Annotated in this window: 42 protein-coding genes, 2 tRNA genes and 1 pseudogene; 21 read left to right on the plus strand and 24 right to left on the minus strand. The window is 68.7% G+C overall.

What is annotated here, in order from left to right:
• The 6 genes from ABD172_RS00515 to pknB form a co-directional block, all read left to right on the plus strand.
• The coding region (locus ABD172_RS00515) for an FHA domain-containing protein FhaB/FipA (RefSeq protein WP_344305937.1) at positions 1 to 317 on the plus strand (317 nt) is incomplete at its 5' end.
• On the plus strand, positions 314 to 2,023 hold the full coding sequence (locus ABD172_RS00520) for a PP2C family protein-serine/threonine phosphatase (RefSeq protein WP_344305938.1): 1,710 nt from the start codon (positions 314 to 316) through the stop codon (positions 2,021 to 2,023). The genes ABD172_RS00515 and ABD172_RS00520, both read left to right, overlap by 4 nt.
• Before the next feature lies 1 nt (position 2,024).
• Complete coding sequence (locus ABD172_RS00525; RefSeq protein ID WP_344305939.1) at positions 2,025 to 3,497, plus strand: FtsW/RodA/SpoVE family cell cycle protein; 1,473 nt, start codon at positions 2,025 to 2,027, stop codon at positions 3,495 to 3,497.
• Complete coding sequence (locus tag ABD172_RS00530) at positions 3,497 to 4,966, plus strand: peptidoglycan D,D-transpeptidase FtsI family protein (protein WP_344305940.1); 1,470 nt, start codon at positions 3,497 to 3,499, stop codon at positions 4,964 to 4,966. The genes ABD172_RS00525 and ABD172_RS00530 overlap by 1 nt, the downstream gene beginning before the upstream one ends.
• Positions 4,963 to 6,732, plus strand: coding sequence for a protein kinase domain-containing protein (locus ABD172_RS00535; protein ID WP_344305941.1), 1,770 nt, complete (start codon positions 4,963 to 4,965; stop codon positions 6,730 to 6,732). Before ABD172_RS00530 ends, ABD172_RS00535 begins: the two co-directional genes overlap by 4 nt.
• Positions 6,733 to 6,832: 100 nt before the next feature.
• Entirely contained in the window at positions 6,833 to 8,872 is a 2,040-nt protein-coding gene (gene pknB, locus ABD172_RS00540) for a Stk1 family PASTA domain-containing Ser/Thr kinase (protein ID WP_344305942.1), read from the plus strand.
• Positions 8,873 to 9,009: 137 nt separating this feature from the next.
• Here pknB and ABD172_RS00545 read toward each other — a convergent pair whose 3' ends face one another.
• From ABD172_RS00545 to ABD172_RS00565, 5 genes are all read right to left on the minus strand, one after another.
• Positions 9,010 to 9,489: a hypothetical protein gene (locus ABD172_RS00545; protein WP_344305943.1), complete on the minus strand. Its 480-nt coding sequence runs from the start codon at positions 9,487 to 9,489 to the stop codon at positions 9,010 to 9,012.
• A gap of 89 nt (positions 9,490 to 9,578) precedes the next feature.
• Positions 9,579 to 10,298 (minus strand): anthranilate synthase component II, encoded by a 720-nt coding sequence (locus ABD172_RS00550; protein WP_344305944.1) that lies wholly within the window; start codon positions 10,296 to 10,298, stop codon positions 9,579 to 9,581.
• On the minus strand, positions 10,295 to 10,477 hold the full coding sequence (locus tag ABD172_RS00555; protein WP_344305945.1) for a hypothetical protein: 183 nt from the start codon (positions 10,475 to 10,477) through the stop codon (positions 10,295 to 10,297). The genes ABD172_RS00550 and ABD172_RS00555 overlap by 4 nt, the downstream gene beginning before the upstream one ends.
• On the minus strand, positions 10,477 to 11,325 hold the full coding sequence (locus ABD172_RS00560; RefSeq protein WP_344305946.1) for a class E sortase: 849 nt from the start codon (positions 11,323 to 11,325) through the stop codon (positions 10,477 to 10,479). The genes ABD172_RS00555 and ABD172_RS00560 overlap by 1 nt, the downstream gene beginning before the upstream one ends.
• 1 nt (position 11,326) lies before the next feature.
• On the minus strand, positions 11,327 to 12,082 hold the full coding sequence (locus ABD172_RS00565) for a DUF881 domain-containing protein (RefSeq protein ID WP_344305947.1): 756 nt from the start codon (positions 12,080 to 12,082) through the stop codon (positions 11,327 to 11,329).
• Between the two features lie 144 nt (positions 12,083 to 12,226).
• On the opposite strand from ABD172_RS00565, the gene ABD172_RS00570 reads away from it, so the two are divergent.
• From ABD172_RS00570 to ABD172_RS00590, 5 genes are all read left to right on the plus strand, one after another.
• The gene (locus tag ABD172_RS00570) at positions 12,227 to 12,664 is read left to right on the plus strand and encodes a cell division protein CrgA (RefSeq protein WP_344305948.1); all 438 of its coding nucleotides are present in this window, start codon (positions 12,227 to 12,229) and stop codon (positions 12,662 to 12,664) included.
• A complete protein-coding gene (gene yczE, locus ABD172_RS00575; RefSeq protein ID WP_344305949.1) occupies positions 12,655 to 13,335 on the plus strand; it encodes a membrane protein YczE in 681 nt (226 codons plus the stop codon). The genes ABD172_RS00570 and yczE overlap by 10 nt, the downstream gene beginning before the upstream one ends.
• A 1,146-nt stretch (positions 13,336 to 14,481) precedes the next feature.
• Positions 14,482 to 14,868: a hypothetical protein gene (locus tag ABD172_RS00580; RefSeq protein ID WP_344305950.1), complete on the plus strand. Its 387-nt coding sequence runs from the start codon at positions 14,482 to 14,484 to the stop codon at positions 14,866 to 14,868.
• A gap of 378 nt (positions 14,869 to 15,246) precedes the next feature.
• Entirely contained in the window at positions 15,247 to 15,897 is a 651-nt protein-coding gene (locus ABD172_RS00585; protein ID WP_344305951.1) for a MucR family transcriptional regulator, read from the plus strand.
• 242 nt (positions 15,898 to 16,139) lie between these two features.
• Complete coding sequence (locus ABD172_RS00590; protein WP_344305952.1) at positions 16,140 to 17,711, plus strand: SulP family inorganic anion transporter; 1,572 nt, start codon at positions 16,140 to 16,142, stop codon at positions 17,709 to 17,711.
• Positions 17,712 to 17,855: 144 nt separating this feature from the next.
• On the opposite strand, the gene ABD172_RS00595 is transcribed toward ABD172_RS00590, so the two are convergent.
• Together ABD172_RS00595 and ABD172_RS00600 are read right to left on the minus strand one after the other, a co-directional pair.
• Positions 17,856 to 18,575 carry a rhomboid family intramembrane serine protease gene (locus ABD172_RS00595; protein ID WP_344305953.1) on the minus strand — a complete coding sequence of 240 codons (720 nt, stop codon included), beginning with the start codon at positions 18,573 to 18,575 and terminating at the stop codon, positions 17,856 to 17,858.
• 23 nt (positions 18,576 to 18,598) lie between these two features.
• A complete protein-coding gene (locus ABD172_RS00600) occupies positions 18,599 to 19,141 on the minus strand; it encodes a peptidylprolyl isomerase (protein WP_344305954.1) in 543 nt (180 codons plus the stop codon).
• A 239-nt stretch (positions 19,142 to 19,380) separates the two neighbouring features.
• Here ABD172_RS00600 and ABD172_RS00605 point away from each other — a divergent pair, with 239 nt between their 5' ends.
• Both ABD172_RS00605 and ABD172_RS00610 read left to right on the plus strand, forming a co-directional pair.
• Positions 19,381 to 20,250 carry a hypothetical protein gene (locus ABD172_RS00605; RefSeq protein WP_344305955.1) on the plus strand — a complete coding sequence of 290 codons (870 nt, stop codon included), beginning with the start codon at positions 19,381 to 19,383 and terminating at the stop codon, positions 20,248 to 20,250.
• A 230-nt stretch (positions 20,251 to 20,480) separates the two neighbouring features.
• Complete coding sequence (locus ABD172_RS00610) at positions 20,481 to 21,434, plus strand: L-lactate dehydrogenase (RefSeq protein WP_344305956.1); 954 nt, start codon at positions 20,481 to 20,483, stop codon at positions 21,432 to 21,434.
• Between the two features lie 121 nt (positions 21,435 to 21,555).
• Here the strand turns inward: ABD172_RS00610 and ABD172_RS00615 are convergent, their stop codons facing one another.
• The 13 genes from ABD172_RS00615 to dnaA all read right to left on the minus strand — a co-directional run bounded on the left by ABD172_RS00615 (position 21,556) and on the right by dnaA (position 36,440).
• Positions 21,556 to 22,449, minus strand: coding sequence for an SDR family oxidoreductase (locus ABD172_RS00615; RefSeq protein WP_344305957.1), 894 nt, complete (start codon positions 22,447 to 22,449; stop codon positions 21,556 to 21,558).
• A 92-nt stretch (positions 22,450 to 22,541) separates the two neighbouring features.
• Positions 22,542 to 23,189 (minus strand): CinA family protein, encoded by a 648-nt coding sequence (locus ABD172_RS00620; RefSeq protein ID WP_344305958.1) that lies wholly within the window; start codon positions 23,187 to 23,189, stop codon positions 22,542 to 22,544.
• Between the two features lie 388 nt (positions 23,190 to 23,577).
• Positions 23,578 to 23,650 (minus strand) — tRNA-Ala (locus tag ABD172_RS00625).
• 37 nt (positions 23,651 to 23,687) lie between these two features.
• Positions 23,688 to 23,810: a hypothetical protein gene (locus ABD172_RS00630; protein ID WP_344305959.1), complete on the minus strand. Its 123-nt coding sequence runs from the start codon at positions 23,808 to 23,810 to the stop codon at positions 23,688 to 23,690.
• A gap of 26 nt (positions 23,811 to 23,836) precedes the next feature.
• Positions 23,837 to 23,910: transfer RNA gene (locus tag ABD172_RS00635), tRNA-Ile, on the minus strand.
• Between the two features lie 217 nt (positions 23,911 to 24,127).
• Entirely contained in the window at positions 24,128 to 25,360 is a 1,233-nt protein-coding gene (purT, locus tag ABD172_RS00640; RefSeq protein ID WP_344305960.1) for a formate-dependent phosphoribosylglycinamide formyltransferase, read from the minus strand.
• Between the two features lie 129 nt (positions 25,361 to 25,489).
• The gene (locus tag ABD172_RS00645) at positions 25,490 to 26,341 is read right to left on the minus strand and encodes a DUF3566 domain-containing protein (protein WP_344305961.1); all 852 of its coding nucleotides are present in this window, start codon (positions 26,339 to 26,341) and stop codon (positions 25,490 to 25,492) included.
• Entirely contained in the window at positions 26,338 to 28,971 is a 2,634-nt protein-coding gene (gene gyrA / locus ABD172_RS00650) for a DNA gyrase subunit A (protein ID WP_344306164.1), read from the minus strand. Before gyrA ends, ABD172_RS00645 begins: the two co-directional genes overlap by 4 nt.
• A 161-nt stretch (positions 28,972 to 29,132) precedes the next feature.
• Positions 29,133 to 31,145: a DNA topoisomerase (ATP-hydrolyzing) subunit B gene (gyrB, locus tag ABD172_RS00655; RefSeq protein ID WP_344306166.1), complete on the minus strand. Its 2,013-nt coding sequence runs from the start codon at positions 31,143 to 31,145 to the stop codon at positions 29,133 to 29,135.
• 302 nt (positions 31,146 to 31,447) lie between these two features.
• The gene (locus tag ABD172_RS00660; protein WP_344305962.1) at positions 31,448 to 31,987 is read right to left on the minus strand and encodes a DciA family protein; all 540 of its coding nucleotides are present in this window, start codon (positions 31,985 to 31,987) and stop codon (positions 31,448 to 31,450) included.
• Positions 31,984 to 33,225 (minus strand): DNA replication/repair protein RecF, encoded by a 1,242-nt coding sequence (recF, locus tag ABD172_RS00665; protein ID WP_344305963.1) that lies wholly within the window; start codon positions 33,223 to 33,225, stop codon positions 31,984 to 31,986. Before recF ends, ABD172_RS00660 begins: the two co-directional genes overlap by 4 nt.
• Complete coding sequence (dnaN, locus tag ABD172_RS00670; protein ID WP_344305964.1) at positions 33,225 to 34,364, minus strand: DNA polymerase III subunit beta; 1,140 nt, start codon at positions 34,362 to 34,364, stop codon at positions 33,225 to 33,227. Before dnaN ends, recF begins: the two co-directional genes overlap by 1 nt.
• Before the next feature lie 525 nt (positions 34,365 to 34,889).
• Entirely contained in the window at positions 34,890 to 36,440 is a 1,551-nt protein-coding gene (gene dnaA, locus ABD172_RS00675; RefSeq protein WP_344306168.1) for a chromosomal replication initiator protein DnaA, read from the minus strand.
• A 625-nt stretch (positions 36,441 to 37,065) separates the two neighbouring features.
• On the opposite strand from dnaA, the gene rpmH reads away from it, so the two are divergent.
• From rpmH to ABD172_RS00715, 8 genes are all read left to right on the plus strand, one after another.
• On the plus strand, positions 37,066 to 37,203 hold the full coding sequence (gene rpmH, locus ABD172_RS00680) for a 50S ribosomal protein L34 (RefSeq protein WP_043601468.1): 138 nt from the start codon (positions 37,066 to 37,068) through the stop codon (positions 37,201 to 37,203).
• A 2-nt stretch (positions 37,204 to 37,205) separates the two neighbouring features.
• Positions 37,206 to 37,574: a ribonuclease P protein component gene (rnpA, locus tag ABD172_RS00685; RefSeq protein WP_344305968.1), complete on the plus strand. Its 369-nt coding sequence runs from the start codon at positions 37,206 to 37,208 to the stop codon at positions 37,572 to 37,574.
• The gene (yidD, locus tag ABD172_RS00690) at positions 37,561 to 37,959 is read left to right on the plus strand and encodes a membrane protein insertion efficiency factor YidD (protein ID WP_425546629.1); all 399 of its coding nucleotides are present in this window, start codon (positions 37,561 to 37,563) and stop codon (positions 37,957 to 37,959) included. The genes rnpA and yidD overlap by 14 nt, the downstream gene beginning before the upstream one ends.
• 134 nt (positions 37,960 to 38,093) lie before the next feature.
• The gene (yidC, locus tag ABD172_RS00695) at positions 38,094 to 39,101 is read left to right on the plus strand and encodes a membrane protein insertase YidC (protein ID WP_344305970.1); all 1,008 of its coding nucleotides are present in this window, start codon (positions 38,094 to 38,096) and stop codon (positions 39,099 to 39,101) included.
• 11 nt (positions 39,102 to 39,112) lie between these two features.
• A complete protein-coding gene (locus tag ABD172_RS00700; protein WP_344305975.1) occupies positions 39,113 to 39,700 on the plus strand; it encodes a Jag family protein in 588 nt (195 codons plus the stop codon).
• Positions 39,697 to 40,389 (plus strand): 16S rRNA (guanine(527)-N(7))-methyltransferase RsmG, encoded by a 693-nt coding sequence (gene rsmG / locus ABD172_RS00705; RefSeq protein WP_344305978.1) that lies wholly within the window; start codon positions 39,697 to 39,699, stop codon positions 40,387 to 40,389. Before ABD172_RS00700 ends, rsmG begins: the two co-directional genes overlap by 4 nt.
• A gap of 264 nt (positions 40,390 to 40,653) precedes the next feature.
• A complete protein-coding gene (locus ABD172_RS00710; RefSeq protein WP_344305980.1) occupies positions 40,654 to 41,550 on the plus strand; it encodes a ParA family protein in 897 nt (298 codons plus the stop codon).
• Complete coding sequence (locus ABD172_RS00715; RefSeq protein WP_344305981.1) at positions 41,543 to 42,805, plus strand: ParB/RepB/Spo0J family partition protein; 1,263 nt, start codon at positions 41,543 to 41,545, stop codon at positions 42,803 to 42,805. Before ABD172_RS00710 ends, ABD172_RS00715 begins: the two co-directional genes overlap by 8 nt.
• A gap of 306 nt (positions 42,806 to 43,111) precedes the next feature.
• Here ABD172_RS00715 and ABD172_RS00720 read toward each other — a convergent pair whose 3' ends face one another.
• From ABD172_RS00720 to ABD172_RS00735, 4 genes and pseudogenes are all read right to left on the minus strand, one after another.
• The gene (locus ABD172_RS00720; protein ID WP_344305983.1) at positions 43,112 to 44,242 is read right to left on the minus strand and encodes an N-acetylmuramoyl-L-alanine amidase; all 1,131 of its coding nucleotides are present in this window, start codon (positions 44,240 to 44,242) and stop codon (positions 43,112 to 43,114) included.
• A 159-nt stretch (positions 44,243 to 44,401) separates the two neighbouring features.
• Positions 44,402 to 44,722 (minus strand): thioredoxin, encoded by a 321-nt coding sequence (gene trxA / locus ABD172_RS00725; RefSeq protein WP_344305985.1) that lies wholly within the window; start codon positions 44,720 to 44,722, stop codon positions 44,402 to 44,404.
• Positions 44,723 to 44,771: 49 nt separating this feature from the next.
• Positions 44,772 to 45,749, minus strand: a complete 978-nt coding sequence (trxB, locus tag ABD172_RS00730) for a thioredoxin-disulfide reductase (RefSeq protein WP_344305987.1) — start codon at positions 45,747 to 45,749, stop codon at positions 44,772 to 44,774.
• Between the two features lie 64 nt (positions 45,750 to 45,813).
• Positions 45,814 to 46,490: pseudogene (locus ABD172_RS00735) on the minus strand (virulence factor MviN); the annotation flags it as partial.

Here is a 46,490-nt window from a genome sequence, read left to right on the forward strand (position 1 = left end):
CCGCGTCCGCGGCCCCCGACGACCGCGCCCCCACCCGGGTACGGGTCACCGTCGGCCCGCTGCTCGGGCTCGAGGTGGCGCTCGGCACCTCGCCGATCACCCTCGGTCGGTCCGCGGACAACACGGTGGTCATCGACGACGACTACGCCTCGGGCCGTCACGCCCGCATCGTGCCCGACCTCGACGGCTGGGCACTCGAGGACCTCGGTTCCACGAACGGGACGTACGTCGGCGACGAACGGGTCACCGGGCGCATCCCGCTGCGGGTCGGTATGCCCGTGACCATCGGCCACACCACCCTGGAGCTTGCCGCGTGAGCGAAACACATCCGGTCCTGCGTTACGCCGCGAGGTCCCACACCGGCCTGACGAGGAAGAACAACCAGGACTCCGGTTTCGCCGGGCCCAACTTCCTCCTCATCGCCGACGGGATGGGCGGCCACGCCGGTGGCGACGTCGCCTCCGCGATCACGGTCGCGCGCCTGCAGGGCCTCGGTGACACCGGGGACAACCCGGATGCCCTCGACCTCCTGCGCTCCTCGATCCTCGACGCGAACGAACGGATCGCCCGCACCGTCGTCGACAACCGCGAACTCGCGGGAATGGGCACGACCGTCACCGCGCTCCTGCGCGACGGCAACCGCTTCGCCCTCGCCCACATCGGCGACTCCCGCGCGTACCTGTTGCGCGACGGCGTCCTCACCCAGGTCACGCACGACCACACCTTCGTCCAGCTCCTCGTCGACGAGGGCAGGATTACGCCCGAGGAGGCGGAGACCCACCCGCAGCGCTCGGTCGTCATGCGGGTGCTCGGCGACGTGGGGGCGTCCCCCGAACTCGACATGTCCTACCGCGAGGCGCGGATCGGCGACCGCTGGATGCTCTGCTCCGACGGACTCACCGGCTTCGCGTCGATGGACGACATCAAGGCGGCCCTCGAGGGCATCGAGGACCCCGGCGCCTGTGCCGACCGACTCGTCGACTACGCCCTCCAGGGCGGCGGCGCCGACAACGTCACCGTCGTCATCGGCGACGTCGTCGCAGCCCCGGACGACACCCCGTCCGCCACCGCCGAGGCGCTCCCCGGCACCGTCGACGGGTCCCCTTCCGACACCTCCGGGTCGGCCGACGCGGACACCGTGGAGTTCCAGAGCCCCGCCGGCTCCGCCGTCGGATCCGTGGCGATCAACCCCCAGTACGCACAGCTCGGCACCGCGGCGGTCGCGAGCGAACTCGTGCAGACCGGTCCCCACTCGATCGTCGAGGAGAACCTCACCGACACGACGGAGATGCCCGCGATCGGGTACGGATACCCCGGCGACGCGGTCGACGGTGCGCCCACCCAGCCGATGACGCAGGTGGAGGACGGGACCGATCCCCGCACCCTCGAGATCGCCCCGGGGACGCACTCCGCCACCGGTGCTTCCGGAGCGCCCGGCACGGCCGGCGACACACCGGGAACGCCCGCGGACGCCTCGGCCGGCCACGACTCCGAGGACGACCTCGCCTCGTGGGGCGAGGAGGACCTCACCCGGACGCGGAAGCGGCCGATCGTCGGCATCGTCGTGACCCTCGCGGTCGTCGCCGCCGTCGTCCTCGCCATCGGGCTGGGTTGGGCATTCGTCCGCAGTCAGTACTACGTCGCCGCGCACGAGGGGAACGTCGCGGTGTACCGCGGGATCCCGCAGGAGATCGGCCCGCTCGAGTTCTCCGAGATCGCGGAGACCACCGAGATCGAGGTCGACCGGCTCGGCACCTTCTCCCAGAGCCGCCTCGAGGAGACGATCCCCGCGGACTCGCGCGAAGCCGCCGACGACATCGTCGACACGCTCGGAGCGGAGGCCGCGCGCAATGCGGAGGCCGCCACCATCCAGGGCGGTGCCGCGGAGGTCGACCCGACCCCCGCGCCCACCCAGGGTGCCACCGGAGTACCGGCGGACCCGGGAGCGACCCGAGCACCGACCGATTCCGGGCCGTCGGCCCCGAACCCGACCTCCTCCGCGACGGCGCGGATGGGAGCCTGACATGAGCACCCTCACTCCGGTGGAAACGCCTCGCGGCACCCCGCCGGGCCCGCGGACGTACCGATCGGCGGAGCTCGGTCTTCTCGTCCTCGCCGTCGTCGCCTCGGCGGGCGCATACGCACTCGTGGGGCTCGGCGCGGAGGACACGGTCCCCGCGAACGTCTACGTGTACACCGCCTGGCTCTCGGTGCTCGCGGTCGCCCTCCACGTCCTCGTCCGCTGGCGGGCGAAGTACGCGGATCCCGTCATCGTGCCGATCGCCGTCCTGCTCAACGGTCTGGGACTCGCGATGATCTTCCGGATCGACCTCGCACTGTCCGACTCCGAGTCGACCTCGCAGGTCGCCGTCTCCCAGCTCACGTGGATGACGCTCGGGATGTTGCTGTGCGGACTCGTCGTCGTGTTCCTCCGCGATCACCGGATCCTCCGACGGTACGTCTTCACCGCCGGGCTCGCCGGTCTCGTCCTGCTCCTCCTGCCGATGGTGCCGGGGCTCGGCAAGACGATCAACGGGGCGAAGATCTGGATCGGCGTCGCCGGTTTCTCGTTCCAGCCCGGTGAGATCGCGAAGATCCTCATCGCGGTGTTCTTCGCCGGGTACCTCATCAACTACCGGGACCAGATGGTGCTCGCGGGCAAGCGGTTCCTCGGCATCCAGTGGCCCCGACTGCGGGACGTCGTCCTGCTCTTCGTCGTCGCCCTCGCCGCCGTGCTCATCCTCGTCATGGAGCGGGACCTCGGCACCTCGCTGCTGTACTTCGGCCTCTTCGTCGCGATGCTCTACATCGCGACCGGGGTGAAGTCGTGGATCCTCCTCGGACTCGGGATGTTCGCCGCGGCCGCCGTCGTCGCCACACTCACGTTCTCGCACGTGCAGCAGCGTGTCGACGGCTGGCTCCACGCGCTCACCCGTGAGGAGTTCGAGAAGTCCCCCGGCGGCTCCTACCAGCTCGTCCAGGGCATGTTCGGCATGGCCAACGGCGGCATCATGGGCACCGGGCTCGGTGAGGGGCGACCCGACGTCGTGCCGTACGCGAACTCGGACTTCATCTACGCCTCGCTCGGCGAGGAACTCGGCATGGTGGGGCTCTTCGTGATCCTCGTGCTCTACGTGCTCCTGTTCGAACGCGGGATGAAGACCGCCTCGGTCGTCCGGGACGGTTTCGGCACCCTGCTCGCCGCGGGTCTCACCTTCACCTTCGCCCTCCAGTGCTTCATCGTCATCGGCGGCGTCACCCGTGTCATCCCGCTCACCGGCCTCACGACACCGTTCCTCGCCGCCGGCGGTTCCTCGCTCGTGGCGAACTGGATCATCATCGGCATCCTCCTGCGGATCTCCGACAACGCCCGCCGTCCGCTCGAGGAGCTCGCCACCGGTGTCCTCACCGTCCCCTCGTCGCTGCGCGACCGCGAGGAGGCGGGCGGGACCTCGGCCCGTTCGTCCCTGGTGCACGACCCCGGAGGTGACCGCTGATGCGTAAAGCCCTCAAGCACGTGTCCGTCGTCGGACTCTCGATGTTCGCGCTCCTCTTCGGGTCCACCACGTGGATCCAGTACTTCAGCGCGGAGGACCTCAACGAGCACCCGCTCAATACACGTTCACTCCGTGAGGAGATCACGCGCCACCGGGGCCCGATCCTCGTCGACGGCACGCCCATCGCCCAGTCCGTCCCGGTGGACGACGATTACGAGTACCAGCGCGAGTACGGGGCCGAGGGGATGGATCCCGAGGTCTACGCCTCGCTCACCGGATTCTTCTCCGTCGTCGGCGGCACGCACGGCCTCGAGAGCACGGAGAACACGCTCCTCGCCGGCACCGACGACGCGCTGTTCCTCTCCCAGGTGTCGAGCTGGTTCACCGGCGAGCAGCCCATGGGCGCCGCGGTGTCCCTCACGATCGACCCGGCCGCCCAGCAGGCGGCCTGGGACGCGCTCGACGGCCAGAAGGGTGCCGTCGTCGCCCTCGACCCCAAGACCGGTGACGTCCTCGCGATGGTCTCGACACCGGGCTGGGATCCCAACGCCGTGGCCGTCCACGACCCCGCCGAGGCGAACGCCGCCTACCAGGACCTCGTCGCCGACGAGGACGACCCGCTCTACAACCGGGCGATCGGCGGCAACCTCTACCCGCCGGGTTCGACCTTCAAGCTCGTCACGGCCGCCGCCGCACTCGAGTCCGGTGACTACACCCCGGACTCGACGCTGCCGAGTCCGGCGACCCTCGACCTCCCGCAGACGAGCGCGACGATCTCGAACTCGAGCCGCACCGCGTGCGGGCCGAACGACGAGGTGGACCTCGCGACCTCGATCGAGATCTCCTGCAACACCTCGTTCGCGTGGCTCGGCATGGAGCTCGGGCCCGATGCGATGGCCGAGCAGGCCGAGAAGTTCGGATTCGGCGCGGACATGAGCATCCCGCTCGGTGTCACGCCCTCCCGGTTCCCCGAGGACACCGACGAACCGCAGCTCGCGCAGAGCGCGATCGGCCAGTTCGAGGTCCGGGCGACGCCCCTGCAGATGGCGATGGTCGCCTCGGCGATCGCGAACGGCGGGACGCTCATGACTCCCCAACTCGTCTCCGAGGTCCGCAACGCGCGGACGCTCTCGCTCCTCGAGGACCCGTCCCCGCGGGAGTTCTCGAAGCCGGTGAGCCCGGAGACCGCGCAGGCGCTCACCGACATGATGGTGTCGGTGACCGAGGACGGCACCGGTACCGCCGGTGCGATCGACGGCGTCGACGTCGCCGCGAAGACCGGAACCGCGCAGCACGCCGAGGGCGCCGCCCCGCACGCGTGGTTCACGTCCTTCGCCCCCGCGGACGACCCCCGGGTGGCGGTCGCCGTCGTCGTCGAGAGCGGTGGCAGTGCAGGAAACCAGGCTTCGGGCGGCCGTTCGGCCGGCCCGATCGCAAAGGCTGTGATGGAAGCGGTGATCGATCAGTGAGACCTGAGTCGGGAACGGTGCTGGGCAATCGGTACGAGCTCACCTCGCGGATCGCCACGGGCGGTATGGGCGAGGTCTGGAAGGGCCACGACACCGTGCTCACCCGGCAGATCGCCGCGAAGATCATGAAGGAGGAGTACCTCTCCGACCAGAACTTCCTCGCCCGCTTCCGGGCCGAGGCGCGCAGCATGGGTGCGGTGTCGGATCCCGGCATCGCGGCCGTGTACGACTACGGCGAGGAGAACGGCAGCCCGTACCTCGTCATGGAGTACGTGCCGGGAGAGGCCCTGTCGACGATCCTCGACCGTGACGGGGCGATGGACGAGGCACGGACCCTCGACATCGTCGCGCAGGCGGGTGCGGCACTCCACGCCGCCCACCGGGCCCACGTCGTGCACCGCGACGTGAAGCCCGGGAACATCCTCGTGACCCCCGACGGGCAGGTGAAACTCACCGACTTCGGGATCGCCCGCGTCGCCGACCAGGCACCGCTCACGAAGACCGGCCAGGTCATGGGCACCGCCCAGTACCTCGCGCCCGAACAGGCCACCGGCAAGGGTTCGACCGCCAAGTCCGACCTCTACTCGCTCGGCATCATCATGTACGAGGCCCTCGCCGGCGTCCGCCCCTTCACCGGGGAGTCGCAGGTCGAGATCGCGATCGCGCAGGTGAACCGCAAGCACCCGCCGCTGCCGGAGACGGTGAGCGAACCGGTGCGGCGCCTCGTCGACTGCATGCTCGAGAAGAAGCCGGAGAACCGTCCGGCCGACGGCGCAGCCCTCGCGAAGGCCTGCCGCTGCCTCATCGCCGGCGACGTCCGCGCGGCGGAGGCCGCGGTACCGCAGATGGTGGGGGAGACCCCGGCCACCGAGGCGCTCACCCAGGTCTTCGACCGGCCCGACGAGGCCACGACCCGCGTGATGAACCAACAGCCGCGGTCGATCTCCTCGGGACCGGCCGCCATGGGAGCCGCGGGCGCGGCCGGGGCCGCTGCGGCGCACGGCGACGCGGCGACGGGCGCGGTGGACCGCCAGGGAGCCTCGGACGTGGAGGAGAAGGAGAAGGCGCCGAAGGCGGCGGTCATCGCGATCGTGATCCTCGTGCTCGTCATCCTCGCCGGCATCGGCTGGATCCTGTGGCTGTTCCTCGGCCCGCGGGACGAGGGAGGCCCCGAGCCGACCCCGACCGTCACCGCCTCACCCACGGAATCGGAGACCGCGACCGAGGAACCGGAGACGGTCGAGATCGACCCCGACGACTACATCGGGTTGAGCGAGGGCTCCGCCGTCGCGAACATCGAGAACCTCGGCCTCGAGGCCCGCGTGGAGACCGTCGAATCGGATTCCTCCGTGGGCATCGTCGTCGACGTCCGGGAGGCAACGAACGGAGGGTACGAGTTCGCCGAGGGCGACACCGTCGTGCTCGAGGTCTCGGAAGGACCGGCCGAGGAGCCGGAACCCGAGCCGGAACCGACGTCCGAACCGGAGCCGGAACCCGAACCGGAACCGACCTCGGAGCCGGAGCCGGAGCCCACGCAGGAGCCGGAACCCGAACCGACCCAGGAGCCGGAGCCCACGCAGGAGCCGGAACCGACCACGAACCCCGGAGGCGGGGGAGGGAACGGCGGTGACTCGGGAGCCACCGGTGGCAACAACGGCAACGCCGGCGGTTCGGCCGACCGCGGATCCGGTGGCGGTCCGAACGCAGGGGCGGACCTCACGGACGCCGTGGAGTCCTACTTCGGAGCGGACGGGGCGGACGGCTGAACGCGGGAGACCGGCAGCCGGATGACCGCGTGCTTGTACCAACGACAGGAACGAGGGCGGGGAGCGGGATCGACCGCACCCCGGCCCGCGGAGGGAAACGATGACTGAACCACGCCTGCTGTCCGGGCGCTACGAAGTGCGCGCGCTGCTCGGCCGCGGCGGGATGGCGGAGGTCCACGAGGGCCTCGACACCCGCCTCGGTCGCAAGGTCGCGATCAAGCTTCTGCGCTCCGACCTCGCACGGGACCCCTCCTTCCACGCCCGCCTCAAGCGCGAGGCGCAGTCGGCCGCCGGACTCAACCACCCCGGCATCGTCGCGGTCTACGACTCCGGTGAACAGACCATGGAGGAGACAGGCGGATCCGAGGTCCACGTCCCCTTCATCGTCATGGAGTACGTCGAGGGCCGGACCCTCCGCGAGGTGCTCACCGAGCACGGCACGCTGTCCGTCCGGGAATCCCTCGACGTCATCGCGGGGGTGCTCGCACCGCTCGACTACAGCCACCGGCACGGGATCGTCCACCGCGACATCAAACCCGCGAACGTCATGCTCACTCCCGCGGGCGACATCAAGGTCATGGACTTCGGGATCGCCCGCGCGCTCGAGGACACCGGGTCGCTCACGCAGACCCAGTCGGTGGTCGGCACCGCGCAGTACCTGTCCCCGGAGCAGGCCCGCGGTGAGGTCGTCGATGCCCGGTCGGACCTGTACTCGACCGCGTGCATGCTCTACGAGCTCCTCACCGGCCGCCCGCCGTTCGTCGGGGACTCGCAGCTCGCGGTCGCCTACCAGCACGTCGGTGAGACCCCGAAGCCGCCGTCCGAGCTCAATCCCGAGGTGCCGCCGGCGGTCGATCGCCTGCTCGCACACGCTCTCGAGAAGGACCGTGGCATCCGCTACCAGGACGCCCACACCTTCCGCGAGGACGTCCTCGCGGCCCGGGACGGACGTCCCATGTCCATCGACGATCCCGAGGCCACGCGGATGCTCGGCGCCGTCCCCGGTGCGGAGCTCGCAGGTGCCGGCGCCGCCGGGGCTGCTGCTGCAGCGGCTGCGGGCGCCGGTGCGACGGCGAACGGCGACGGGCACGCCGAGGAGGCCGCGCCCGGTCTCATGACCGGCATGGTCACCGTGGTCGCGGACCCCGAGAAGGAGGCGAAGGAAGCCCGGAACGCCCGCAAGCGGCGCGGCTGGTACTGGGTGGGAGCGGCACTCATTGCCGTCATTCTCACCGGGATGGGCCTGTGGATCTACCAGATGTCCCAGCCGGACGAGGCCCCGACCTTCGCCCTCACGGACCTGAGCGAACGCACCGCGGACGATGCGGAGCAGTACCTCATCGACGTCGGGCTCACGGTCGATCGCGAGGAGATCGCGGACGACACCATTCCCGTCGGACTCGTCGTGAAGACGGACCCCGGCAGCGGTACACAGGTGGCCCAGGGGGACGTCGTCAAACTCTTCGTGTCGACCGGGCCGGATTCGGTCGACGTCCCCGAGGTCGCCGGCGAGACCGAGTCCCGGGCGCGGCAGCTCATCGGGGACGCGGGCCTCGTCGCGGGCTCGAACATCGAGGAGAACTCGCCTGACGTCGAGGCGGGACGCGTCCTCGAGACCCGGCCGGGTGCCGGCTCCACGCTCGCCACCGGATCGAACGTCGACCTCGTGCTGTCCTCCGGGCAGGTCGAGGTTCCGGACCTCGCCGGGCTCACCGGCGACGAGGCCTGCGCGAAGCTCGAGGAGGACGACTACCAGCTCGGCTGCACCGTGGAGACGTCCGTGACGCCGGACCACGAGGCCGGCAAGGTGTTCGAGCAGAGCACCGCGAGCGGCGACGCCGTCGACCAGGGCTCCACGGTCACCGTCACCGTCGCCGAGGCGCCGCCCACTCCGACACCGACGCCCACCCCGACGCCCACCCCGACGCCCACCCCGACGACACCCCCCGCCTCGCCGACGGGCCCGGGACTTCCCTCCATCGGCGGGGGAGCCGGGGACGGCGGCAACGGCAACGGGAACCAGGGCGGCGGGTTCGGACCCGGCAACGGTTCGCAGGGACAGAACCAGAGCTCCGACAGCTCGAGCGACGACGTCGAGGAGTTCGTTCGCGAGTACCTCGAGAACCGCGGGGACGAATGAGCGCGGCGTGAGCGTCTGCGCGGTGGCAGCGGTTTGAGCTCGCGGCAGTGAAACAACCCGTACGACCGAGCGCAAACCGCTGGAATCGCGGCGGTAAACGACGAAGCCCCGGCAGGATCACCTGCCGGGGCTTCTCGTCATTCACGGACGCTCACGCTCGGGATCGGCCCCGGCTCATCGAGACCCCGATTCCCGTCGGCTCCACCGTGGCCGACAGCACCGGTGCGGCTTCTCGGCAGCAGTTCAATCTCTGCTCTTGGCGTCAGAGTGTTGGATGCGCAAGGCGAAACCGTCGAGATCTCGATGCGCTTCGGCCGTCCACCATCGAGATCCCGGTGCACGTCGACCGCCTCGTCGAGACCGCGATTCCCTTCGACCACCTCGTCGAGACCGCGATTCCCGTCGGTCTCCTCGTCGAGATCGCGATTGATTGCGCGATCTCGCCGATTTCCAGCATTCAATCGCGACCCGAAGCCGGCGTTCCTCAGCCGATTGCGATTTCGGCGGGCGACACCGTTGCCACCGCAAACGTCAGCACCGGTTTGCTCTCTCGGCCGCAGTGCAAACTGCTGTATCGGCGTCAGAGTGGTGGAGAAAGCGCTCCGAAACGCCGGCACTCCTCAGCCGATTGCGATCTGAACGCCCCGACCCTGCCGGTCGCGTCGTCGAGAATCGGCTCCGGCGGCCGCTACCGTGACGTCAACGCTCAGTCACGCGCGATCCCGGCGGAGGCGATGGGGGAGCGGCCGCGGGCGGCGCGGGCCGCCTCGGGCATTCCGGCGGTCGCGAGGAAGTTGCCGAGCATGAGGTACCCGTCCTCGGTGAGGACGGACTCGGGGTGGAACTGGACCCCGGCGAGGGGCGCCTCGCGGTGCTGGACCGCCATGACGATCCCGTCGGCTGTCCGGGCGGTCACCTCGAAGACGTCCTCGGGCAGGGTGTCGTCGACGATCGCGAGCGAGTGGTACCGGGTGACGGTGAGCGGTGTCCGGCAGCCGTCGAAGATCCCGGAACCGGCGTGCTCGACGACGGACGTCTTCCCGTGCATGAGCGTCGGGGAGTGGGACACGGTCGCCCCGAACACCTCGCCGAGCGCCTGGTGGCCCAGGCACACGCCGAACAGCGGGAACCGCGCCTCGGCGGCCCAGCGGATGATCGCGGGACACACACCGGCATCGGCGGGTGCGCCCGGGCCGGGGGAGAGCAACACTCCGTCGAAGTCCGCGAGGTACTCCGGGATCTGCTCCTCGGTGATGTCGTCGTTGCGGATGACGGTGGTGTCCGCCCCGAGCTCGCGGAGGTAGCCGACGAGCGTGTAGACGAAGCTGTCGTAGTTGTCGACGACGAGGATCCGGGCCGACGATCCGGCGGAACCCGCGGGCGCCTCGGCCGACGTGGAGGGAGCAGGTGCGTTCTGCGAGGTCATGATGTGCTTTCCTGAACGGTCTCGACGCCGACCGTGGCGTCGTTGAAGGGCATGTACGGGGCGATGACGGGGAAGACGTACTCCATGAGGAGGTACACCGCCGCCGCCACGAGAACGAGCGAGATGAGCAGCTTGACCGGCCAGGGTCCCGGCAGGTGCCGCCAGAGGAATCCGTACATCAGGCGCCTCCTGCCTCTCCGACCTCGGCGTACGCGGGGGAGTCCGCGATCGCTGCGGGTGGGCCCTCGGAGGTCGGACGGAACTCGGTGAGCACGGAGTACGCGACATAGCGCTCGCGCGCGGAGAACATCGGGTTGCACGCGGTGAGTGTCATGATGCGGTCCTTGCCCTTGTACTCGGGGAGGGTCGGCAGCGGCGCGAGCACGTCGACCCGGTCGGGGGTGACGATGTCGAAATTGCGGAAGGTGTACGTGTAGAACCCGTCCACGGTCTGCACGACGAGTTCGTCCCCGGGCCGCAGTTCCGCGATCTGGTTGAGCGGCTTGCCGTAGGTGACGCGGTGCCCTGCCATCGCGAAGTTGCCGACCTCGCCGGGCATCGCGGAGTTCGGGTACCTGCCGAGCCCCATCCGGTTGAGCACCGGTTCGAGGGACACCCCCTCGGCGATCGTCCGGTAGTAGTCGTCGCCGAACCGCGGGATGTACATGATGCCGAAGGCACTGTTGAGGTCCGCCGGTTCCCCGACGACAGGCGTGTCCGGGTCCTCCGGCAGCTCGTTGCGCGGATTGTCGACCCACTGGGTCGCGAGTTCGGAGGCGAGGGTCTGGTTGTCGCGGTTCGCCTCGATGTCGGTCCACCACAACTGCCAGACGACGAAGAGGACGAGGACCAGTCCGGCGGTGATGCAGAGTTCACCGAAGCCGCGCACCGTCCCGCGGACGAAACCGAGCGGCTCGGGTTCGCGTGCGGCACGCCGCTCCCGGCGCGTACGTCGACTGCTGCGATGGCTCACGGTGCTGCGGGGTTCGTTCCGGCGCGCGGCACGGCGCGGGTGGTCGGGGCTCATCTCAGAGCACCTGTGCCACGGACACACCCGCGACCCCGTCGAACTCCTCGAGCGTGAAGGTGCCCTGCTGCACCTTCCACCCGAGCCCGAGGCGGTCCACGTACTGCTTGTACGTACTGATCTGCGGCGACGCCGCGAGCGCTGCATTCATAGCATTCACATCCCCCACGGCCGTCACGGTATAGGGCGGGGAGAAGACCTGCGAGTTCACACGCAGGGTGTTGCCCACGCACTGCACGGAACTCGTGCTCACGATCCGCTGCCCCTGCACCGCCATTCCGGTCGCTCCTCCGGCCCACAGCGCGTTCATCACCGCTTCGAGGTCCTGTTGGTGGATGAGGAGGTCGTTCGGGTTGATCCCCGGGTGCTCCTCGCGCGCGCTGCGCGGCGCGTCGTCGAGCGTGACCTCGACCCCGGGACCGGTGACCTCCGCGGCCGAGGCGGCACGGGCTGCCGAGTCCACGGCTCCTCGGGCCGATTCGACCTCCGAATCCTCGTCACCGGCCGCTTCCTGGAGGGATGCGACGGTGGCGCGGAGGTCCTCGACCTCCTGCTGCTTCGCATCGGCCTCCGCCGATCGCTGTTCGACGATGTCCGGCAGCGTGGACGCCTCGTTGCGCAGCTGGGTGCCGGAAGCCTCCCGTGCGGAGGTCGTCATGAGGGCGCCGCAGAGCACGAGGACGAGCACACTGGCGGCCCCGGAGAAGAATCCTCCGCGGGGTCGGGGTGCGCGATCGGCATGTCGGGCGGCATTCACCCTCCCGAGTGTATTCACCCACCCTGGGCGTTCGTGAAAGGTGAGTCACGTTGTCCGCGTAGAATTGCACGCGTTCAGACGTGTATTCCATGCTGAAGTGCTCACGCATAGTCCTTCTGTACTCCATCCGACGAGGAGCCTCCCTTGGCCGACTCCACCAAAGACACCGCAGACACCTCCGGGACCGACGACGTCACGTCGGCGAAGGACTCGGCGTCGGGCAAGGCCGCCACGGCGAAGAAGGCCGTCGAGGGCGCCGGCGCGAAGGCCACGAAGTCCGGCCCCAAGCGCACGAAGCGCAATGCCGACAGGACCGCCGCCCGTTCCGGTAATCCGGCCAAGCGCAGCACCGCCCGACAGAAGGCGACCTACACCTCCGCGGACGGTCAGCGCACCATCCGCCCGAACCCGCGGTGGTTCCTCCCGACCCTCATCGCGCTCCTCCTCGTCGGCCTCGCGTGGCTCGTCACCTTCTACATCTCCGGTGCCCGGTGGCCCGTGGAGGCGTGGGGCAACTGGAACCTCGTGGCGGGCTTCGCGTTCCTCGTCGGGGGCCTCGTGATGTCGACCAGATGGCGGTGACCGGGCGGGGGAGTACGCCCGCCGGTCGGGTCGATTTCCGGCTCCTCGCGGACGCTCCCCTGCCGGCGCGCCTCCTGGCGCTCTTCGGCGGACTCTTCCTCTTCGGGGTGTCCGCCGGTCTCATGATCGTCGCGTCCCTCGGCAATATGCCGTGGGACGTCCTGCACGAGGGCATCGCGCGGCATCTGCCCCTGTCGATCGGGACGATCGGCATCATCGTGTCGGTCCTGCTCCTGCTGCTGTGGATCCCGTTGCGGCAGAAGCCCGGGCTCGGCACGCTCTCGAACGCACTCCTCGTCGGTCTCTTCATCGATCTCACGATGCACTGGGTGCGCACCCCGCCCGAGCTCTGGCAGCAGATCCTCCTCATGCTCGGCGCGCTCCTCCTCAACGGCCTCGCGACCGTCCTCTACATCGCTCCCGACTTCGGCCCCGGCCCCCGTGACGGCCTCATGACCGGGCTCGTCACGCTCACCGGACGGCCGGTGTTCCTCGTCCGCACCTGCATCGAGATCGTCGTCATCGCGGTCGGGTGGCTGCTCGGCGGCAACTTCTTCATCGCCTCGGTCGTCTATGCGCTCGGGATCGGGCCGGTGACGCAGGTGTTCCTCCGTCTCGCGTACCGCCTCTGGGGTCCGAAACCGCACCCCCGCCGCGAGACCGTCGCCTGACACGAGTACCCTGCACACCCGCCAGAACGCACGCGCGCGCATACTCACCACAACGTCCCCGGACCACGGGAATGTCCTGGGGGTTCGAGTACAGAACAGCTGCCTCCAGCCAGCATTCCAGGACCCGAATCAAAAGGTCCCCAGACTTCGAAAACGTCCCAGCGGTCCCCGTACAAAACCGCACCCTCGGACGGCGGATCCAGTGCCTCCAGCACTTTGAGCCCCGTACAACGGCGTGAAGTGCTGCCGAGAGCGCACGCCGCTGCCGACGACGGCAGAGCACTCCGCGCGCGAGGACTACCCGCTTGAGGACTGCGTGAGCCAAGGACCTGGCGCCGCCGTGACACGAATGAAGGGAAACCGCGAACGCGCTCGGGCGTGTCTCGGCCGAAACGCCCCGATCTCACGCACTCGCCACCGCGATCACCCCCTCTCACCCGCAGATTCACACCCGACGAGAGTTATCCACAGTTGTCCACAAGTACTGAATGTTCTCCACACGGAATCCGCCCACATTCAGGGGACGCACGTTCTTCACAGGCTGTGGATATTTCCGTGGATGACAAGTGACCTGGGGAAAGACAGGTGTGTAAGTTTTCCACCTTGTGGACAAAGTGTGTGGATAACCGTGGGTGCTCTCTGTGGAGAACCACTGCCGCCCGTCCACAGATGCCCCCTGCACTGCTGTGCACACCCGTGACCCGCTAGCACATGCGCCCCGATACATCACGCATATGGCCCGGCTCACAACACCTCCGTGGTCGCATAGCGGCACGTCGTAAACACGCCCTCTGGGCACAGGACATGCCCGGGCGCGCGGGCTCCTACCGTGAGAACGTGCGGATCCGGCGCCGGGTTCGCACCGATCGTCCGGATCGCACCGATCACGCCGCTCGCACAGCACGGAACCACCGACACCACCGGAACCACCGACGCCCTCGGACCGGCAGCACCACTCCGGCGGCAACACCCGGCGACACCACTCCGGCGCCACACGACAAGAGGCACACGATGTCACTCGAGTTCGACGACCCCCGTCATCCACTCGCGGATACCCCTCCCTCCCGGCCACCGCGACGACGATCCCACCGCGCACATCGGCTCAAAAGCGCACCGACGCCGCTCGAGTGCACGTTCGGCACCGAGGTGCACTTCGAGGGAGGCATCGTCGCCTTCGTCGAGCACACCGGACCGGCACTGCCCTCCGACCACACCTCGGGCTCGCGGCGGGAGGCACAGACCTTCCTCGTCGTCGTCCGCAACGATGCGGACGAACCCTTCGACGCCTCGGCCGCGGAGATCGAACGGGTCACCGTCCTCGGCGCGGACGGTGAGCGGGAGTTCTGCGAGGACGTGTACGACGACATGAATGGATGGGACGGCGCCGCGTTCGGCACGATCCCGCCCGGGCGCACGCAGGCGTGCGCGGTCGCGTATCAGCTGCCGGCGACCGCGGATCCGCTCACCCTGTCGCTCCGTTTCACCCCGGACCTCCTGCTCCACGAGTGCGTGGTCGTCTCTCACCGGCTCTGACCCCACTGCCTCTGACCCCACCGGCCCGATGACAACGAGTCGACGGGACCGGCGGCAACACCGGTCCCGGGCCCGTTCGCGGTGCCGAGGCACTGCGATCACGGGCCGCGCGGCGAACCCCCAGGCCCCACCAGCGAACCCACCGGCCCCGCCGGCTCGCCCACCGGTTCCCACCGATCTCCCCCGGGAATCCCACCGGAATACAGCGGTTCGGTCATGTCGGACACCTGTTGAGACAGAAATCGGCGGCCTCGTGACCGCCCCGGTCGCCGCCGCTCCTCCGGTGGTGTTCTGGAACGGTCGAATCGGTCTCCCGGATGCCGCACGGACGCGGCACGCGCCCGGGGCCCGGGTACCGATCGAGGAAAGGAATCGATCATGTCCCGCCGCAAGGGTCCGGTCGGGCCCGCCGACGAGCATCTCCTCGAGTGTCTGGAGTGCGGTCGTCGCTTCCGACATCTCACGTCCCATCTACGCATCTCGCACGACATGGGCCCGGTCGAGTACCGCCGTGAGCACGGCCTGCCCGACACCGTCCCGCTCGTGAGTCCGAAGATCCGGGAGAGCATCAGTGAACGCATGCGCACTCCCGAACACCTCGCCAAACTCGCCGAGGCGCGGGCCCAGTACCGCAGACCGGCCCGCCCGCCCCTCACCACCGACGACGAGGTCGCCGGGTCGATGCCGCCGTGGACCGACATCGCGGAATGGACGCAGGCCGCCCGTGCACTCATCGACGCGGGTGTGCGGACGAAGGCGTCTCTCGCGCGACTGTACGGGGTGAGCCCGGCGGCGGTGAGCCACCGGCTCCGGCGGTACCCGGCGGACGGCGACTACGAGCCCTGCCACATGGACGGCTGCACGTCCCCGGCGTACACGCGCGGCTACTGCACCGCCCACTACCAGCAGGTGAACCGCGCGGAGAAGGCCGAACGCAGACGGACCACGGTGACCGGTCTCCACGGGAACCGCCGCGGCGGTCCGCGCGGCCATCGTCCGGGCGGGGGAGGACACCTCACCGCCGCCTGATCCGCGGGTACCTGCGGGTGTCGTCGACGACGCAGGAGAGGGGAGCGGGGGCGTGTGCTCGAAACGCGCCGAACGCGCTTTTCGAGCACAAGTCTCCTTGACCGATCACGTGGTTCGATCCTGAAGAAAACTCCTTGTGAACGTGGGTGGTCACCCGTTCACGGGGCCCGATTTCCGTGATCGCATGGAGAGGCACCGAAAAGTACGACTTCCGGCACACCGTTACCGAGGAGCCGCATCCGATGCCTCGGCAGACCCCGCCCCACGCCCGCACGTCCGCGCATCCCACCGCCGTTCGGGGAACCGGAACAACACCGAAGTCCACACCCAAGCCCACACCGAAGCCCACCCCGGGCCGCCGCACGGCCGATCGCCGCACCGCCGTCCTCCGCTCGCGCCTGCGCAAGACCCGCTCGCTCCTACCGCGGGCGTCCGACTACGCCTCGGCGCACCGCACGTGGAAGGGCGACGTCCTCGCGGGCATCACGGTCGGGATCGTGGCGCTGCCGCTGGCCCTCGCATTCGCGGTGAGTTCGGGCATGCCCCCGGAGGCCGGGCTCGTCACCTCGGTCGTCGCCGGGTTCGTCGCTGCGGTGATCCTCCTCCAGCAGGTGCCCGACGCCCTCGGGGTGGAGGAGACGACCCGCTCGAATCCCGCTCTCGCCGCGTTCGAGTCCTTCTCCCTCGTCGACGTGCCCGAGGTGGCGTGGGCCCTCGGAGCGGCCAGTCTCGTCGCCGCGATCATGGTGCTCGCGCCCCTACTGCATCCCTCGCTCCCCGGCTCGATCATCGGGATCGTCGTCGTCACGGTCGCCGCGGGCGTGCTCGGTGCTCCGCTCGTGCCGATCGGCGACCTCCCCGCGTCCCTGCCCGCACCCTCGTTCCCGCACGTCGACCTCGGGACGCTCGGCGCGCTGCTCGGGCCCGCGTGCGCCGTCGCGACCCTCGCCTCCATCGAGTCGCTGCTGTCCGCCCGGGTGGCCTCCCGCCTCTCGGACGCCGCGCCGTACCACGGGGACCGCGAACTCGTCGGGCAGGGACTCGCCTCGGTCGCCTCGGGCTTCTTCTCGGGGATGCCGACCACCGGCGCCTTCGCCCGCACCGCGGTGAACGTGCGGGCCGGGGCACGCAGCCGGATCTCCGCGATCGTGCACGCACTCTTCCTGCTCGTCATCGTCTACGTGTGCGCGCCGATCGTCTCCCACGTCCCGGTCGCGGCCCTCGCCGGCGTTCTCCTCGTCACCGCCGTGCGGATGGTCTCCCCGAGCACGGTGCGCGCGGTATTCACGGCCTCCCGCGGTGATGCGTGGGTCTTCGTCCTCACGGCGCTCGTGACGATCTCGGTCGACATCGTCGTCGCGGTGCTCTTCGGTGTGCTCCTCGCCGCGATCCTCGCGCTCCGGTCCCTGTCCCGCCTGTCCTGGACCTCACGCGTCCCGCTGCCGGGGGAGCCGGTGGACGGAGACGAACGGATCGCGCTCTACCGCATCGACGGCGTGCTGTTCTTCGGCGCGGGGGACAGGATCCTCGGGGAGATCGGTCGTGCCGGCGGGATCTCGGTCGTCGTCGTGCGCCTCGGTGACCTCGGACTGCTCGATTCGAGCGGGGCCCGCGTCATCGCGGAGCTCGTCACGAGCCTCGAGAAACAGGACATCACCGTCCTCGTCGAGGGCATCCAGGTGCGCCACCGGCAGGTCGCGCACTGCGCGGGCGTCATCGCCTCGCTGCGGCACCGGAAGCACGTGTTCACGGACCTCGACGCGGCGATCGAGCACGCCCGCGATCACGTCGCCCGGGAGCGTGTGGCCGCCTGAACGGCCGTGTGGCCGACCCCCGGCCGGGCTCGGATCCGCCTCCCGGCCGGGCTCGCCGGGGCGGCACCGGGCTCTCGGGTCCGCCGAGGCGCCCCACGGCTCGGATGGATCCGTCGCCTCGGACCGACCCGTCGCCTCAGTCCGTCAGCCCCCGGCCTGCCGGCGGGCCCTCCGGCGGCGATCCGCCGCCGCCCACGGGACGAACACGCACCCGAGCACGAAACCGGTGACCAGCCCGCCGAGGTGCGACTCCCAGGAGATCCCCGGGCTGAGGAAGCCGTACGCGGCGTTGAGGGCGACGAACACGAGGACGCCGCCGATGTTGCGGTCGAGCGCCCGGCTCGGCACGAGGAGGAGCCCGACGAGGGCGAACACCGCACCGGAGGCGCCCACGTGCATGACCCACCAGTCCGGCGAGACCGGGTCGGCAAGCAGCCACACGGCCAGGGAACCGCCGATCGCGCCGAGCACGTAGAGCACCGCGAACCGCCAGTGCCCGATCGCGCGTTCGACGAAGCCACCGAAGAAGACGACGCCCATCATGTTGAACACGAGGTGCCACGGGGAGGGCATCGCGTGGACGAGGGCCACGGTGGCCGCTCTCCACGGTTCCACCGCGGCGAACGCCGGCACGAAAGCCAGGCGGCCCTGGACGTCCGCGAACGGTACCCACTGCAGCGCCCAGACGAGCACGGTCACCGCGAGCACCACGAGGCTCACCGGGGCGTGCGCCAACACCCCGCCGGTGAACCATCCCCGGCGCTGCCGGGCCCCGGAACGCCGAGGCGCCCCGCCGGACCCGGCGGGATGCCGGGTGCCGTGGGGCGCCTCGGGAACGGAAGAGTCGTCGGACGGTTCCGTCATGATCTCGTGCGGCCTGCGCTCTCTCAGGCCTTCGGGAGGACCTCGACGGTCTCGATGACGAGGGGCTCCTTCGGGCGGTCCATCATGCCGGTCGGGGCGGCCTCGAGGGCGTCGACGACCTTCTTGGACTCGTCGTCGGCGACCTCACCGAAGATCGTGTGCTTGCCGTTGAGCCACGGGGTGGGAACGGTGGTGATGAAGAACTGCGAACCGTTGGTGCCGCGGCCCATCTGGATGCCGGCGTTCGCCATCGCGAGGATGTACGGACGATCGAACTGGAGCTCCGGGTGGATCTCGTCGTCGAAGACGTATCCCGGGCCGCCGGTGCCGGTGCCGAGCGGGCAACCGCCCTGGATCATGAACTGCGGGATGATGCGGTGGAAGCCGAGGCCGTTGTAGAACGGGCGGGTCACCTTCTCCTTGGTCTGCGGGTCGATGAACTCGCGGGAGCCCTCGGCGAGCTCGACGAAGTTGGCGACGGTCTTCGGCGCGTGGTTGCCGAAGACGTTGAGGGTGATGTCACCCTTGTTGGTGTGCAGGACGACCTGCTGCGTTGCGATACTCATGACCCCCATTCTTCCACGGGGGAGTCAGGAACACCGCAGGAGCCCGGAGGGGACCGCGGTCGCCCCTTGCCCCTAGACTGGGACGGAACCGACCGTGGTGACGCCGCACACGTTGCGACGCCCCGCCGGCCGTGCGGGAGCACAGCCCACCCGGGAGCACAGCACCCGGGTGCAGCGCCCACCCGGGTGCGCGGTCCGCGGTCGACCGAACGCAAGTCCACGACCTCATGGAGGGTGACATGTTCTTCACGAAGACAGAGAAAGCGCAGCCCGCACAGTCCGCGCCCGCCAAGGAGATCCTCGCCGAGGTGCAGGACGTCGTCCAGGCGGTCTCCAAGGCCGTCCGGTCCGGTTCCGCGTCCGCCCTCGAGGCGTCGGGTCCGCTGCTCGAGCGCGCGAACGCCGCCGTCGGAGCGGGGACCGCCGCAGCCGCTCCGAAGGTCAAGGAAGCATCCGACTACCTGCGCACCGTGGCGGACCAGGTGCGCCCCCGTCTGGAGGAGAAAGTGCACGAACTCGAGGGCCGGATCCAGGAACTGAGCGAGAAGGCCGCTCCGCAGATCGACGCCGCCCGCGCCGGAGCCGGTGCAGCTGCTGCCGGTGCCGCCGCTCGCCTGTCGTCCGCGGAGACCCCGGAGTTCGTCAACAACCTCGCCACCCGCGTCACCGGGGACACCGCGATCGTCGACAAGGCCAAGGAGGCCCTCGTGAAGGCGGGCGACTCCGTGGCGCACGCCGCCGAGAACGCCGCACCCGTCGCGGCCGCTGCTCCGGCCGCCGCCCTCGCGATGCCGGCGAAGAAGAAGGGCTTCGGCTTCGGGAAGACCACCGCGCTCGTGCTCGGCGTCGCGGGCCTCGCCGGCATCGGCTACTTCGTCTTCAAGAAGCTCCAGCCGGTCGACGACCCGTGGTCGACCCCGCTGCCGGGCAACCGTCCCGCGGACGCCCGCCCCGTCGGCTCGACCCCGGCTTCGAAGGCGAGCCAGCTGACCGGCACCGAGCCCAAGGTCACGGACGCCCCGGTGCCCGCCGCCAAGCTCGACGCCGCCGAGGACTCCGCGGCTGACCCCGAGTCCGGCACCGAGTCCTCCGAGGGCTCGAAGGCCTGAGGTCCTCCCCGGAGGCCCCATCTGAGGCCGAGGCACCCCGCCTCCCACACTTCTGAAGAGGTAAACGAAACGCTTGGCATTCCGCGGAATGCCAAGCGTTTCGTTTACCCTCCACGAATCCATTGGCGAGAGCCGGTGCCGGGCCCCTGGGCCGGCCGATCGGACGGCTCCGCACGAATCGCCGGGAGGCACCTCTTCCCCGCCGCCACGAACACCGCAAGACTGGTGCCATGGCCGTCATCGAGAACTCGAAGATCACCGTCGTCGGCGCCGGGAGCGTCGGCTCGTCCGTCGCGTATGCCGCGCTCATCCGCGGGGCCGCGCGCACCGTCGCCCTCTACGACATCAACGCGCCCCGTGCCGAGGCCGAGGTCCTCGACCTCGCGCACGGCACGATGTTCACCGGCTCCTCCTCGATCATCGGGGGAGCGGACCTCTCGGCCGTCGAGGGCTCCCACGTCGTCATCGTCACCGCCGGCGCGAAACAGAACCCCGGCCAGACCCGCCTCGAGCTCATCGGCACGAACGCCCGGATCTTCGACACGATGATCCCGCAACTCGTCGAGGCCGCCCCGAACGCGGTGTTCGTCATCGTCACGAACCCCTGTGACGTCCTCACGATGCGCGCGGTCCGCCGGACGGGACTCGCCCCGGAACGCCTCTTCGCCTCGGGCACGGTGCTCGACACCTCCCGCCTCCGCTGGCTGCTCGCGGCCCGCACCGGAGTCGCCGCCCGCTCCATCCACGCGCACATCGTCGGCGAGCACGGCGACACGGAGTTCGCCCTGTGGTCGAGCGCCACGATCGGTCCCGTGGCGCTCCAGGACTGGCGCAGGCCGGGCCACGAGCCCATCACCCGCGCCCACATGCAGGAACTCACCGACGACGTCCGGAACGCCGCCTACCGCGTCATCGAGGGCAAGGGGGCGACGAACTACGCGATCGGCCTCTCGGCCGTGCGCATCGCCGAGGCGGTCCTCCGTGACGAGAACGCCGTCCTCCCCGTGTCGACGGTCCTCGACGACTTCCACGGCATCTCCGGAGTAGCACTCTCCGTACCGTCGATCGTCAACGCCTCGGGTGCCTTCCCGGTCCGGGAGACCCCCTTCGATGCGGAGGAACTCGAGCTTCTCCGCTCGTCCGCCGAGGCCCTTCGGGAGGTCGACGCGTCGCTTCCGGAGTGATGCAGATCACACACTGAGCCGAGGCGCCCGCCCGGCTCCGCCGATCCCCCTCCTCGACGAAGAGGTGAGGGACCTTCGGTCGCCGGTGGGCGCCTCGGCGTTCGGGGGAGGGGCAGATCCCTCAGGGCGAGGGCATGCCGCCGTTCGCATTGACCGTCTCACCGATGACGTAGCTCGACTCCGCCGAGGTGAGGAAGACGAAGGCGGGTGCCATCTCGGTCGGCTGACCGGCGCGGCCGAGAGGCGTCTGCTTGCCGAACTCGGGGAGCGCTTCCTTCGGCTGGCCGTCGGACACCTGCAGCGGCGTCCAGACCGGGCCGGGAGCCACGCCGTTCACGCGGATGCCCTTGGGTGCGAGCTGCTGTCCGAGACCCTTCGTGAAGTTGTTGATCGCCGCCTTCGTCGACGCGTAGTCGAGGAGGTGCGTCGAGGGCTGGTACGCCTGGATCGAGGTCGTGTTCACGATCGTGGATCCCGGCGGCATGTGGGGGATCGCCGCCTGGCAGATGCGGAACATCGCGATGATATTCGTCTCGTAGGTGTCGACGATCTGCTCGTCGGGCAGGTCCGCGATGTCCTCGACCGCGATCTGCCGGCCGGCGTTGTTCACGAGCGCGTCGAGTCCACCGAGCGCCTCGACCGTCTTCGCGACGAGGTCCACGCACACCTCGCGAGAGCTGAGGTCGCCGGGGAAGAGGAATGCCTTCCGACCGGCCTCCTCGACGAGCGTCTTGATCTCCTGCGCGTCCTCCTCCTCGGCGGGGAGGTAGGAGAGTGCCACGTCAGCGCCCTCCCGGGCGAAAGCGATGGCGACGGCCGCACCGATCCCGGAGTCCGCGCCGGTGATGAGTGCCTTGCGCCCCTCGAGGCGCCCCGTCCCGCGGTAGCTCGTCTCACCGCGATCGGCCTGCGGGGCGAGCTCCTGGTCGAGTCCGGGTTCGGGCTGGTCCTGGATCGGGGGAGAGATGTCGGGGAATCGGGTGACCGGGTTCTGGAAGGTGAGCTGATCTGTCATTCCTGTCCTCCTCGTTCACTTGCACTGCTGGTCGGCCCCCGGTACCTGAACGGTCCCGGTTCGTTCGCCGGTGGGAATCCACCGGGGACGGCTCAGTCCGGCGGTTCGCCCGCGGCGCCGTGGACGTGCTCGGTGTCCTCGCTCGCCCGCTCCTGCAGGGCGTTGTGCACCGCCTGCAGAGCGGTGTTCACCGTGAGTGCGACGATCCGTTCGGTGTCATCGGTGGAGAGCTCGTGAAGACTCGCCTCGGTGTTCCCGTTCGCGGTCACCGCGATCCAGGTCGTGCCGGGTTCCTCGCCCTCCTGGGGCTCGGGACCGCCGGACCCCGTCGTCGCGACCGCGTACTCGACTCCCATGCGCTCCGCGACGGTTTCCGCCATGACACGTGCGGCTTCCTCGGTGACGACAGGGCCCTCCGGAACACCGAGGATCCGGAACTTCGTCTCCGGTCGATAGGCGACGACGGAGCCGGCGAACCAGTCCGACGACTCCGGGACCGCTGCGAGCGTCGTGGAGATCTGCCCGCCGGTGAGCGATTCGGCCACCGCGAGGGATTCCCCGCGCCGCGAGAGGATCGCGCCGATGGATTCCGCGAGCTGGGAACTCAGGGTCTCGATGCTGCCGATGTCGAGTCCGCCGTCACGACCAGTCTGCGGGCCCGCGGAGAACTCGGTCCGGGTGCGTGTCGTGTCTTCGGCACTCAGGGGTTTCTGCTGGTCTGATCCTGCTGGGACAGTCACGTTCTTCACCCTCTCTGTGCGAGACCCCTCCGCGTGGACCCGGGAACGGGAAACTCCGGAGGGAGCGACATGACTCCACCCCACCAGAATTGACTGGGCCCTTCAAGGCCCAGGCGAGAGAAAGCGCTGCTTTCCCTGCGGTCGTTCAGGATCGATTTCGAACGGAGCGAGGGATCCGGAGAACCACCACACGAAGTGGTTTCACGTGAAACGGGAGCCGCCGGCGTTTCACGTGAAACGGTCCCGCGCACAGCCTCGCAGAAGCCGGAAGAAGCGCCTTCGGGGCGGAGGAAGAAACACCGCGGGAGCAGCAGGCGGCCTCGCATCGGCACACCACCCCGACAACGAAGAAGTCCCGACCGGAACACCGGTCGGGACTCTCATTCTGTGGAGGTAAGGGGACTCGAACCCCTAACCCCCTGCTTGCAAAGCAGGTGCGCTACCAATTGCGCCATACCCCCGTATGCGTGTGTGTACCGCGTTCAGGATCCGGAGCGTTCACTCGATCCGGTCCGTGTACCGCGACCATTCCCGGTGTCCGCGCTGCCGCTTGGAGCGAAGTCCGAACAGGACTCCCACCGCTGCGACCACGAGGCCGATCGGGGCGAACCATCTTTTCACGAATCTCTCCGTTCCACATGGTTCTGTGGGCCTAAGAGGACTTGAACCTCTGACCTCTTCGTTATCAGCGAAGCGCTCTAACCGCCTGAGCTATAGGCCCGTATGTGCTCCCCGTTCGGCTTCCACCGATCAGGCGAACGAGAAATAACTATAGCCTCACGTCCACGCCTCCGCAAAACCGGAATCGGCCGTTTCCGGGAAGTGTGACGCACTCGACTCCGAGCCCCTGATCTGCACGCGATCCGGTCCCCTGGAGCGAGGAGCCCGAGGTGCCGTCCCCGCCCGAGGACAAGGCACCTCGGGCGGGGGCGGAGCCCTCAGACGAGGCGGGTCTGCAGTGCTGCGGCAATCTCCCGGGCCCGGGCCCGGGCCTCGTCGACGTCCGCGCCGCGCGCGAGCGCCACGGCCACGCGGCGCTTGCCGTCGACCGTGGGCTTGCCGAACAGACGCACCTGCGCCGTCGGCACCGCGAGCGCGTCCTGGAGGCCGGCGAACTCCGGCACACCCGTGCCCTCCGCGAGCACCGCGCACGAGGCGGCCGCACCCTGACCGACCGCGTCACCGCCGATGGTCGCCGGCTGCGGCACCGGCAACCCGAGCACCGCGCGTGCGTGAAGACCGAACTCGGAGACGTCCTGCGAGACGAGCGTGACGAGCCCGGTGTCGTGCGGGCGCGGGGACACCTCGGAGAAGAGCACCTCCTCACCGACGACGAAGAGCTCGACACCGAACAGTCCCCAACCGCCGAGTGCATCGGTGACGGTGCGGGCGACGTCCTGCGCGCGTTCGAGAGCGAGATCGCTCATCGGCGCGGACTGCCACGACTCCCGGTAATCGCCGTCGACCTGGATGTGACCGACCGGCGGGCAGAACACGGTGCCGGACACGGAGCGGACCGTGAGCATCGTGATCTCGTAGTCGAACTCGACGAAGCCCTCGACGATGCACCGGACGGCAGCACCCTCGCTCGCCGCGGCCCGCGCACCCTTCTGGGCGTAGTCCCAGGCCTTCTCGATGTCCTCGGCGGTCTTCACCGTCGACTGTCCCTTGCCCGAGGATGACATGACGGGCTTGACGACGCACGGGATCCCCACGGCCTCGACCGCGGCCCGCATCTCCTCGAGTGACTCGACGAACCGGTACGGCGAGGTCGGCAGCCCGAGCTCCTCGGCCGCGAGACGGCGGATTCCCTCACGGTCCATCGTGAGCTGTGTGGCCCGCGCGGTCGGGACCACCCGCACGTTCCCGGCGGCCTCGACCTCCGCGAGGACCTCGGTCGCGATGGCCTCGATCTCGGGCACGATGACGTCCGGCTGCTCGAGCTCGATGACCTTCCGCAGCGCCTCGGCGTCGAGCATCGACACCACGTGGAACCGGTGGGCGACCTGCATGGCCGGCGCGTTCTCGTAGCGGTCGACGCCGATGACCTCCGCGCCGAGGCGCTGGAGTTCGATTGCGACCTCCTTGCCCAGCTCACCGCAACCGAGCAGCATGACACGTGTGGCACCGGAGGACAGCGGGGTGCCGAGGGTTCCTGGTTCGAAGCTCATGAGCCCAGTTTCCCACAGGCGGCCCGCCGCCCCTCCCGCGCCCCGCGCCACTGCGCGCGGGAGCCGCCGGGAGTCGCACAGACGCAACCGGNGGGCCGGGGGACGCCGGGCGGGATGCCCGGACGGAGGTCAGTCGTCGGTGAGCGTGAGGTGGAGGCCACCCACGATCGCCGAACCGATGTTGTAGAGCACCGCGAAGAGCGTGGCGAGTGCGGTCATGAGCACCATGTTGATGACACCCACGACGAGCGACACGAAGAACACGTTGCCGAGGCTCACGAAGCCGAGCAGTTCCTCCGCGCTCTCGGTGCCGGCGATCTCACCGAGAGTCGTCTGGACCTCACCGAGAACGCCGGTCGCCTGCAGCACGAGCCACACGACGATCGAGCCGACGACGGTGACGATGCAGATCGCGAGCGACATGAGCGCCGCCATCTTCGCGACCGACCAGGGATCGATCGAGGAGACCTGCAGCTTGACGGTACGCGGACCCTTCTTCTGGGCCGTCTTCCCGAGGCCCATCTTCACGCCGCCCGAGGTCGCCCGGACCGCGTTGTTCATGACATCGGCCGCGCCGCCGAGCTTCGCCTTCGCGGAGGCGGACTGCGGAGCGGAACCCTGCTTCGCCGATCCCGCGGACGCGCCCGCGGACGGAGCCGAGGTGGGCGCTGCCGGAGCGGACGGCCCGGAACCCGTCCGTGCCGTCGGCCGATCCCCGCTCACACGGGGCTGGGCCTTCGTGGGCGCGGAGTCCGTCGTGGGCTTCGGCCCCGAACCGGTGGTCGGCGTGGTCTGTGCGCCCGAGGGCTTCGTGCCGGTCTTCGCGCCGGCGGAGTCCTTGTTCGCTCCTCCACCGGTCTTCGGATCCTGGCCCGAGCTCTGGCCCGACGACGACGTGGAAGGACCACCTGCGGTGAGTCGGGTACCTCCGGACGACGCCCGGATCACCTTCGTCGCGGGCTTCTGCTCGTTCTCACTCACTCTTGTTCGTCACCTTCGGTCTCGACCACACCGGTAGCGGTCTCGGTCTGCGCGGTGGGTTCCTCCGAGCTCTCGGACGTCTCGGACGTCAGGGGCGCCTCGGGGGAATCGACCGGAGTGGCGCTCTCCTCGTCCTCGGACAGTTCGTCCTCGGAGGTCTCCGGCCCGCGGGTTACGGCAATGATACGGTCGCCCTTCCCGGGCTTGGCAAATACGACGCCCATGGTGTTGCGTCCCTTCGCCGGCACCTCGTCGATGACGGATCGGACGACCTTCCCCTTCTCCATCACGACGAGCACCTCCTCACCCTCGCGCACGATGAGACCACCTGCAAGGTCGCCACGCTGCTCGGTCACCTTCGCGACCTTGATGCCGTAGCCACCACGGCCCTGGAGCCGGTACTCCCCGATCGGGGTGCGCTTCGCGTAGCCGCCCTCGGTCACGACGAAGACGTACGTGTCCGGGTGCATGACGTCCATCGTGAGGAGCTGGTCCTCGTCCTTGAACTTCATGCCGGTGACGCCCGAGGTGGCACGTCCGGTGGGGCGGATCGTCTCGTCGTCCGCGGCGAAGCGGATCGACATGCCGCTGCGGGAGATGAGGAGGAGATGGTCCTCCGAGCCCACGAGTCGCGCCGAGACGAGCTCGTCGGGCTTGCCGTCGGCCATCTCGCGGAGGTTGATCGCGATGACGCCGCCGGTGCGGTTCGAGTCGTACTCGGTCAGGCGCGTCTTCTTCACGAGGCCGCTCTTCGTCGCGAGCATGAGGTACTCGGCCGCCTCGTAGTCCTTCACCGAGAGCACCTGGGCGATCTCCTCGCCCGGCTGCAGCGCGAGCAGGTTCGCGACGTGCTGACCCTTCGCGTCCCGCGAGCCCTCGGGGATGTCGTACCCCTTGGCGCGGTACACCCGGCCGGTGTTCGTGAAGAACAGCAACCAGTTGTGGGTCGAGGTGACGAAGAAGTGTTCGACGACGTCGTCGCCGCGCAGCTTGGCTCCCGCGATGCCCTTGCCGCCGCGGTGCTGTGCGCGGTACTGGGCGGTCTGGGTGCGCTTCGCGTACCCGCCACGGGTGATGGTGACGACGACCTCCTCCTCGGGGATGAGGTCCTCCATCGACACGTCCCCGTCGAATCCGGCGAGGATCCGGGTGCGGCGGTCGTCGCCGTAGCGGTCGACGATCTCGTCGAGCTCCTCGGAGACGATCTCCCGCTGCCGGGCCGGGGTCTCGAGGATGTGGTGGTAGTCCTTGATGAGTTCCTCGATGCGCGTGGCCTCCTCCTCGATCCGGAGGCGCTCGAGCGCTGCGAGGCGGCGCAGCTGGAGGTCGAGGATCGCGTTCGCCTGGATCTCGTCGACACCGAGGAGTTCCATGAGGCCGGTCCGTGCCTCGTCGGAGTTCGGCGACCGCCGGATGAGGGCGATGACCTCGTCGAGCGCTCCGAGCGCGCGGAGGTATCCGCGCAGGATGTGTGCGCGCTCCTCGGCCTTGCGCAGGCGGAAGGTGGTGCGTCGCACGATGACCTCGACCTGGTGCTTGACCCACAGGCGGAGGAAGGAGTCGAGCGGCAGGGTGCGCGGCACGTTGTCGACGAGCGCGAGCATGTTCGCCGAGAAGTTCGACTGCAGATCGGTGTGCTTGTAGAGGTTGTTGAGCACGACCTTCGCCACGGCATCGCGCTTGAGCACGATGACGAGACGCTGACCGGTACGACCCGAGGACTCGTCACGGAGGTCGGCGATGCCGGCGACCTTGCCGTCCTTGACGTAGCCGGCGATCTTCGAGGCGAGCGAGTCCGGGTTCACCATGTACGGCAGTTCGGTGACGACGAGGCAGGTACGACCCTGGATCTCCTCGACCTCGACGACCGCGCGCTGGGTGACCGAACCGCGGCCGGTGCGGTACATGTCCTCGATGCCCTTGCGCCCGAGGATCGTCGCGCCACCGGGGAAGTCCGGTCCCTTGATGATCCCGAGGAGCGCCTCGAAGCCCTCCTCGCGGCTGGCGTCGGGGTGGCTGAGCAGCCACTGGGCGCCCGCGGCGACCTCCCGCAGGTTGTGCGGCGGGATGTTCGTCGCCATGCCCACCGCGATACCGGCGGAACCGTTCACGAGGAGGTTCGGGATCCGCGAGGGCAGGTAGACGGGCTCCTGGTTCTTGCCGTCGTAGTTGTCCTGGAAGTCGACGGTCTCCTCTTCGATGTCACGCACCATCTCGAGTGCGAGCGGAGCCATCTTGCACTCGGTGTATCGCGGTGCCGCGGCCCCGTCGTCACCGGCGGACCCGAAGTTGCCCTGACCGGCGATGAGCGGGTACCGCATGGCCCACGGTTGCACGAGGCGCACGAGGGCGTCGTAGATCGCGGAGTCGCCGTGCGGGTGGTACTGGCCCATGACGTCACCGACGACGCGCGAGCACTTGTTGAACCCGCGGTCGGGCCGGTACCCGCCGTCGTACATCGCGTAGAGCACGCGGCGGTGCACCGGCTTGAGTCCGTCACGGACGTCGGGCAGTGCACGCCCCACGATGACGCTCATCGCGTAGTCGAGGTACGACCTCTGCATCTCGCTGTTGAGATCGACCTGCTGGATGCGCTGGGCGAGGACGCCGGACATCGGCTCCTCCGCCATGTTCTCTTCTGGAATGTTCGTTTCGTCGGCCACTTCGGAAAGTGCTCCTCGTGAGTCTGGGCGCGGGCCGGCCGGTGGGCGCGGCCGCACGGTGCAGTGCGTTCTTCGGCAGTGCGTCCGGGGACGTCGTCAGGTACGGATCCGGTGTCGGAAGAGCGTCCTCAGATGTCGAGGAACCGCACGTCCTTCGCGTTCTCCTGGATGAACTTGCGGCGGGACTCGACGTCCTCGCCCATGAGCACCGAGAAGACCTCGTCGGCGATGATCGCGTCGTCGAGCGTGACCTGCTTGAGCAGACGGTGCTCCGGGTTCATGGTGGTGTCCCAGAGCTCCGAGTAGTTCATCTCGCCCAGACCCTTGTACCGCTGGATACCGGCTTCCTTCGGCAGGCGCTTGCCGTTCGCCTTCCCCTCCTTGAGGAGTGCGTCGCGCTCGGCGTCGGAGTACGCGTAGTCGTGGGGCTGGTTGCTCCACTTGAGGCGGTACAGCGGGGGCGTCGCGAGGTACACGTAGCCGTGTTCGATGAGCGGCTTCATGTACCGGAAGATGAGCGTGAGCAGCAGGGTCGCGATGTGCTGGCCGTCGACGTCCGCATCCGCCATGAGGATGATCTTGTGGTACCGGAGCTTCGACTCGTCGAACTCCTCACCGATCCCCGTGCCGAACGCGGTGATGAGCGCCTGCACCTCGTTGTTGCCGAGAGCCCGGTCGAGGCGGGCCTTCTCCACGTTGAGGATCTTGCCGCGCAGCGGGAGGATCGCCTGGTGGATGGCGTCGCGGCCCTGCACCGCGGAACCTCCTGCGGAGTCGCCCTCGACGATGAAGATCTCGGAGAGGCTCGGGTCCTTCGACTGGCAGTCCCGGAGCTTGCCGGGCATGCCCGAGCTCTCGAGCAGCCCCTTGCGGCGGGTGGCCTCACGGGCCTTCCGGGCTGCCATCCGGGCGGTCGCCGCCTGGATGGCCTTGCGGATGACCTCCTTCGCCTGTGCCGGATTGGCCTCCAGCCAGTGACCGAACTCGTCGCGCACGACGCGCTGGACGAAGGTCTTCGCCTCGGAGTTGCCGAGCTTCGTCTTCGTCTGCCCCTCGAACTGCGGTTCGCCGAGCTTCACGCTGATGACGGCGGTGAGGCCCTCGCGGACGTCGTCACCGGTGAGGTTCGGGTCCTTCTCCTTGAGCAGCTTCTGCTCGCGCGCGTAGCTGTTCATGAGGCTCGTGAGCGCGGTGCGGAAGCCCTCCTCGTGGGTACCGCCCTCGTGGGTGTTCACCGCGTTCGCGTAGGTGTGCACCGATTCCGAGTACGCGGTCGTCCACTGCATCGCGAGTTCGACCGCGATCATCTGGTCCTTGTCCTCGGCCTCGAAGGCGATGACGTCCTCGTGGACGACCTCGACCTTCTTCGCGGAGTTGAGGTAGTTGACGTAGTCGAGCAGACCGTTCTCGTACAGGTACGTGACCGAGCGGGTCTTCACGGCCTTCGGGGCGTCGTCGTCGGTGACCTCGATGCTGTCGTCGAGCGCGTCGAGGTCCTCGACCGGACGCTCATCGGTGAGGGAGATCGTGAGGCCCTTGTTGAGGAACGCGGTCTGCTGGAACCGTGCCCGGAGGGTCTCGTAGTTGAAGTCGGTGGTCTCGAAGATGAGGTCGTCCGGCCAGAAGGTGATCGTCGTGCCGGTACGGTCCGTCGCCTCGCCCTTGACGACCTCGCCGGTCGGGGCGCCGCGGCGGAAGCTCTGCCGCCACACGTGGCCGTCGCGGTGGACCTCGGCGTCGAGGCGCACCGACAGTGCATTCACGACCGAGGAGCCGACGCCGTGGAGACCGCCGGAGACCGCGTACCCGCCGCCGCCGAACTTGCCGCCGGCGTGGAGCACGGTGAGGACGACCTGAAGGGTGGACACGCCCTCGGTCGGGTGGAGGTCGACGGGGATACCGCGACCGTTGTCGACGACGCGCACCGCGCCGTCCTCGAGGATCGTCACGTCGATGGTGTCGCAGTAGCCGGCCATCGCCTCGTCGACGGAGTTGTCGACGATCTCCCAGACGAGGTGGTGGAGACCGCGTTCCGTCGTGGACCCGATGTACATGCCCGGCCGTTTGCGGACGGCCTCGAGGCCCTCGAGGACCGTGATGTCGCCGGCGTCGTAACCGTGTTCGACCTTGCCCGGTCCCACGTTCTCCGCCCCTGCGAGTTCACCGCCGGCGGCCTCGGTACCGGTGGTCTCGATGCCGTCGGCCGCGCTCCCGACGGGTGCGGTGCCGTGTTCCGGTCCCTCGTTCTCTGGACTCAAACCGGGTCTCCTTGTCGATGGACGATTCCACCCGGAATTCTACCGCCTCGCGACTCTCCGATCCCTCTGAGACGCGCATGCGGCCGGTTTTTCCGTGTTTTCGGGGTGGAACACGAGTATCCACTCGTCCGCCGGGGTCCCGAACGCTCCTGTGGGCGTTCTGATGACCGCCCGGTACGAACGCCTCACCCGTAGGTGTCGCGGGGGCCCCGCCCGCCGACGCTGCGGCGTCCCTTCTTCCACGACTTCTGGATCGGACCGAGGATCTCGAGCGTCTCGACCACGCGCGATCCGAGTTCGCGTTCGAGCCGGTCGAGCAGGGCGACCTGCATGATCCGCAGCTGCGTCGCCCACGTCGTCGAGGAGGCCCGCACCACGAGCACGGGGGGTTCGAACTTCTCGCACGTGCAGTGCGCGGCGACGTCCTCCCCGACGAGCTCGCTCCACCGACCGATGACCGAACCGACGTCGAGCGAGGTGCCCCAGCCATGCGACTTCTTCACGAGGTCCATCGACGCACCGAGCAGTTGCGGATCCCGAGGGTCGTCCCGCGACCCCGAGTACACGGGCTCGACCGCGGTTCCGGCACCGAGCGCGATGTTCCGGTCCGGTCCCCGGTACACGGGCCGGAACTCCGTCTCCGCCATGCGGCGCACCCGGTCGAGCGCCTCGAGTTCCGCGAGCGGCACCTCGGCGTTCCCCGGTTCGGCCGGCGGGTGTGTCATTCCTCCACCCGCCCGTCCGCCGAGGCGCCACCGGGCTCCCCGACGTCCGGCCCCTCCGCCGGTGCCACCGGGGGCTCCGTGGTGCCGGGGACCTCCCCGGCTCCGGTGAGTGCTTCGAGATCGACGACCGCACCGGAGAGCTCCGGTGGGATGTCACCGGCGACGGCTGCGGTGATGAGGACCTGTTCGGCCTCCTCGACCTTCTGCGCGAGACGGCGGCGGCGCCCGGAGTCGAGTTCGGCGAAGACGTCGTCGAGGACGAGGACCGGTTGATCCGCCGGGTCGAGGGAACCTGCACGGAGGAGTTCCCAGCCCGCGAGCTGGAGCGCGAGGGCGAGGGACCAGCTCTCGCCGTGCGAGGCGTAGCCCTTCGCCGGTGTCGCGCCGATCGACAGGAGGACGTCGTCGCGCTGCGGCCCGACGAGGGTGAGACCGCGGTCGATCTCCGGCCTGCGGCGGGAACGGAGCGCCTCGACGACGAGGGATTCGGTCTCGGCCACCGCGGTGGGCGCCTCGACGTCCACCGCGGAGTAGTCGATGCGGGAGGAGTACTCCGCGCCGACGTCCCGGCGGGCGGCGCGGGCGTCGGCCGCGATGTACGCGAAGGACTCGACGAGGGGCTCGCGGAGGTCGCGAAGCAGACGGAGCCGCCCGGTGACGAGCTGGGCCGCGGCCTGGGCGAACGCGACGTCCCAGATCTCGAGAGTGGACTCGAGTCCCGGATTCGGTTCCGCGCGCAGGCTCTTGAGCAGCGCGTTCCGCTGTCGCAGTGCGCGGTCGAGGTCCGCGATGACTCCCGCCATCCGCGGGGACCGTGCGACGAGGAGGGTGTCGAGGTAGTCCCGGCGATCGGCCGGATCGCCCTTGACGAGCGAGAGGTCCTCCGGAGCGAAGACGACGCACGGCAGCAGCCCGAGCAGTTCCCGCGTGCGTACCGGGCTGCGGTTGATGCGTGCCCGGTTCGCGCCCTTCGCGCGGATCGTCACCTCGACGGTGACGTGTCGGGAGCCGCGGTGGGCCTTCGCGGAGACGACCGCCTCGGACGCGGAGGTGCGCACGAGCGGGAGGTCCTGCGACACCCGGTGCGAGCGCAGCTGAGAGAGGTACCCGATCGCCTCGACGAGGTTCGTCTTCCCCCACCCGTTGGGAGCGACGAAGGTCGTGATGCCCGGCTCGAGACTCAGATCGAGCGAGGTGTACGAGCGGTAATCACGCAGTGCGAGCTGCGAAACCCACATCAGAACCTGATGATCGGCATGAGCAGATAGCGGTACGAGGGGTCGTACTCGCCGTCGATCTCCTGCTGGCCGGTGAGGACGACCGGCTTCTTCGGTTCGGTGAGCGAGAAGCGGCAGTAGGGCTCGTCGATCGCGGCGAGGCCCTCGGAGATGAAGTGGGGGTTGAAGCCCGTGACGATGTCGCCGCCGACGAGTGCGACGGGGAGGGACTCGGTCGCCTGGGCGTCGTCACCGGCGCCGGCACGGAGCACGAGCGCACCCTCGGTGAACTCGAACTTGATCGGGGTGTTGCGCTCGGCGACGAGGGACACGCGGCGCACGGCCTCCCGGAGGGCTGCGGTCTCCACGACCGCGCTGATCGTCGCCTCCTTGGGGAACAAGGACCGCACCTTCGGGTAGTCGCCCTCGACGAGGAGGGACGTCGTCACCCGACCGTTCGAGGAGAACGCGAGCATCTCCTTGCCGCCGGACTCCGCGAGGGAGATCTGCACGTCCCCACCCATCGACCGGGCGGCGTCGGAGAGGGTCTTGCCACGCACGAGCGCATTCACGGAGATGTCGGGGCGGACGGGGTTCCACAGGAACTCCCGGACCGCGAGGCGGTACCGGTCGGTGGCGAGGAGCGTCACGGTGTTGCCCTCGATCTCGACCCGGACGCTCGTGAGGATCGGCACGGTCTCGTCCTTCGAGGTCGCGATGCTCACCTGGGCGACCGAGTGCTGGAACGCCGAGGAGGAGACGACACCGGTGGGCTCGGGGACGACGGGGAGGCTGGGGTACTCCTCGACCGGCATGGTCATGAGTGAGAACCGGGAGGAACCGCACGTGAGGTCGACCTTCGCACCGTTGAGCTCGAGGACGACCGGCTGGTTCGGGAGGGCCTTGGAGATCTCGGCGAGGAGCTTGCCGGAGACGAGGAAGGTACCGGGGGTCTCCACCTCGGCGGCGATCTCCGCCCGCGAGGAGACCTCGTAGTCGAACACCGCGAGGCGAACGGTCCCGCCGGCCTCGGCCGTCACGAGGATGCCGGTGAGAACGGGAACGGCCGGGCGCTGCGGGAGGCTCTTCGTCGTCCAGGTGACCGCTTCGGCCAGCACATCGCGTTCGACTTTGAACTTCACGGTGGTTTCGGCGTTCACGGCTCTCCTGCGGGGTCGGCGACGGGCTCCGGCTTGAAGAACTTTATACCCCTGTGATCCGGCGCGCCGAATTGCAAAGACGTGCAGAACGTGATCCGAGGACACCTCACGTTCTCATGCGGAGACGGGAGGACGAAAGGCTCCGGAAGGACCACCGTGACCGGGTGTTCGAATACGGGCAGGCCCGAGGAAACGCGCGTTCGGTAAACCGAACACCCCTCGACCTCGATGCCTTCCGGCAATGAGCGGCGCGGCCCTTTTCGCCTCCTTGAAGGATTCAGCAGTAGTAGTAGCCCCTGTGGATCCTGTGGACAACCACTCTACTTCCCAGGAATACCGCGGCCAAGTGGTTCCGGCGACCGGTGGACGGAGTGTGCACCCGCTCCAGGACGCCCGTGGAGGCCTGTGCACCCGATTCCCCGGGATTCACATGCGTCCACATGCCCCGTGAATGATGTTCATTCAGGCGCCAACAGTTTCCACCCGGTTACGCACAGGTTTGTCCACAGCCGTGGATAACTCGAATCAGAGCCGATGCTGTTGTTTGATGCGGTTTGTCAGTTCCGTGACCTGCGTGAAGAGCGCCCGTCGCTCGGCCATCTGCGTTCGAATCTTCTTGTTCGCGTGCATGACCGTCGTGTGGTCGCGTCCTCCGAACTCCTGCCCGATCTTCGGCAGGGAGAGGTCCGTGAGTTCACGGCACAGGTACATCGCGATCTGCCGGGCGGTCGTGAGCGTCCGGGAGCGGCTGGACCCCCGGAGGTCGTCGAGGGTGAGATGGAAGTAGGAGGCGGTCTGCCCCATGATGTCCGCCGCCGTGATCTCCGGGGTGTCCTCGTGGGTGATGAAGTCCCGGAGCACGGTCTCTGCGAGCCCGACCTCGATCGGCTGGTTGTTGAGGTTCGCGAACGCGGTGACGCGGATGAGCGCTCCCTCGAGTTCGCGGATGTTCGAGGACACGCGGGACGCGATGTACTCGAGGACGTCGTCCGGGACCCGGAGGTTCTCGCCGGCGGCCTTGTTCCGCAGGATCGCGAAACGCGTTTCGAGATCCGGCGGCTGGACGTCCGTGAGCAGTCCCCACTCGAACCGGGAGCGCAGACGTTCCTCGAAGCCCTTGAGCATCTTCGGCGGCTGATCGGACGTGATGACGACCTGCTTGTGCTCGTTGTGGAGCGCATTGAAGGTGTGGAAGAACTCGTCGACCGTCGCGTCCTTGCCCTGGAGGAACTGGATGTCGTCGATCATGAGGATGTCGACCTCGCGGTAACGGCGCTGGAACGCGGGGCGGAGCGAGTTCGAGGTCGTCGAGCTGCCGATCGTGTTGATGAAGTCGTTGACGAACTCCTCGCTCGACACGTACTTCACGCTGATGTTCGGGTACAGCTGCGAGGCGTAGTGGCCGATCGCGTGGAGCAGGTGCGTCTTCCCCAGACCCGAGTCCCCGTAGATGAAGAGCGGGTTGTACGCCTTCGCCGGCTGCTCGGCGACCGCGAAGGCCGCGGCGTGCGCGAAGCGGTTCGAGGCACCGATGACGAAGGTGTCGAAGGTGTAGCGGGGATTGAGCTCGTCGAGACCGCGCCCGGTCTGGGCCCGCGCCGCCGGTTCCTCCCGCACCGTCGGGACCGGTCCGGTCCGCACCGGGACCGAGGCGCCCTGAGGCTGGGCGGGCAAGGGTTCCGCCGCGGGCACCGGCGGGGCGGGGGCCGGCGTAGCGGCCTCGGGGCCGGGCACGTGCGGTCGGGGATCGAGCGCGGGTTCGGGCGCCTCGGGCCGGGGGGCGCGGGCAGCCGCGGACGTGTGGGGGTCCGAGACGGACAGGGGGACCTCGAGGTCCGGTTCGACGGCGATCGCGAAGGTGACGTCCTGGCCGAGAGCGGCGGAGAACTCGCGGGAGAGCGGGCCCCGGAGGTTCTTCTCGAAGGTGCTCCGGGTGAGCTCGTCCCGGACCGAGAGGACGACGAGGTTCCCGCCGACGAGCGCCTTCGGCACCGCGAGCGAGAGGAACCCCTTCTGATGAGCGTTGATACCCGGGTCGTTCTGCAGCTGCGCCAGAACGGTCCGCCACAACTCCATGAGTTCTGTCTGCTCGTCGCTCACTCGTTCTCCTCCACAGTCTCTCCGTGCGGCGGGTTCACCCACAGTGTGGATAATCCGCGAACAGCATCCACATAGTTTTCCACAGTTTGTGGAGCGATGCGACGAGAGGCCCGGATTCATCCACACGTGTGCATGTGGATTGTGGAAAACACATGTGTGTAGTTTGTGGATCCTCGATCCACAGTGAGGTGTGGACGGCCTGTGGGTGGGGTGTGGACCGCACGCGATCCCCGAGATGGCGCGGGAGAGTGGCCCTCGTCCCATTTGACCGGGCAGGCGCGGGACGTCTAGGATTGAGTGTCCTGTGTTGCGGGTCCGCAAGCGTTTGAACGTTGCATGCGTCGCATCCACGCCGCCCCTGAGAGTTCCTCGCCGAGGATTCTCCGAGGCACCTTCCGTGGGATGTGACTGTGAGACGGAGCTTCCCCGGGGTCTTGAGGCACAGGTCCCGCGCGAACCGTTCGTTCCTCGACGAGCGTTCCGCGCAGCGCAACCTGAAGCCCGGCCCTGTTGCTCGGTCCTCGTGATCGGAGCAGAGGTCGAAGCAACGGACGTGGTGACGGCAACAGCCGTCCGACAACGACTACCGACGGAGATCGAAGTGACCAAGCGTACTTTCCAGCCCAACAACCGCCGCCGCGCGAAGACCCACGGCTTCCGCCTCCGCATGCGGACCCGCGCCGGCCGCGCGATCCTCGCTGCACGCCGCCGCAAGGGCCGCGCTGAGCTCTCTGCCTGATCGTGCTGCCCGGTAGGAACCGGATCCGGCATCCGGAGGACTTCCGCCGGGTGTTCCGCACCGGCCGCAAGGTCGGTTCGCGCGAACTGGTTCTCCACCATCTGCGGACGAACGACGAATCCCACGCCCCCGGCGTGGGTTTTGTCGTCTCCAAGGCCGTCGGCAATGCGGTGGTCCGCAACCGCGTGAAGCGGCGCCTGCGGGAGATCCTCCACGCGCGCCTCGACTGCCTCGAACCCGCGGAACGCATCGTCGTCCGGGCGCTGCCGGCCGCAGCCGGAGCGAGTTTCGCGGAACTCGAGAAGGTCGTCGACCGCTCGCTGCGGATCGCCCGGGATCCTGCGAAGAAGCCCGCCCGTGCGCGCCGGTGAGGACACCCCGAGTTCCCTCCCGCCCGCCCCGTCCTCCGCGACGGAACGGGTGTGGTGGGCACTGCGGTTGGCGCCTCGGATGCCCTTCGTGTGGTTCATGCGTGCCTACCGCAGGTTGATCTCCCCTCTCTACGGGGAGGTTTGCCGGTACTATCCGAGCTGCTCGAAGTACGCCCTCGACGCCTTCGAGGTGAAGGGTGCGGTCCGTGGCACCCTTCTCACCGTCTGGCGCCTGCTCCGCTGCAATCCCTTCTCCCCCGGAGGCGTCGACCACGTCCCGGGCTCGCTCATGGACCGCCGCAGCGCCGAACTGCGGTCCCGCGGGATCATCGGCGATCCGAGCGCCGAACCACTTCACCGACCGACCACCCGACGTACTCCGTGACAACCGCCGCCCCCGCGCTCGCCTCGGCGCAGTGCTCCTCGCCCGTGGCTCCGGGCCCGATGCCCCGGGGTGGCAGAATGTACCGGGATACGCACACGACGACCGCTGTGACCCTGCGGTCAAGGAGAGACTGAATGGGCTTCCTCGACACGATTCTCATGCCACTGCAATGGGTGGTGGCATGGATCCTGGCGATCTTCCACACTCTGTTCACCACGATCGGCATGGACCCCGCCGGTGGGTGGACCTGGGTGGCGTCGATCGCCGGCCTCACGGTCGTCGTCCGCGCCGTCCTCATCCCGCTGTTCGTCTACCAGATCAAGGCGCAGCGGAAGATGCAGTTGATCCAGCCGGACATCCAGCGGCTGCAGGCGAAGTACAAGGGCAAGAAGGACCAGTTCTCGCGCCAGGCAATGGCCGAGGAACAGATGGCGCTCTTCAAGAAGCACGGAACGAACCCGTGGGCCTCCTGCCTGCCGCTCCTCGTGCAGATGCCCATCTTCCTCTCGCTGTACCGGGTCATCTTCAACATGCAGGGCATCGCCCTCGGGAACATCGAGCCGATCGGTGGTTTGACCCAGGCGCTCGCGCACCAGGCGGAGGAGGCGTCGATCTTCGGTGTCGCGTTCTCCTCGACGTTCCTCACGAGCGGTGGTCTCACCGAGGGCTGGGACATCAAGATCCTCACCGCGGTGATGATCATCGCGATGGGCCTCATGCAGTTCTTCGTGCAGAAGCAGATGATGTCGAAGAACATGTCCGAGGCCGCCATGAACAACCCGTTCATGCAGCAGCAGAAGATGTTGCTCTACATCATGCCGATCGTGTTCGCCGTCGGTGGCGTCTACTTCCCGGTCGGTGTGCTCGTCTACTGGGTGGTCTCCAACGCGTGGACCTTCGTCCAGCAGGGCATCGTCATCCGCAACATGCCGGCACCCGGTTCCAAGGCCGAGAAGGAGCTCATGGAACGCCGTGCGCGCAAGGGCAAGTCGCCCCTGCCCGGCGCCAAGCCGCTCGCCATGGACGACCCCGAATCCACCGACGGCGGTGTGCCGTCGGGATCGACCGGTTCGGCGGGTACTTCGGGCCAGCGTCAGCAGCCCGTGGGACGCGCCCGGCAGAAGAAAAAGAAGAAGAAGTAAGAGGACCTGGCATGAGTGAGAACACCATCTCCGAGCCCTCCACCGAGGAATCGGCGGACCCCACGGTCGTGGCACCGGCATCGGACGGGACCCCGGCCGAGGCGCAGCCCGATTCCGGTCGTCCGAGTCGGTCCCAGCTCCTCGAGGAGGAGGGCGACATCGCCGCCGACTACCTCGAGGAGTTCCTCGATCTCGCGGACATCGACGGTGACATCGACATCGATGTCGTCGACGGTCGCGCGCAGGTCGCGATCGTGTGCGAGGACGAGGACTCGAACCTGCGCACGCTCGTCGGCCGTGACGGCAAGGTCCTCGCGGCCCTGCAGGAACTCAGCCGCCTCGCGGTGCAGACTCAGACCGGGCAGCGCTCGTGGCTCGTCCTCGACATCGACGGTTTCCGCGACAAGCGGCGGAACGACCTCCGGGCCCTCGCCCGCACCGCGATCGAGGACGTGAAGGAGTCCGGTCGACCCCACCGGCTCGACCCGATGAACTCGTTCGAGCGCAAGGTCGTCCACGACGAGGTCGCGAAGGCCGGTCTGTCCTCCGAGTCGGAGGGAGAGGGTGACCAGCGCAGGGTGGTCATCAACCCCGCATGAGCGACGCCGTGAACCGAGAGGCGAACGCCGTAGTGGACTCCGGGGCGGACGGCGCCGACCTCGAGGTCCTCGAGAGCGAGCCCGCCTTCGCCGCCGAGGTGTTCGGTTCCTCCATCGAGAAGGCGCGGGCGTACGTCCAGCACCTCGCCACGACGGGTGTCGAGTGGGGTCTCATCGGTCCGCGCGAACTCCCGCGCCTGTGGACGCGGCACGTGCTCAACTGCGCGGTGGTCGCCGAACTCCTCGGGGACGACGACGTCGTCGGTGACATCGGGTCCGGTGCCGGGTTGCCCGGCATTCCGCTCGCCCTTGCCCGCCCGCACACGCGCTTCGTGCTCGTCGAGCCCATGGAGCGCCGCGTCGAGTGGCTCACCCGGGTCGTCGAGGATCTCGGGCTCGAGAACGTCCGGATCGTCCGGGCCCGCGTGGAGGACCTCGAGGACGAGGAGATCTTCAGCGTGGCGACGGCGCGGGCGGTGAAGTCCCTCCAGGTCCTCATCGAATGGGTGACTCCCGTGCTCGGCCCCGGTGGCCGGCTGCTCGCGCTCAAGGGCGCCTCGGTGCAGGACGAGATCGTCAAGGCCAAGCGGGCCATCAAGCGTTTCAAACTCACGCAGCCGGTGGTCCACGAACTCGGCGGTACGGCCCTCGAGGTCCCCACGCGTGTGGCGGAACTCCGGCGTCACTGAGCACCCCGCCGATTACCTCGTGTCGAACGGGCCGTTCCCCTCGCAGGGGGAGCGGCCCGTTCGACGTCCCGGGCCCGCACGGGAGACCGATAATAGTTCGAGGCAATAAAAGGCTGCCGCGGAGCGTGTGCCGTTTCACGTGGAACGGCCGACCGCGCTGCGCCCCCGGGGGTTTCCGCGTGCATCGGTGTCACGTGAAACCATGTCCGTGGAAGTGACTAGAATCGTCCGAGGACGAACAGCCGATGAGGACGGGGAAGCTCAATGCCGATCATGGACGAATCCACTCCTTTGGGCGCGCAGATCGCGCGGGACAACCGAAGGGCGGAACGTCTGGAGTCCGCGGTGTTTCCACGGCCCACGGAGACGCGCATCATCACCGTCGCGAATCAGAAGGGCGGCGTCGGTAAGACGACGACCGCGGTGAACATCGCGGCCGCCCTTGCGAAGCAGAATCTCAACGTGCTCGTGATCGACATCGATCCGCAGGGCAACGCGAGCACGGCACTCGGGGTCGAGCACTCGACGGACGTCGACAGTGTCTACGACGTCCTCATCAACGACATGGAGATCGCCGAGGTCGTCGCCCGGTGTCCCGACTTCGAGACCCTCTGGTGTGTTCCGGCAACCATCGACCTCGCGGGAGCGGAGATCGAGCTCGTGTCCCTCGTCGCTCGCGAGCAGCGTCTGCAGACCGCCCTTGCGCGTTACCTCGAAGCACGTGAGGTCGCGGGTGAGCGCGTCGACTACGTCGTCATCGACTGTCCGCCGAGCCTCGGGCTGCTCACGGTGAATGCCTTCGTCGCCGCCCGAGAGGTTCTCATCCCCATCCAGTGCGAGTACTACGCGCTCGAGGGGCTGAGCCAGCTGCTCAAGAACATCCAGCTCATCCAGAAGCACCTGAACCCGCGCCTCGTGATCTCGACGATCCTGCTCACGATGTACGACGGGCGCACGAACCTCAGTGCCCAGGTCGCGGAAGACGTGCGCGCCCATTTCCCGAAGCAGGTCCTCGACGTCGCGATCCCCCGGTCGGTACGTATCTCCGAGGCCCCTTCGTACCGACAGACCGTTATTACATACGAACCCAGCTCCACCGGCGCTCTCTCCTATCGGGAAGCGGCCGAGGAGATTGCATTCCGAGGAGTGAAGAATGGCTGAGAAGCGCCGTGGACTGGGGAGAGGACTCGGAGCCTTGATCCCTAATGTCGTCACCGAGGATCGGCCGGTGGATGTGTTCTTCCCGGCCTCCGGAGAAGAGGTTTCACGTGAAACGCGCCGTGAGACCTCGAAGGACCCGGCCGAGGGGATGAGGAAGGCGCGGGCGAGCAAGCGTGCGCAGACCACTCCCGAACGCCGAACCAAAGCGGGAAGGAAAGCTGCGGCGGGAGCGAACCCGAGTGCGGTGAAGGAAGCCGGAACCGCAGCCGAGGCCCCGGCCGCCGATGAGCCGACGACCACGGCCCCGGCGCGGGAGTCCGCCACGGCGGACTCGTCCGTGCGCGGCAGCGCTGCAGCCAAAGCAGCCGCACGCGTGGTGACCGACGACGCCGCGGATGCGGACGCGGCCTACGCCGATCACACCGAGGAACAGGACCTCGTGGCCGTTCCCGGTACCGCGTTCGGGATGCTGAAGCTCACCGATATCCACCCGAACCCGCGTCAGCCGCGCACGGTGTTCGACGAGGATGCTCTCGAGGAACTCGTCACCTCGATCCAGCAGGTCGGGATCCTCCAGCCCGTCGTCGTCCGGGTCGTCGACCCCACGGCGCCGCGTTACGAACTCATCATGGGTGAACGGCGCTTCCGGGCGTCGAAGGAAGCCGGCCTCACGGAGATCCCGGCGATCATCCGTGAAGTTCCGGAGACCGATCTCCTCCGCGACGCACTGCTCGAGAACCTCCACCGGGCCGATCTCAACCCGCTTGAGGAAGCGGCCGCGTACCAGCAGTTGCTCGAGGACTTCGCCTGCACCCAGGAGGAACTGTCCCAGCGCATCGGGCGCTCCCGCCCGCAGATCTCGAACACCCTCCGCCTCCTCAAGCTGCCGGCGCTCGTCCAGCGTCGCGTCGCCGCCGGCGTCCTCTCCCAGGGTCACGCACGCGCGATCCTCGGCCTCAAGGACCCGGCAGCGATGGAGGCGCTCGCGCAGCGCGTCGTCGCCGAGGGGCTCTCCGTGCGCGCGACGGAGGAAGCCGTCGTGCTCGCCAACCGCGGAGAGGAGAAGAAGCCCAAGCGCCGTCTGCGGCCGCTCAGCCCCGAACTCTCCTCGATCGCCGAGCGGATGGGTGATCGCCTCGATACCCGCGTGAGCATCTCGATGGGCCGCCGGAAGGGCAAGATCAGCGTCGAGTTCGCCGGGCAGGAGGACCTCGAGCGGATCCTCCAGGTCCTCGGCCTGCCTCCGCAGGACTGAACCTCCCGGGATCCCCCATCCGCGACGAAGGGCCCGCACCGATCGGTGCGGGCCCTTCGTGTCCATGCGAATTCCCGGTGAACGTGATCCGTGTCCCGCGTGTCGCTCAACACCTGTGGAGTGCATTGTGGAGAACCTGGTCCAGTCCCCTCACCTGCAACGACATCAACGATTGCGTGTGAATAAACGTGCGAGCGCGCAAAAGGAAAACCGGCATCCCCCGTGAACGAGCGGTACGGGGAACGCCGGTGTCGGGCCGACTCGCGCATCCGGTCGGGAAGAACCGACCGGCGGCTGCGCGGGTGATCAGCGCAGCGTCGTGAGATCGAGAGTGCCCGTGGGCGGGTCCTTCTCCTCGGTGAGGTAGAGGCGCTGGAGCGAGACCGCGATCGAGTACGCGATCGCATCCCGCACGGCCGGAGACCGGAGGAGTTCGACGTCGTGAGCGTTCGTCACGTATCCGGCCGTCACATGCACCTTGGGGGTGCGGAGGATCCGGAGCGAGGTCCACGTCCGCGGGTGCGCGCGGCAGTCGAGGAACGTGGTGCGCGCCGTGAGTTCCTTCTGGACGAGCCCTGCGATCTTCTCCCCGACGGGGGAATTGATGCTGCGGTCCTCCGCGGATCCGAAGAAGAACGTGGAGATCCCGTTGGCCCGCGAGGAGCGGGAGGCGTCCTGGTTGATCGTGATGACGCCGCTCGCGCCCAGTTCGTCGCCGAGCCGTGGCTGGCGGTGGTCCCCCGTGATGACGATCGGGGAGGCCCCGAGGGCCGCCAGACGCCCTTCGAGGCGCCGCGCGATGTCACCGGAGAACTCGAGCTCGAGCGCCCGCTGTTCCTCCGTGTACGGGGCGCTCATGAAGTCCTGCGCGCTCGTCGCGGCCTCGATGACGAAGACACGTCCGACGAGGGAAGGGCCGGAGGCCGTCACGCGGGCCTTCTCCTGGAGGGCGTAGAGGTTGCCACCCGCGTGATTGTGGGAGATCGCCTCGAGCCCCTTGAGGGTGGCGGGTCCGGCGATCCCGTCGGGGCGGATCCCGATCCCGTTCTGGGCCTCCTTCACCGCGCCCTCGGTCGTCGGGCCGAACTCGTAGTCGATCCGACCGGTGTAGATGCCGAGGCGGCTGAGGAGCTTCTGGAGCTCCGCGACGTCGTCCCCGACGAGGGGCCGCACGGGGTCGTAGCGGAGCACCCGGTCACCGAGACGATGGCGGGCCAGTTCGATCTGGGCGAAGGTCTCCGGGCCGAGGATGCCGTCGCACAGGAGGCCGCGGGTCTGCTGGAAGGCCCGGATCGCGTCGTAGAACGTCGAGTCGTACGCATCGGAGCCGGTGTCGCCGACCTCGAGGCCGAGGCGGGAGAGCTGTGCCTTGACCGCAGGCAGGATGTCGCTCGAGTCGCCCCGGTGGAGGGTCGGATACGCAGGAATCGGATTCATGGGTCTCTCTGTCGCGTACGGATGGGCATTCGGTGGAGGCGTCGTCCGACGCAGTTCGCGTCACCGGGCCCGCAGGACCTCGAAAAGCACAAAGCGCCCGTCGATATTACAACAGGCGCCATTGCGCTTTCGCAGGCCGTCACTGCGGGCCCGTCGGGATCACGCCACGAAGTCGGAGAGCTCCTGCAGCAGCGCCGGCTTCGGGCGCGCACCGATGATCGTCTTCGCGACCTCGCCGTCCTTGAAGACGTAGAGAGCGGGGATCGAGGTGATGCCGTACTTCGAGGCGGTCGCGAGGTTCTCGTCGGTGTTGATCTTCACGACGGAGAGCTTCTCGGCGTACTCCTCGCCGATCTCGTCGACGATGGGGGAGACCATTCGGCACGGGCCGCACCAGGGTGCCCAGAAATCGACGAGGACGGGCTTGTCGGACGAGAGGACGTCGACGTCGAAGCTCGCGTCGGTCACTTCCTTGGTCATGTGAACTCCTTACGAGTCTGTGTCTGTGGGTGGGCGGGCTCGAGTGTGCTCAGGCTACGTCAGCAGTCTGAGAGGACTCGGCACGGACGCCGGTGCGGGCCGCGAGGTCCGCGAGGTAGTGCTCGGCGTCGAGCGCGGCGACGCAACCGGAGCCGGCCGCGGTGATGGCCTGGCGGTAGGTCGGGTCGATGACGTCGCCGGCAGCGAAGACGCCCTCGACGCCCGTCTTCGAGGTGCGTCCCTCGACCGCGAGGTAGCCGTCCTCGCGGAGGGTGAGGGAGTCGGCGAAGAGGCTGGTGCGGGGGTCGGACCCGATCGCGACGAAGAGGCCGGTGATCGGCAGCTCGGAGGTCTCCCCGGTGACGGTGTTGCGGACGGTCACACCGGTGAGGGCGTCCTCGCCGTGGATCTCGGCGATCTCCGAGTCGAGGAGGTACTCGAGCTTCGGGTCCGCGGCGGCACGGTCCTGGAGGGCCTGGGAGGCGCGGAGTTCCTGACGACGGTGGATGAGCGTCACCTTCGAGGCGAAGCGGGTGAGGAACGTCGCCTCCTCGAGTGCGGAGTCGCCACCGCCGACGACGGCGATGTGCTGATCGCGGAAGAAGAAGCCGTCGCAGGTCGCACACCAGCTCACGCCGTGCCCGGAGAGTTCCTTCTCGCGCGGTAGACCGAGTTCGCGGTAGGCCGAGCCGGTCGCGAGGATGACGGCCTGCGCGGTGTACTCGGCCCCGAGAGCGGTGGTGATGCCGTGCGCGCCGGGCTCCAGGCGGAGGTCGGTGACGTCGTCGTAGACGATCTCCGCACCGAACTTCTCCGCCTGCTGCCGCATGTTCTCCATGAGGTCCGGACCCATGACACCGGCGGGGAAGCCGGGGAAGTTCTCGACCTCGGTCGTGTTCATGAGTTCGCCACCGGCAGTGACCGACCCGGCGATGACGACCGGGGAGAGTCCTGCACGGGCGGCGTACACCGCAGCGGTGTACCCGGCAGGTCCCGAGCCGATGATGACGATCTGTTTCTGGGTCATGGATTCCTTGTCCTTCTGGTCGGTACGGCTCAGGGCGCAACGGGGCCCGTGCCCGCTTTATTCCTCAGGCGAGAGCCACTTCACTGATGCGGGCGCGGAAGCCGTCGCCCTCCTCGGGCAGTTCGGTGATCCACACGAAGACGTACGACCCGGTGGCCGGTTCCGCGAGTTCGATCGAGCCGGTGTCGTCCGGGAGTTCGCCCTCGGCGACGATGTTCGCGGCGTCGGGGTCGTCGGAGTCGCCCACGCGGATCTCGATCGCGCCGCCCGGGGTGCCGGAGACGAGGTCGACGCGGGAGACGGTCGACTCCTCCTCGAGCTCGAGCGCGACCCCGAGGCCCTCCTTGAGGTTGCCGAAGGCCTCCGAGTTGTAGCGGTCCGTCTGCCACGCCCCCTTGACACCGGGGAGGACGTTCTCGACGTCGTCCGGGTTCTCCTCGTCGTCGCCCTCCGGGTCGAGGTCCTGGGCGGAGACGATGACAGGAGCGACGGTGGGCTCGGCGACGGGCTCGGTGGGGCCGGGCTCGGGTGCGGGTGCGGGTGCCTCGGCGGTCGGGGTGGGTTCCGCCTGCGGTTCGGGTTCGGGGTCCCGGTTCATGCCCCAGACGATGCCACCGATGACGAGGACGAGCACGAGGGCGAGGGCGAGCAGCAGGACGAGACCGCGGCGTCGCCTGCGGTCCTCGTCCCGCGGCGCGGGGTCCTCGGGTTCCCCGGTGAATCCGGATTCCCCGGCCGAGG

The organism is Brevibacterium samyangense (genome assembly GCF_039529845.1).
GTDB lineage: Bacteria > Actinomycetota > Actinomycetes > Actinomycetales > Brevibacteriaceae > Brevibacterium > Brevibacterium samyangense.

Bases quoted from the DNA above. Each gene is read 5' to 3' on its own strand.
- ABD172_RS00610 (WP_344305956.1), top strand. From the start codon at position 20,481: ATGGCCGTCATCGAGAACTCGAAGATCACCGTCGTCGGCGCCGGGAGC.
- ABD172_RS00585 (WP_344305951.1), top strand. From the start codon at position 15,247: ATGTCCCGCCGCAAGGGTCCGGTCGGGCCCGCCGACGAGCATCTCCTC.
- ABD172_RS00530 (WP_344305940.1), top strand. From the start codon at position 3,497: ATGCGTAAAGCCCTCAAGCACGTGTCCGTCGTCGGACTCTCGATGTTC.
- ABD172_RS00720 (WP_344305983.1), bottom strand. From the start codon at position 44,242: ATGAATCCGATTCCTGCGTATCCGACCCTCCACCGGGGCGACTCGAGC.
- ABD172_RS00715 (WP_344305981.1), top strand. From the start codon at position 41,543: ATGGCTGAGAAGCGCCGTGGACTGGGGAGAGGACTCGGAGCCTTGATC.
- ABD172_RS00710 (WP_344305980.1), top strand. From the start codon at position 40,654: ATGCCGATCATGGACGAATCCACTCCTTTGGGCGCGCAGATCGCGCGG.
- purT (WP_344305960.1), bottom strand. From the start codon at position 25,360: ATGAGCTTCGAACCAGGAACCCTCGGCACCCCGCTGTCCTCCGGTGCC.
- ABD172_RS00595 (WP_344305953.1), bottom strand. From the start codon at position 18,575: ATGACGGAACCGTCCGACGACTCTTCCGTTCCCGAGGCGCCCCACGGC.
- ABD172_RS00555 (WP_344305945.1), bottom strand. From the start codon at position 10,477: ATGTACGGATTCCTCTGGCGGCACCTGCCGGGACCCTGGCCGGTCAAG.
- ABD172_RS00600 (WP_344305954.1), bottom strand. From the start codon at position 19,141: ATGAGTATCGCAACGCAGCAGGTCGTCCTGCACACCAACAAGGGTGAC.
- ABD172_RS00615 (WP_344305957.1), bottom strand. From the start codon at position 22,449: ATGACAGATCAGCTCACCTTCCAGAACCCGGTCACCCGATTCCCCGAC.
- dnaA (WP_344306168.1), bottom strand. From the start codon at position 36,440: ATGGAGTTGTGGCGGACCGTTCTGGCGCAGCTGCAGAACGACCCGGGT.
- yczE (WP_344305949.1), top strand. From the start codon at position 12,655: ATGGCGGTGACCGGGCGGGGGAGTACGCCCGCCGGTCGGGTCGATTTC.
- rsmG (WP_344305978.1), top strand. From the start codon at position 39,697: ATGAGCGACGCCGTGAACCGAGAGGCGAACGCCGTAGTGGACTCCGGG.
- ABD172_RS00660 (WP_344305962.1), bottom strand. From the start codon at position 31,987: ATGACACACCCGCCGGCCGAACCGGGGAACGCCGAGGTGCCGCTCGCG.
- ABD172_RS00560 (WP_344305946.1), bottom strand. From the start codon at position 11,325: ATGAGCCCCGACCACCCGCGCCGTGCCGCGCGCCGGAACGAACCCCGC.
- gyrA (WP_344306164.1), bottom strand. From the start codon at position 28,971: ATGGCGGAGGAGCCGATGTCCGGCGTCCTCGCCCAGCGCATCCAGCAG.
- ABD172_RS00605 (WP_344305955.1), top strand. From the start codon at position 19,381: ATGTTCTTCACGAAGACAGAGAAAGCGCAGCCCGCACAGTCCGCGCCC.
- yidC (WP_344305970.1), top strand. From the start codon at position 38,094: ATGGGCTTCCTCGACACGATTCTCATGCCACTGCAATGGGTGGTGGCA.
- ABD172_RS00550 (WP_344305944.1), bottom strand. From the start codon at position 10,298: ATGACCTCGCAGAACGCACCTGCTCCCTCCACGTCGGCCGAGGCGCCC.
- trxB (WP_344305987.1), bottom strand. From the start codon at position 45,749: ATGACCCAGAAACAGATCGTCATCATCGGCTCGGGACCTGCCGGGTAC.
- recF (WP_344305963.1), bottom strand. From the start codon at position 33,225: ATGTGGGTTTCGCAGCTCGCACTGCGTGATTACCGCTCGTACACCTCG.
- ABD172_RS00525 (WP_344305939.1), top strand. From the start codon at position 2,025: ATGAGCACCCTCACTCCGGTGGAAACGCCTCGCGGCACCCCGCCGGGC.
- pknB (WP_344305942.1), top strand. From the start codon at position 6,833: ATGACTGAACCACGCCTGCTGTCCGGGCGCTACGAAGTGCGCGCGCTG.
- ABD172_RS00590 (WP_344305952.1), top strand. From the start codon at position 16,140: ATGCCTCGGCAGACCCCGCCCCACGCCCGCACGTCCGCGCATCCCACC.
- trxA (WP_344305985.1), bottom strand. From the start codon at position 44,722: ATGACCAAGGAAGTGACCGACGCGAGCTTCGACGTCGACGTCCTCTCG.
- ABD172_RS00700 (WP_344305975.1), top strand. From the start codon at position 39,113: ATGAGTGAGAACACCATCTCCGAGCCCTCCACCGAGGAATCGGCGGAC.